We start from the raw sequence: 55721 nt of genomic DNA, 5'->3' as shown, positions 1-55721 counted from the left end.
CAGTTTCCGGGGAACCGGAATTGTCCACCAACTGGACCTGCGTGACTGCTAGAATGACCGCGTTGGCCTTCGGCGTGCGTGCCCCGTGCATGCGTCCGGAGGCTTTTTTCATGCCTTCACACCGATCCACCAGTCCTGCCCGGCCTCCTGCCCCATCCCCTGCCCCATCCCCTGCCCCATCCCCTGCGTCGGTCACCACTGGCTACCGAGACCTCCTGCGCAACAGGGAGTTCAGCGGTCTGTACGTCAGCTTCACCCTCACCGTCGCCGCGAGCACTTTGTCCGGCTTCGCCCTCGGCAGCCTGGTCAACCAGCAGACGCGTTCACCGTTCCTGACGGCCGTGAGCATGTACGGCGCCACCTTCGCGATGGTGCTCGGCGCCCTGACGCTGATGTCTGTCGCGGACGGGAACCGCCCCCGCCGGACGCTCCTCCTGCTCCAACTCGCCTCGTTGGCCGGTGTCGCCGTCCAGGCGATTCCTGGGTTGCCGCTCGCGGCCCGGTTCGCCCTGCTGCTGACACTCGGCTTCTTCCAGTCGCTCGGCACCGGCACCCGGCTGGGGCTGCTGGCCGAGGTCGTCCCCAGCTCCGCCTACGCGCCCGCCCGTTCGCTGATGAACATCACCTCGGGAGGCACGGCGATCGTCGGCTTCGCCGCCGGCGCCCTGCTGCTGCGCCACCTGAGCCCGCAAGGGGTCTTCGTCGCGGCGGCGGCGCTGACCGCCCTCGGGGCGGCCGTGGTGGCGACCACCGTCCGGGAGCACTCGATCCGGCTCACCCGTCGCCCCGGGCTGCGCCGGACCTGGACCACGAACGCCGAACTGTTCTCCCACCCGGGCAGTCGGATGCTGCTGCTGAACCTGTGGGTCCCCAACGGCCTGATCGTCGGCTGCGAGGCCCTGTTCCTCTCCTACGACCCCGGCCGCGCGGGCACCTTCCTGGCCGCCGGATCGGCGGGCATGCTCCTCGGGGACCTGACCGTCGGCCGACTGCTCACCGCCGACCGGCGGCGCCGGTACGGCTTCGCCCTGCGGCTGCTGCTCGCCGTCCCCTTCCTGCTGTTCGCCGTCCACCCGCCCGTCCCGGTCCTGGTGGTCGCGGTGTTCCTCGCCGGGGCCGGCTTCGCGGCGACCCTGCCCCTCCAGGAGCAGCTCCTCGAGCAGACCCCTGCCCCGATCCGCGGCCAGGTTCAGGGGGTGGAGTCGGCCGGCCGGATGACCTGCCAGGGGCTCGGCGCCGCGCTCGTCGGCGGCCTGGCCCAGTGGCTTGCCCCGGGCACCGCGATGGCCGTCGCCGCAGGGATGTCCGTGGCCGTCACCATCCTGTGCCGGCCGTCCCGCCGTACGGGGCCGCACAGCCGGGGTTAATTCGTGCAGGTGTTCGGTTCGCGGGGTTAGGGTGGGGTCATGCACGCCATGCACGCAGTCCAGGGCCTTCAGGGTTCGCTCTTCGACCAGGGCGACGAGATCCGGCTCGGTCCCCTCGGCGGCATGCGGCGCACCGAGCTCGGTGCCGGAGCCTGGGTCGACCACCTGCCCGGCTGGCTGAGCGGCGCCGACGCGCTCTTCGAGCGGCTGGCCGCCGACGTGCCCTGGCGCGCCGAGCGGCGGCAGATGTACGAGCGCGAGGTGGAGGTTCCCCGGCTGCTCGCCTTCTTCGACGCGGGTGAGCCCCTGCCGCATGACTCGCTCACGGCCGCCCGGGAGGCGCTGACCGGTCACTACGCCGCCGAGCTCGGTGAGCCCTTCACCACCGCCGGCCTGTGCCTGTACCGCGACGGCCGCGACAGCGTCGCCTGGCACGGGGACCGGACGGGCCGTTCGTCGACCGAGGACACCATGGTGGCCATCGTCTCCGTCGGTGATCCGCGGGACCTCGCGCTCCGTCCCCGCGACGGCGGGGCCACCCTGCTGCGGCTGCCGCTGGGGCACGGCGACCTCGTCGTCATGGGCGGCTCCTGCCAGCGGACGATGGAGCACGCCGTACCCAAGTCGGCGCGGGCCGTCGGTCCCCGCATCAGCATCCAGTTCCGGCCCCGCGACGTCCGCTGATCCTTCGCCGCCCGCCGGCCCGGGCCTCCCGCTGGTCGGGGTTGCGGCGCCGTCCAGGGGCGTCCAGGCTGGTGCGCATGGATCTGGGCGCCTTCTCCGTGAGCCTCACCGTGCGCGACCTCGACGCCTCCAGGGCGTTCTACGAGAAGCTCGGCTTCGCCGTCTTCGGCGGGAACCCGGAGCAGGGCTGGCTGATCCTCAAGAACGGCGATGTGGTGATCGGGCTGTTCGTCGGAATGTTCGAGAAGAACATGCTGACCTTCAATCCGGGCTGGGACAGCGACGCGACCGCGCTCGATCCGTTCACCGACATCCGCGAGGTGCAGCGAAGGCTGAAGGCGCGGGGCGTGGAGTTCGCGACGGAGGTCGACGAGTCGGGCTCGGGTCCGGGCAGCTTCCTCATCGTCGACCCGGACGGCAATCCGGTCCTCTTCGACCAGCACGTCTGAACCGGGCGCTCTCGCAGGTGGTGGCGCAGGCGGTGACTCGGGCGGTGGGGCGGGGGGTGACTCGGGCGGTGGGTCGGGGGGTGGGTCAGGCGGTGGCGCCGGGTTCCTTCGGGGTGCGGACGGCCCCGGCCGCCGCGTGCAGGGAGCGCAGCGCCAGCAGCAGGACCCCGATGTCGTCCAGGTAGACCGGGTCGGGAATCAGGTCCACCGGCGAGATGGTGTAGGCGACGGCGACCCAGAACAGGGCCTTGTCCCGCAGCGGGATCCCCGAGTCGAGCAGCAGCCGCCGGGCCGCGAAGACCCGTACGAGCAGCACGGCCGCGGCGATCGCGAGCCCCACCGCGATGACCACGCCCAGCGTGAGCCAGACCTTTCCGTCCATGGCGGCCCTATACCCCGATTCCGGTCCGCGATACCCGCTTCGGGCCCGGACCCATTCAGGCGCCCTCTCCGCGCAGCCTGCGGCCGACCTCGCCCAGCCCGTCGGCGAGCGCGTCGAGCTGCCCGGGGGTCAGGACGTCGACGAGGATCTCCCGCACCGTCGCCACGTGCCCGGGCGCGGCCTCCTCCAGCTTCGCGCTGCCGGCGTCGGTGAGGACGGCGAAGACACCGCGCACGTCGGAGGGACAGTTGCGGCGACGGACCAGTCCGGCCTTCTCCATCTGGGTGACCTGGTAGGTCAGCCCGCTCTTGGAGTTGATCAGGCCGTTGGCGAGCTCGGTCATGCGCAGCTCGCGCCCGGGGGCCGCGGCGAGCCGTACGAGGATCTCATACTGGGGGTGGGAGAGCCCGGCGTCGTCCTTGAGCTGCTGGTCGAGACGGCGGTTCACCAGGGCCGACGCGGCAAGGAACCCGCTCCAGGCCCGCATCTCACGGTCGTCCAGCCATCTCGGTTCAGCCATGGCGCCAGAGTACACGGGTTGTTCCAATTTGAATCAATGGTTAGGGTCGAGGCTCAGTGGTTCGAATTTGAACAAGCCTCTCCCGCCTCCCCGCGGGCCGCCCGACCGGAAGGACCCCCACCGATGACCAGCCCCTCCGCCACCGCGACGAAGCCGCAGGCCGCCGCCCCGGCCGCCCGCCTCCGGCCCGCCGCCCTCTCCACCCCCGGCCACGACGCCGGCCTGCTGCTCCTGCGTCTCGTCCTCGGCCTGGCCATGGCCGCGCACGGCGCCCAGAAGCTCTTCGGCTGGTTCGGTGGCGGCGGCATCAGCGGCACCGGTCAGTTCTTCACCGCCAGCGGCTACCCCGCGGGTGACGCCATGGCCGTCCTCGCCGGCCTCACCGAGACCCTCGGCGGACTCGGCCTCGTCCTCGGACTCCTCACCCCGCTCGCCGGCGCCGCGATCGTCGGCACCCTCATCAACGCGATCGCCGTCCACGGAGCCGGCGCCTTCTTCGCCCCGAAGGGCATCGAGTACGAGCTGCTGCTGACCGCGGGCGCCGCCGCCCTGGCCCTCACCGGCCCCGGACGGTACGCCGTCGACCGCTTCCTGCCCGTCCTGCGCAGCCACCGCCTCGCGTACGGCGCGCTCGCCGTGGCCCTCGGCGTGGTCCTCGCCGCCGTGCTGCTGCTCGTCCGCGACTAGATCGTCTGCGACGGAGGAAGGGGTACGGCCCGCCCCGGCCGTACCCGCCCTGGCCCGGGAGATCGGCGTCGCCGTACTGCGGTCCACCGCGGCCGGCGCCGCCCAGGAGCTGATCGAGGCGCTGGGGGAGCAGGCCGCGCTGATCACGGTCCGCGGGGCAACGGCCTGACCCCGCGCCCACCGGCCTTGCGGGTTTGCGCCAACTCTCTTTGATTCCAGCCTAGTTGTCACCACACTGATCTATGTTCTACGGGGCACACCACGTCGCCCCAGGAGGTCAGATTGCAGTCCAGGCGCTTCCTCGCCTTCCACCGCCTGTTACGCCGGTCCCACCTGCTCATAGCCTTCGGCCTCGGTTCGCTGCTGGTCGGCCTGATCCCCTGGCTCGGGGTCACGAGCACGGCGGCGGCCGGCCGCGCTCCGGCACCCCGGCCGGCACCCGTGCCCGCCGACCAGCAGACGGCGACCCAGTCGCCGCATCACGGCATCGCCCCGGCGAACGCGATGGAGCCGACGGCTCCGATCCTCGACCGGGCCGGGTGGACGGCCACGGCGAGCGACGAGGAGACCGGCCATGAGAACGGCCGCGCCGCCAACGTGCTCGACGGCAACGCCAACACCATCTGGCACAGCAAGTGGGCCCCGGCCCCGACCGCGCTGCCGCACGTCATCACGGTCGACATGCACCGTACGGCGGTCGTCTCCGCGCTCGTCTACCGTCCCCGCCCCGACGGCCCCAACGGGCGCGTCGGTGAGTACAGCATCAGCGTCAGCACCGACGGGCAGAACTGGGCGAGCCCGGTGGCCACCGGCACGCTCGCCGACGACGCGGGCGCCAAGACCCTCGGGTTCGCCCCGCAGGGGGCCCGCTTCGTCCGGCTGACCGCCCTCACCGAGGCCGGCGGCCGCGGCCCCTGGTCCTCCGCCGCCGAGATCGATCTGCTGGGCGACCCCGGCACCCCGGCGGCCACCGTCGACCTGTCCCGCACCGGATGGACGGCCACGGCGAGCGACGAGGAGACCGGCAGCGAGAACGGTCGCGCCGCCAACGTGCTCGACGGCAACGCCAACACCATCTGGCACAGCAAGTGGGCCCCGGCCCCGACCCCGCTGCCGCACAGCCTCACCATCGACATGCACCGCACGGCGGCCGTCTCGGCCCTCGTCTACCACCCCCGCCCCGACGGCCCCAACGGGCGGGCGGGCGCGTACACCATCGCCACCAGCACCGACGGCGTCACCTTCAGGGCGCCGGTGGCCACGGGGGCCTGGCGGGACGACGACTCGGTCAAGACCGCCACCTTCCTGCGGACGGAGAGCGCCCGCTACGTACGGTTGACCGTGACGAGCGAGGCCGGCGGCCGCGGCCCCTGGACCTCGGCCGGCGAGATCCGGCTGAGCGGCCCGGCCAGCCCGGCCGTGCACGGCTCCTGGGACCGGATCACCGGCTTCCCCCTGGTGCCGGTGGCCACCGCCGCCCTGCCCGGTGACAAGCTGCTGGCCTGGTCCGCGTACGCCGTCGACCGCTTCGGCGGCAGCAACGGCTACACCCAGACCGCGATCCTCGACCTCAAGACGGGCAAGGTCACCCAGCGCCGGATCGACAACACCGGACACGACATGTTCTGCCCGGGCATCGCCATGCTCGCCGACGGCCGGGTGCTGGTCACCGGCGGCAGCAACGCGGAGAAGGCGAGCATCTACGACCCGGCCACCGACGACTGGTCCGCCACCACGAGCATGAACATCGCCCGCGGCTACCAGGCCATGACCCTGCTCTCCACCGGCGAGGCCTTCGTCCTGGGCGGATCCTGGAGCGGAACCGCGAGCACCGACAAGGCCGGCGAGGTCTGGTCGCCGGACACCCGCACCTGGCGCAGCCTGCCCGGCGTCTTAGCAGCCCCGGCGCTGACCGCCGACCCGGCCGGCCCCTACCGCGCCGACAACCACATGTGGCTGCACGCCACTTCGGGTGGCAAGGTGCTGCAACTGGGCCCGGGCAAGCAGATGAACTGGATCACCACCAGCGGCGGGGGAAGCATCACGTCCGCCGGCACCCGGGCCGACAGCCAGGACGCCATGACCGGCAACGCCGTCGCCTACGACATCGGCAAACTGCTCACTCTGGGCGGCTCGCCCGCCTACGAGAAGACCCCCGCCACCCCGCGGGCCTACACCGTGGGCTTCTCGGGCGGCCAGGTCCAGGCCGCCCGGACGGGAGACATGGAGCATGCCCGCGCCTTCAGCAACAGCGTGGTCCTGCCCGACGGCAAGGTGGCCGTCTTCGGCGGCCAGGCCTATCCGGTGCCCTTCAGCGACGCCACCTCCGTCCTGACCCCCGAACTGTGGGACCCGGCGACCGGCACCTTCACCCCGCTCGCCACCATGGCCGTCCCGCGCAACTACCACAGCGTGGCCAACCTGCTGCCCGACGGGCGGATCTTCTCCGGCGGCGGCGGGCTGTGCGGCGACTGCGCGACCAACCACGCCGACGGGGCGATCTTCACCCCGCCGTACCTGCTGGCCGCGGACGGATCCCCGAAGCCGCGTCCCGCCATCACCGCGGGCGTGCCTCCCAGGGCCGCCCCCGGCGCCTCGCTCACGGTGAGCACCCAGAGCCCGGTGGCGTCCTTCGTCCTGATGCGGGCCGCCGCCGCGACCCACTCCACCGACAACGACCAGCGCCGGGTGCCCCTGGCCTTCACGGCCGCGGGAGGCGGCTCGTACAGCGTGTCCATTCCGACCGACACCGGTGTGGTCCTGCCGGGGACCTACATGCTCTTCGCTCTCGACGCCCAGGGCGTACCGAGCATCGGCCGGTTCATCACCATCTCCTGATCCCATGAGTACCGTCCGGGGCCTGAGCTGATTGGCCCCGGACAATCAGGGGAATAGCGCACAAATGACACAAGCCATCGAAGACTACGCACTCATCGGCGACCTGATGACCAGCGCCCTGGTCGGCCGTGACGGGTCCATCGACTGGCTGTGCCTGCCGCGATTCGATTCGGCCGCCTGCTTCGCCAAGCTCCTCGGCGACGAGGAGAACGGCCACTGGCGCATCGCACCCCTCGACGCCGCCCCCGGCGAACCCTGCACCCGCCGCGCCTACGTCGACGGCTCACTGATCCTGGAATCGTTCTGGGAGACCGAAACCGGGGCCGTGAAGGTCACCGACTTCATGCCGCAGCGCGAGGGCTCCGCCCCCGACGTCATCCGCATCGTCGAGGGCATCAGCGGCACGGTCAGGATGCGCAGCACCCTGCGCCTGCGCTTCGACTACGGCCACGTCGTGCCCTGGGTGCGCCGCAGCGACGGCGAGCGCGTGGCCATCGCCGGGCCCGACTCCGCCTGGTTCCGCAGTGAGCCGCCGGTCCGTACCTGGGGCGAGGAGAACAGCACCCTCTCCCAGTTCCCGGTCACCGCCGGCCGGCGCGTCGCCTTCGTCCTGACCTGGCACCCCTCGCACCGGCCGCGCCCCGAGCCCTGCGACCCCTTCGCCGCGCTCGAGCAGAGCCTCGCCGACTGGCGGGAGTGGACCTCGCAATGCCGCTACGAGGGCCCGTACAAGGAGGCGGTCACCCGCTCCCTGATCACGCTCAAGGCCCTCACCTACGCCCCGACCGGCGGCATCGTCGCCGCGGCCACCACCTCCCTGCCCGAGGAGCTCGCCGGCATCCGCAACTGGGACTACCGATACTGCTGGCTGCGGGACGCCACCCTCACCCTCGGCTCCCTGCTGTCCACCGGCTTCCTCGACGAGGCCCGGGCCTGGCGCGAATGGCTGTTGCGCGCGGTCGCGGGTGATCCCGCCGACCTCCAGATCATGTACGGGATCGCCGGCGAGCGGCGGATCCCCGAGAACGAACTGCCGTGGCTGCGCGGTTACGCCTCCTCCGCCCCGGTCCGCGTCGGGAACGCGGCCGTCGACCAGCTCCAGCTGGACGTGTACGGAGAGGTCATCGACTCCCTCCACCTGGCCAGGTCCGCCGGGCTGCCCGCCGAGCGGCACGCCTGGCGGATCCAGCTCGCGCTGCTGGACTTCCTGGAGCGCAACTGGCGCCGGCCCGACGAGGGGCTGTGGGAGGTCCGCGGCCCCCGCCGCCACTTCGTCCACTCCAAGGTGATGGCCTGGGTCGCGGCCGACCGGGCCGTACGGACCATGGAGAGCGATCCGTCCATCCCCGGCGAGCTCGACCGCTGGCGCGCCATGCGCGACGAAGTGCACCGTGAGGTGTGCGCCAACGGCTACGACGCGCGGCGGGGCACCTTCACCCAGTACTACGGCTCCGAGGAACTCGACGCGGCGACCCTGCTCATCCCCAGGGTCGGGTTCCTGCCGCCCGACGACCCGCGGGTCGTCGGCACGGTCGACGCGGTGCGCGCCGAGCTCGGCAGCAGCGGACTGGTCCGCCGCTACACCACCTCGAGCTCCACGGTCGACGGGCTGCCCGGCGACGAAGGCGCCTTCCTGGCCTGCTCGTTCTGGCTGACCGACGCCCTGCACATGACGGGCCGGCGGGAAGAGGCCCGCGCCCTCTTCGAGCGGCTGCTGGCGGTACGCAACGACGTGGGCCTGCTCGCGGAGGAGTACGACCCCCTCGCCGGGCGCCAACTCGGCAACTTCCCACAGGCGTTCAGCCACGTCGGCCTGGTCAACTCCGCGCTCACCCTGGCCTGCTCCGACGACGCCGGCTGACGACCGCGGCTGATGCCGCTATTCGGTACGGGAGGCCAGCAGCAGGGCGATGTCGTCCGGCCGGTCGGCGGTGCTGCCCGCCTCGCTGATCAGCCGGTCGGCGGCCTCGGCCAGCGGGGACGGCCGGGCCGCTGCCAGCGCCGTCCGCAACCGCTCCACCCCGACGTCGATGTCGACGCCCGGCTTCTCCACCAGCCCGTCCGTGTAGAGGGCGAGCACCGAGCCCGGCGTCAGCCGCAGCTCCGTGACCGGGTACGAGGCCTCCGGGTCGATGCCGAGCACCACCCCGCCCGCCAGGTCCAGCACCTCGGTCCGGCCGTCCGGGTGGCGCAGCAGCGGCTGCGGGTGCCCGGCCCGCACGGCCGTGACGACGCCCGACTCCGGGTCTAGCAGCATGTAGCAGCAGCTCGCGAACTGCCCCGGGTCCAGGTCGATGAGCAGCTGGTTGGTACCGCTCACCACCTGCTCCGGGGTGCTGCCGCTGAGCGCGAAGGCCCGGACCGCGCTGCGCAGCTGGCCCATCATCGCCGCGGCCGCCACACCGTGGCCCTGGACGTCCCCGATGACCAGCGCCAGCAGGCCGCTGCCGGTCTCGACGACGTCGTACCAGTCGCCGCCGACGTCCATGCCCAGGGTGCCGGGGAGGTAGCGGCCGACCGTGGCCACGTGCTCGCGCACCGGCAGCCGGTGCGGCAACAGGGCGGACTGCAGACCGCGGGCGAGCGCCGCCTCGCTGTCGTAGCGCCGGGCCCTGGCCAGGGCCTGCGCGATCAGACCGGCGAGTGCGGTGAGGACCGTACGCTCCTCCGGACTGAAGCCGCGGGGCACGTCGAAGCCGAGGATGCACGAGCCGACCGGCCGGCCGGAGGCGATCAGCGGCAGGAAGGCGCGGGCGCCGACATCCGCGTCCAGCGGAATGCCCGGATAGGCGGCCGCCAGGTGCTGCATCGACTCGAAGAACATCGGGCGGCCCGTGGTCAGCGTCTCGACCCCCGGCAGCCGGACGTCGAGCGAGACCCCGTCGAAGCGGTTGAGGAAGCCCCGCGGGAAGCCGGTCTCCCAGGCCAGGTACAGATGTCGCTCGTCGAGCAGGTAGATCGCCAGCTGGCGCCCGCCGAAGGCCGGCAGCAGCTCCTCGGTGACCACCGCCGACACCTGCCGGGCCGTGACGGCCTCGGTCAGGGCGATGGCGAGGGCCACCGGCCGGTACAGCGCCGAGGCCTCGTCGGCGGACGCGTCGAGGTCCAACCCGACCTCCACATCCGCGTCCGTGGCCTTGGACGCGGCTGCGGCTGCGGCGGCGTCGCGGCCGGCCCTGGACGTCGGCGCGTAGGCGGGTTTCGCGGAGGTGCCCAGCGTCAGGGTCACTCCGTCGAGGGAGGGGTACAGGTCCACCGACAGCCACTGCCCCGGCGCCTGCGGGCCGCGGCGGGCGGCGAAGTGCACGTGTTCGCCGGACATGTAGCCGGCCCGGAAGTGGTCCTCGTAGGCGGGATGCCCGAGCCATGGCAGCGCCTCCCACAGCAGCCGCCCCTGCAGCGACGGCCCGTGGAGCCCGAGCAGATCCTCCGCCGCGGTGTTCACATAGCCGATCCGGCCCTGCCGGTCCAGGGAGAGCACGGCCTGCGCCAGCCGGTCCGCGGCCCTGCGGGCGCCCTCGGCCCCGGCCTCGGGCGGCGGCGCGGGCGCGACCATGGGGTCGCCCTCCCACAGCACCGACGCCCCGGCCTCCGAGAGCGCCGCGAGGTCGGTGGCCAGATGCTCCGCCGCCAGCCGCAGCCGCTCGCGGTCCGCGGTCCCGATGGGGATCCCGGGGGTGGCCTCGCGCAGCACCACGATCACGCCGAACCGTTCCGTCCCGGCGGTCACCGGCTCGTACAGCGAGGCGAAGGGGAACGGCAGCCCGGCCATCAGCTGGGGGAACCGGCTCATGGCCGACTCCGCGTCGGGCAGGTGCACGGCCTGGCCGGAGCGGTAGGCCTCGGCGACCGGGTACGGGCGGTTCACCTGCATCCGCCACCAGGGCCGGAACAGCTGCAGCGGCAGCCCGGTGAAGACGGCCAGCAGGAGCAGCCCGGTGGTGGGCGAGCGCAGGTAGATCCCGCCCGCGTACCCACCGACGGCCTCCGCCGCACTCACCGCGGCGCGTACGAGTACGCGGGCCGTCGCATCACGGGCGTCCGTGGTACCGGGCGCGGCGCCGACGCTGTCCGCTCTCGCCATCACACAGCCAGGATGCGCCCTGAGCGGCGGCCCCTGCATCCCGGCTGCCCGCGGCCCGTCCCGGCCGATCGGCCGACCGCATCCCTCGTCCGGGGGACGCACGGGTGTGCGGACCACCCCCCGGACGCGCCGCGGGGCACGATACGCAGGCGTCCCACCCCCGGCAGGCCCCCGGAAGGCAGAGCATGCGGTTCCAGTACGACACCATCGGCGAGCGCTACGCGGAGTCCACCAGCACGGCGGCCTTCTCCGCCGCGGACACCTACACCCTGCACGGAGCCCTCGACGCCCTCGGCGGGGTGCGCGGGCTCGACGCCCTGGACCTGGCCTGTGGATACGGCTACAACACCCGGCTGCTGGCCCGCGGCGGGGCCCGGCGCACCGTCGGCGTGGACGTCTCGGAGGAGATGATCCGACTGGCCCGCGAGCACGAGGCGACGAAGGACCGGCTGGACGTCGAGTACCACGTCGCCGATGCCGCCGGGCTGCCCCACCTCGGCCCCTTCGACCTGGCGACTGCCGCGTACGTCTTCAGCTACGCGCCCGACCGCAGGTCCCTGCACGCGATGTTCCGCTCCGTCCGCGCCCACCTGCGTACGGGCGGGCGGCTGCTCGCCATCGTGCCCAATGCGGGGGCGTTCCCGCGCGTGGACTGGTCCCCGTACGGGGTGCGGATCCTCGACCGGGTCCGCGACGGCGACGCGCCGCTGCTCAAGGCGCACTTCCTGACCGAGCCGCCGGTGCCCTTCGAATTCCGTGAATGGGCCCACGCCGACCTCGCCGAGGCCGCCGTCGACGCGGGCTTTGTCACCGTCGGCTGGCAGCCGAACCGGACCCCGCCCGCCGACGCCGTCCGGGACGAGGCGTACTGGACGGCGTACCGCGCCTGGCCGATCAGCTCCCTGATGACCTGCACGGCCTGAGCCGCCGCTATCGGATCCTGCCCGGCCCGGCCGGGCCCTCGAGGCCGGGTCCTCACGGCCGGGCCCTCGCTACGGGGCCGTCGACCTGATCAGCTCGACGATGCGCTCGCGCGCCGCCCGCCCCTCCGGCACGGGCAGCAGCGGGTACCCGTGCGGCAGCCCGGCCTCCTCGTGGAACTCCACCTCGGCCCCGTCCGCCCGGGCCAGGCGCAGCAGCTCCCGGCTGTCCGTGGTCAGCATGTCCCGGGTCCCGGTGAACACCGTCATCGGGGCCAGCCCGGCGAAGCCCCCGTGCAGCGGGCTCACCCGCGGATCGTCGGCGGTCAGGGTCCCGGCGTACAGCCGCCCGGCCTCCAGCAGTCCCGGGCGGGCCAGCAGCGGATCGGCAGCCTCGATGGCCGCCTGGTCCGGATGGCTCATGGTCACGTCCAGCCAGGGCGAGATCAGTACGATCCGGGACGGCTGGTCCCCGGTGCGGTCGCGCAGCCGCTGCGCGGCCGCCAGCGCCAGCCCGGCCCCGGCCGAGTCCCCGATGAGCACGGTCCCGGCGGAGCCGCCGCTCGCGATCAGGCCGCTCAGCAGGTCGGCCGCGATCGGGACGGTCCGGTCGGCGGTACCGCGCGGAGCGAGGATGTACGCGGGTACGACGACCCGCGCCCGCGCCTGCGTGACCAGGGTCCGGATCAGCGCCCAGTGCGGGCGCTCCAGCTCGTGGATGTAGCCGCCGCCGTGCACGTACAGCACGTGGGCCGCGGGCTCCGTCCCGATCGGGGAGACGTCGTACACCGGCCAGGCTCCGACGAAGGTCCGCGAGATGTCGGCGACCCGCCCCAGCGACCGCGGCGGCAGATGCGAGGCCGGCCGGCGGGCGGATTGCGCCACCCGGGTCCGGACCGCCTCCGTGCTCGCGAACCGTCTTCGCCGTCCCGCCGCGATCAGCGCCGCCGACAGCGCCCTGCTGCGCAGACTCGGCACGCCCCTCACCTCCCCTTTTCCCCTCGTGCCGTCGCCGGCGCGAGCCCCTTCCCCGTCACGGGAGGAGCATAGGCGTGAAGCTGCGCTGTCGACCCGCTTAAGAAAGTCTCGATGGACTGATCACCGCGCCGATCGGCAGATTGGTGCACGTCACTGCCGCCGTTCGGGTCCATCCGCCCGCGGCGTCCCCTTCCGCATGCCTGGAGCCACCCCATGAAGGCACTCGTCAAGCACAAGGCAGAACCCGGCCTGTGGCTCATGGACGTCCCCGAGCCCGAGTACGGCCCCGGCGACGTGCTGATCAAGGTGCTGCGCACCGGCATCTGCGGAACCGACCTGCACATCCGCGCCTGGGACGGCTGGGCGCAGGGTGCGGTCAAGACCCCCCTCGTCCTCGGCCACGAGTTCGTCGGCGAGGTCGCGGCACTCGGCGCGGACGTCCAGGACATCGAGATCGGCGCGCTGGTCAGCGGCGAGGGCCACCTGGTGTGCGGCAAGTGCCGCAACTGCCTGGCCGGCCGCCGCCACCTGTGCCGCAGCACGATCGGCCTCGGGGTCGGCCGCGACGGCGCCTTCGCCGAGTACGTCGTCCTGCCCGCCCAGAACGTGTGGGTGCACCGCACCGCCGTGGACCTGGACGTGGCCGCGATCTTCGACCCGTTCGGCAACGCCGTGCACACGGCGCTGTCCTTCCCGATGGTCGGCGAGGACGTACTGATCACCGGCGCCGGCCCGATCGGGATCATGGCGGCGGCCGTGGCCAAGCACGCCGGCGCGCGCAACGTGGTCATCACCGACGTCAGCCCCGAGCGGCTGGAGATCGCCCGCAAGGCGGGCGCCACCCTCGCCGTCAACGTCTCCGAGTCCTCGATCGCCGAGGCGCAGACCAAGCTCGGCCTGCGCGAGGGCTTCGACGTCGGCCTGGAGATGTCCGGCCGAGCCGAGGCCATGCGCGACATGATCGACAACATGACGCACGGCGGCCGGATCGCCATGCTGGGCCTGCCCGCGCAGGAGTTCCCGGTGGACTGGGCGAAGGTCGTCACCTCGATGATCACGATCAAGGGCATCTACGGCCGTGAGATGTTCGAGACCTGGTACGCGATGACCGTGCTGCTGGAGGCCGGGCTCGACCTCAGCCCCGTCATCACCGGCCGCTACTCGCACCGCGACTTCGAGGCCGCCTTCGACGAGGCGTCGACCGCCCGGAGCGGCAAGATCATCCTGGACTGGACGGCGTAACCACCCGCCCGCCCCACCCACCGAACCATCTCCCTCCGGGCCGGGCCCCGCCACCCTCCCCCCTCCGCGGGGCCCGGCCCCCTCCCTCGTCGCCCTCCGCCGCCGCACAAGGAGAACCGCACATGTTCGACACCGTCCGCGATGACCTGCGCTCCACCCTCGACGAGATCCGCGCCGCGGGCCTGCACAAGCCCGAGCGCGTCATCGGCACCCCGCAGAACGCGGCCGTCGCCGTCACCTCGGGCGGCGCCGCCGGCGAGGTGCTCAACTTCTGCGCCAACAACTACCTGGGCCTGGCGGACCACCCCGAGGTCGTCGCCGCCGCGAAGGACGCCCTGGACCGCTGGGGCTACGGCATGGCCTCCGTCCGCTTCATCTGCGGCACCCAGGAAGTGCACAAGGAGCTGGAGGCGCGCCTCTCGGCCTTCCTCGGCCAGGAGGACACGATCCTCTACTCCTCCTGCTTCGACGCCAACGGCGGCGTCTTCGAGACCCTGCTCGGCGCCGAGGACGCGGTCATCTCCGACGCCCTCAACCACGCCTCGATCATCGACGGCATCCGCCTCTCCAAGGCCCGCCGCTTCCGCTACGCCAACCGCGACATGGCCGAGCTCGAAGCCCGCCTGAAGGAAGCCACCGAAGGCGGCGCCCGCCGCAAGCTGATCGTCACCGACGGCGTCTTCTCCATGGACGGCTACGTCGCCCCGCTCGCGGAGATCTGCGACCTGGCCGAGCGCTACGACGCCATGGTCATGGTCGACGACTCGCACGCCGTCGGCTTCGTCGGCCCCGGTGGCCGCGGCACCCCCGAGCTGCACGGCGTCATGGACCGCGTCGACATCATCACCGGCACTCTCGGCAAGGCCCTCGGCGGCGCCTCCGGCGGCTACGTCGCGGCCCGCGCCGAGATCGTGGAGCTGCTGCGCCAGCGCTCGCGCCCGTACCTCTTCTCCAACTCCCTCGCCCCGGTCATCGCGGCGGCCTCCCTGACGGTCCTCGACCTGCTGGAGTCGGCCGGTGACCTGCGCGAACACCTCGCGGCCAACACGGCGCTCTTCCGCACGAAGATGACCGAGGCCGGCTTCGAGGTCCTGCCCGGCGACCACGCCATCGCCCCGGTCATGATCGGTGACGCGGCGGAGGCGGCCAGGATGGCGGAACTGCTCCTGGAGCGCGGCGTGTATGTGATCGGCTTCTCCTACCCCGTGGTGCCGATGGGCGCCGCGCGCATCCGCGTCCAGCTCTCCGCGGCCCACTCGACGGCCGACGTCGAGCGCGCGGTGGCCGCCTTCATCGACGCCCGTGCCGCCCTCGGGACCGCTGGGGTCTGAGGGGGGCGAGAGGTTCGAGGGGTCCGTGCACCCTGAGACAATGGTGGGGTGATCGACCCCCGCCGGCTGCGCATCCTGCGGGCCGTGGCGGACCACCGTACGGTGACCGCCGCGGCCGCAGCCCTGTACCTCACCCCCTCGGCCGTCTCCCAGCAGCTCGCGGCGCTGGAACAGGAGACGGGCCACGTGCTGCTCACCCGCAGCGGGCGGGGCGTACGGCTCACCGCCGCCGGTGAAATCCTGCTCGGCCACGCCCACGAGGTGCTCGCACAGCTGGAGCGCGCCGAGGCGGAACTCGCGGCGTACGCGGGCGGTTCGGCGGGCGAGGTCACCGTCGCCGCCTTCGCGACCGGCATCGCGGAGGTACTGGCCCCGGCGATCGCCCGGCTCGCGCTGGAACAGCCGGGCATCCGGCTGCGGGTGCGCGACGCGGAAGGCGACCAGAGCCTGCCGCTGCTGCTGGACGGCGAGGCCGACCTCGCGCTGGCCGTCGAATACCGGGGCGGCCCGGGCGCCGACGACGCGCGGCTGTCCGTCCTCCCGCTGTACGCGGAACCCTTCGACGCGGTCCTGCCCGCGGGGCATCCGCTGGCCGACCTGCCCGCCGTGGCGCTGGCGGACCTCTCCGACGCGGACTGGGTGGGCCAGTACCCCGGCAACCCGTGCCACGACGTGACCCTGCTCGCCTGCGAACTGGCGGGCTTCGCGCCCCGGTTCGTGCACTCCTCGGACGACTTCCGCGCGGTGACGGCGCTGGTGGGCGCGGGGGCCGGAGTGGCCCTCGTCCCGCGCTCGGCCCTGCGCGGCATGGACCTCAAGGAGGTCCGGGTCCGCCCGGTCACGGGCCCGGCGGCCACCCGCCGCGTCTTCGCGGCCACCCGCCGCGGCGCCGAGACCCATCCCCTGATCGCCCCGGTCTTGGCGGCCCTGATCCGAGAGTCGGAACGTCTGCCCGCGCATTGAGGTGGCGGCGGGCCCCGGTTTCCCGCTCCCGCTCCCGGGAAGCGGGACGGCTGCGGTGGGGGGCCGGTGGGGGGCCGGTGGGGCCACCGCCCGTCGGGCTGGGCTAGCTTCTGCGTGTGCAGATACCTCTCTGGGGCACCCTCGCCCTGCTGGCCCTCGCCGCGTTGCAGCTCGCGGGCTCTCTCCGCGCCTTCTGGACCAAGGCCCGCAGCACTGAGCGCGGGGCCGAACGGACCGACGCCCGGATCGATCTGGCCGACGGGATCGCCGGGACGGTGCTGCTCACCGCACTGGCCTTCGGCCAGATTTTCGCCGCCGCCTGCGCACTGGGCGCCCAGGGGGCGCTCTTGAGCGCGCAGCTGATCCGGTGGCTCCTGCGGAGCCGGGCGCAGGCCCGGGTCCTGGCTTCGGACTGAGGCTCGCGCCGGCCCGCCCGGACCGCCAGTAGGCCCGTCGGCCCGCAGGCCGGCCCCGGTCCGCGGGCCTGTGACCCCGCGGGCTCTCACACCCGTACCACCTCCACCCCCTGCGCCCCGAACGCCTCGGCCACGGCCGGGGCCAGGCCCGTGTCCGTCACCAGGACGTCCACCTGTGAGGTCGCGCAGATACGGGCGAAGGCGCGGACGCCCAGTTTGCTGGAGTCGGCCGCGATGACGATCCGGCGGGCCCGTTCGCACAGCAGGCGGTTGACCGAGGCCTCGTCCTCGTGGCGGGTGGCCGCGCCGTCCGTCGGACCGAAGCCGTCCACGCCGAGCACCGCCGTGTCCACCGCGAGCTGCCCGAGGACCTGTTCGGCGAGCGGGCCGGTCAGCTCGTAGGACTGGGGGCGGGCCACGCCACCGGTCAGTACGATCTTGAACTGCGGGCGGATCACCAGCTCGCCCCGCTCCACCAGTGGGTCCAGCAGCGTCTGCCAGCCTCCTTGCGGGTCATCGGCCGCCCCCTTCGGTGTTCTGCGACATTCGTTCCACGGCGTTTTGGACGGCCTCCATCGGCCTACCCGGCGACACTGACTCAGCCGATCAACGTGTGGATGCTTGAAGTTGCTTGAAACGAGCCGCTATCTTGCAGGAAAACGCATTCACGTTTACACCATTCAGACCCGTCTGTCGCACGAGGGAGCCTGTATGAGTCACGTCGCGTACGAGTTGGGCACACAGCCCGCATGCTGGGAGCGGGCCGCCGAACTGGCCCCGGCCCGGCGGACGGTGCTGCCGCGGCCGGGGGAGCGTGCCGCGATCGTCGGGTGCGGCACCTCGTACTACATGGCCCAGGCGGCCGCCGTGCTGCGCGAGGAGTCCGGACAGGGCGAGACCGACGCCTTCCCCGCCTCGGAGTTTCCGCGCCACCGCCGCTACGACCGAGTCGTCGCCCTGACCCGGTCCGGTACCACCACCGAAGTGCTGGACCTGCTGGCCGGCCTGCGGGACGCCGGGGTGCCCACGACCGCGGTCGTCGGTGATCCGGCGACCCCGGTGATGACGGCCGCGGACGAGCTCGTCGTCCTCGACTTCGCCGACGAACAGTCCGTCGTGCAGACCCGGTTCGCGACCACCGCCCTCACCCTGCTGCGCGCCCACGTCGGGCTGCACACCGCCACCGCGGTCGCCGACGCCCGCACCGCCCTCGTCGAACCCCTCCCGGCCGAGATCGCCGGCCGCGGGCAGTTCACCTTCCTCGGGCGCGGCTGGAGCGTGGGGCTGGCCCACGAGGCCGCGCTGAAGATGCGCGAGGCCTCGCTGTCCTGGGCCGAGTCCTACCCGGCGATGGAGTACCGGCACGGGCCGATCAGCGTCTCCGGGCCCGGTACCGTCACCTGGTCGCTCGACGAGGCCCCCGACGGGCTCGCCGAACAGGTGCGTGCCACCGGCTCCCAGTGGGTGCCCGGGCGGCTGGACCCGCTCGCCGAACTGGTCCGCGTACACCGCCTTGCCCTCGCCGTCGCCGCGCAGCGGGAGCTGGATCCGGACGCACCGCGCAACCTCACCCGCTCGGTGATCCTCACCAGCGGCGAGGAGGCGGTCCGATGAGCCTCGCCGCCGCGGGCGACCTGGTCCTGGAGGCGGCCGCGGCCGGCCGGGCCGTCGCCGCCTTCAACATCATCACCCTCGAGCACGCCGAAGCCGTGGTCGCCGGGGCCGAAGCGGCCGGACTGCCGGTCATCCTTCAACTCAGCGAGAACGCCGTGAAGTTCCGTGGCGGACAGCTCCTGCCCATCTCCCGGGCCGCCGCCGCCTGCGCCGAGGCCGCCGCGGTCCCCGTCGGCCTGCACCTGGACCACGTCAAGAGCCCCGAGCTGCTCCGGCGGGCCTGCGACGCGGGGTACAGCTCGGTGATGTACGACGCCGCGCACCTCCCGTACGCCGAGAACCTGGAGGCCACCCGGTCCGCCGCCGACTGGGCGCACGCCAACGGGCTGTGGATCGAGGCCGAGTTGGGCGAGGTCGGCGGGAAGAACGGAGCCGCGCCGCTGGACCCGCACGCGCCCGGCGCCCGTACCGACCCCGACGAGGCCCGGCGGTTCGTCGCCGACTCGGGGGTGGACGCCCTCGCCGTCGCCATCGGCAGCAGCCACGCGATGACCAGCCGGACCGCGGCCCTGGACCGCGTGCTGCTGGCCCGGCTGACCAAGACCGTGGAGGTGCCGCTCGTCCTGCACGGATCCTCCGGCCTGCCGGACGCCGAACTCGCGGCGGCCGTCGCGGGCGGCATCCGCAAGGTCAACATCGGCACCGCCCTCAATGTGGCCATGACCGAAGCCATCCGCGCCCACCTGACCCCCGCGGACCCCCGGCCGTACCTGGCGGCCGCCCGTACGGCGATGACGGCGACGGCGACGGCTATGATCGGCGCGCTGAACTGACGGGCTACGGGGAACGGGGACCATGGACGCGCAGCGGGGACGTACCGATCGCCGCCGTTTCCTGCTGATCGCCGGTCTCCCGCTGCTCACGGTGGGTGCGGGCCTGACCTACCTGATGTGGCCGGAGGTGCCGTACCGGCCACGGGTCCGCACCGACCTGGAGCCGCTGAACCGGCGGTTCGGGCGCTTCCTCGGCACGCTGGCCGACGCGCACTGGCTGGGCTACGACATCGACAGCGCGGGCGACGACCGGAGCATCCCGAGCCCCGACTCCCGGATCCGGGTGGTCGGATTCGCGCACCTTGCGGGCGGCGGCGCGTCCGCGATCACGGGCCGGCCCGAGCACGCCTTCGCCGCGGGCGCGCCGTCCGAGCCGCCCGCTCCGCCCGAGTCGCTGAAGCCGTACCTGCCCGCGGGCGGCAACTGGCGGCACAGCCCCGGGTTCGACGCGTACGCGGACAACCGCGACGCCGTGAGCTGGGCCGCGGACGGGTCGCCGGCGGGCCGGTACTACTTCGACACGGACCGCGACCTCGTCCACTTCGACGTCCAGTACCTCTACACCTGAGGGATCAGCGTGGTGCGAGACGGGCCCGGTGGTACTGGATCCCGTGCCACCGGGCCTGGTCGGGGCGGGCGCCCCGGTCCAGGGTCCGGGTGCCCTCGGCGAGCGCCAGGGCGCGGTCGCCGGACAGGACGAGGGAGACGAACCAGGTGGTCCGCTCGGGCTCGACGCTCTCGTCGTAGTACCAGTCGGCGGTGACGCGCGCGTCCCTGCCGACGAAGGGGCGCTGCAGGAAGTCCTGTACGGGGAGCGGGAAATGGCCGAGGACCCCCTGCGCCTCCGGGACCAGGTCCAGCCGCAGCACCGGAGCCCCCGGCAGCCCCGGGGCGGCGGTCCGCCCGTCCGGCGCGGGCCGCCCGTCGTAGCTCCGGCTGTGCAGCGAACCCGGCTCGACACGGGCCCGCTGTCCGCGGAACTCCGCCGCCCCGTCCGCCCGCACCTGGCCGACCCGGCACAGCCCCCGGTCCCCGACGACCACCGCGGAGGGGAGTCCGTCGCAATTGGGCCCGGCCCACCAGGTCAGGCACCGCCCGGCCTTCTCCAGCAGCCGGGCCCGCACGTCCTGCGGAAGCAGCTCCCAGTACGCGTGCCGGGCCGGGACCGCGGCGTCGACGGGGAGCGCGCCCGGCTCGTGGATCTGCGTCACCGCCCGTGTGAGCTCGGGGTCCTCACGGCGCCATGCGTCGATGTCCATAGCGGCTCATTGTGCGGCAGGTGGCCGAACTGCAAGGGCTTTTCCGGTGAGTTGGGGTGCCTGGGGACTCGGATGTCGATGGCCCCGTCGATGCGTTCGCGCAGCAGGCCGGCGCGCCCGTTGTGCCGCGCGTACTCCTCCACCCTATGGATCAGCACCCAGCGCAGCGACACCTTCCCGCGCCACGCGTCGACGGCCTCGACGTCCAGGTCGGGGGCCTCGGCGACGAAGCGCTCGGCGAAGGCCACCTCGCCGCGCCACGCCTCCCAGGCCGCCCCGACGGCCGCGGGATCGGCCGGGGCGGCTCCGTCGAAGTCCCCGTCGGGACCGTCCGCCGAGGAGGACCGCGGCGGCGCGTCCTGGCCCGCCAGGACCTGCCGGAACCATCGGCGCTCCACGTCGGCCAGGTGCCGGACCAGCCCGAGCAGGGGGAGCGTGGACGGTTCCACCGACCGAAGCGCCGGCTCTCGGGTCCTTCCGAATTCTTGGAACACGTTCTACTCTGACCGCCGCCACCACAGCGACCGGCTGGACCGCGAGACTCCCGGAGGGGCCGTGCACCTCGAATACACGCCTGAGCAGCAGCAGTTGCGCACCGAGCTGCGCGCCTACTTCGCCGAGCTGGTGCCGCAGGACGTCTACGCCCGCTACGAGGATCCGGCCGCCCAGAAGCGCTTCTACCGGAAGGCCATCCGCCGGCTCGGGGCCGACGGCTGGCTCGGGGTCGGCTGGCCGAAGGAGTACGGCGGTCGAGGGATGACCCCGATGGACCAGTTCATCTTCTTCGACGAGGCCGCGCAGGCCGTCGTACCGCTGCCCCTGATGGCGCTGAACACGGTCGGCCCGACCATCATGCAGTTCGGCACCGACGAGCAGAAGGCGTACTTCCTGCCGAAGATCCTCGCCGGGGAGATCGACTTCGCCATCGGCTACAGCGAGCCCGACGCCGGCACGGACCTCGCCGCGCTCCGGTGCAAGGCCGTCCGCGAGGGCGACGAGGAGAGCGGTACCTACGTCGTCAACGGACAGAAGATCTGGACCACCAACGGGGACACCGCCGACTGGGTCTGGCTCGCGGTGCGCACGGACCCGGACGCCCCCGCCCACAAGGGCATCACCATGCTCCTCGTCCCGACCGCGGACCCCGGCTACTCCTGCACCCTGATCAACACGCTCGCCTCGCACGACACCACCGCCAGCTACTACGAGGACATCCGCGTCCCGGCGAGCCGGCGCGTCGGCCAGGAGAACAAGGGCTGGCGCCTGATCACCAACCAGCTCAACCACGAACGCGTCACCCTGGCCGCGCACGGCACGATGGCCATCCGAGCCCTCCACGACGTCCAGCGCTGGGCCGCCGCGACGAAACTCGCCGACGGCCGCCGGGTCATCGACCTCTCCTGGGTCCGCGGCCGCCTCGCGCGCACCCACGCCCGGCTCGACGCGATGAAGCTCCTCAACTGGCAGATGGTGGGCGCCGTCCAGGCCGGCTCCCTCACCCCGCAGGACGCCTCGGCGGTCAAGGTCTACGGCTCGGAGGCCCGCCGGGACGCGTACGCCTGGCTGATGGAGATCGTCGGCGCGGCCGGTTCCCTGAAGGACGGCTCCGCGGGCGCGGTCCTCCACGGCGAACTGGAACGCGGCTACCGCAGCGCCGTGATCTTCACCTTCGGCGGCGGCAACAACGAGATCCAGCGCGAGATCATCTCCTGGATCGGCCTGGGCATGCCCCGCGTCCGCCGCTGACGGCGTGTGACTACAGACGATAGTTGGCACATACCGGGAATGGTTGTCACCGAATGTGCGCGCGGGATGGCAAGCGCCTCGGGCACCTGCGTCATAGATGGCGACGCATAGCCCGGATACAGGCGGCCCGGGCCGTGTTCGAGCGGTCGCGGGAGTACGCGGTCCCCAGGTTCATGCCGCTGTCGGTGTCGATAGGGGGTTGCTGCCAGGCTTCGCTCATGTGGACACCGGCCTCGGAGCGCGCGGCGGCAACGAGGGCGGCGTAGGGTTCGGCGACCCCCGAGGCTTCGATCTGGAGCCAAGCGTGGTGGAAGGCGATGCGGGCGAGAAGGGAGCTGGCCTCGTCGGTCAGCTCCCGGCGGGCGTCTGGAGAAGCCGGCCGTCGGCGGATGCGGTACGGCATCTCCAGATACTCCTCGACCGCCGTCAGCGCTTCGGCGAACGTCTTGGAACGGCGTTCACGCCGTGCTGCGCGCTGGTTGAGGGTGAAGGTGATGTAGACGCCGACCAGTGCGATGACGGGAACGATCAGAGCGGTGGTCTGGGCCCACGTCCAACTGCCCGCCTGCGGCGTGGCCGAGATGATGACGACGGTGCCCACGTGCTATTCCCCGGCAGGCCGTGTGGTGCGTCCTCGATGAGCCATTCGCCCCCGTCGTCTCCGCCGGTGAGGCGCCACCAGTGCTCCATGAACAGGTGTGTCCGGATGATCTCGAACAGGTCGAGTAGGCCCTTCGCGCCGGTCCACCGCCGCTCCTCAGGATCGTACGGCTGCCAGAGGCACAGGGCATCGTCTTTGCCGTGCCGGTGCTTTGATGCGGCGCCGGGCTTTGCGTAGACGCGCGGGAAGTCCCGAGGGTGCTGCCCGAACGTGGGGTAAGGCGGCTCTTCGAAGAAGGAGACGGTCACTGGCACAGGAGTCGGCTCGCCGATCACGTCGAGTCCGCTCAACCAGGTAGGTGAGCCGACCTTTGCCGTACGAATGCCGGAGGCCGCCGCCGAAGCGATGCCGGGCGTCCCGTTCCAGTGGGGCCCACCAGGCAGGCTGAACCCCGTACCAGATCCCCATCTCTACGGCGCCAGGCTCGGGTGAGGGTAACTCGAGGGCCCACCAGCCCGAGTCCGGATGCTGCACTCCCGGTGACGACCACGTCCAGGCGGAGCCGGGCGGCCTCCTCCTGGGTGGGGTCCGCATCCGGAACGATCTCGGGGAAGACCTTGCTCAGGACGTGCTGGGCGCTCAGCGGTCGGTTCTCGGCCTCGTGCTCTATGGCGAGGTCGATGTATTCCCGGGCTGTATCGAGTCGCTTGCGGACTTCGCTGATCGGCAGGTTGAGAGGGATGAGGCCGGCGACACCGGCCGGGTCGTCAGTCTGCCCGGATTTAAGCTCCTGGGCCGCGTGGGTGAAGAAGGCTTGGAGTGCCTCGGCCAGTGGCATCGGGGCCGTGATGCATTCCAGCGCGAGCGCTTTGATGTTCCAGGAGCAGAGCGGCTTGCTGTGGGTGCAGTTCCAGCGCTTCAGTAGTCGCACCGTCCTGGCGAACGTGTTCTCTGTCTTGTCGATGGCATCCAGCACCATCTCCGTGTGCGTGATCGGATCGGCCCGGTCCCACTTGTCGGCGATCTCCATGTTGGGGATGAAGAGGCCCTTGCCGGAAGGGTGCGGGATCGCGGTCATCACGTCGGCTGTGAAGTCCGGTTGGCCCGCAGTCACCGGGTCACCGAACCGTACGAGCACGGCACGCCGCCGACCCGCGACTTCTGCGGTGAGCTTGGGGAACTCGTCGCCCAGTTGCTCCCGTATCGCGTCTCGCGCGCGTTCCATCAGGGGGAGTGCGTCGTCGCCGTCGGGTCCGAACCCCTGCGCGTCCCCGGGGCTCAGCTTGGCGCCGAGGTCGACATCGGTCAGGGGAGTGTTGGCGTCTCCGTGGGCGACGCTGCCGTTGAAGTAGACGGTTGATCCGGGGAATGCGCGTCCAAGTGCGTTGGTGAGAAGCTGTCTTCGGCGTTTCGCCTCGGCGAGCTCGTCGTCGGTGACCTCGATCTGGCGGCGGGCCTCTTCGAGCAGTTGTTTCAGAGACTTCTCTTTCATCAGTACTCCTTTCGTCTCGCCCTGGTTATCCCCAGTTACGCGCTGCCTGCACCTTCATTGGGCATATGACCGTAGGAATCGCCTCGGGAAGTGCCGGACGGAGATGTCGATGCTGTGGAGTGACCTTGTGGCGCGGCACGGTCATCCGTTGGCAATGTGGGTGCTTCGGGGACGAACGCGAGAGCGAAGCTACGGCCGTGCGCCGCGGGAACCAGCAGGCGAGGCACTCTGGATCACACGCCACGATGCCCTCTCTCCTTGTGCTGGAGAGGGGGCATCGCCGTGAGGGTCAAATGAGGGAGGGAAGGATCCCGCGGGGCCAGTGTCCGAGCCAGAACGCGGCCGCCGAGGGCTGGCCTTGGCCTTCGCTGGAGCCGTCGTGCAAGAGGTATTCGGTCGGGGCTACGTAGCCCTCGCCGGCGGCGAGGCGTACTCGGATGATGCGGAGGGGGCGGCCGCTGGCGACGTAGTCGCGGTAGTCCTGGGTGTGCGGGTAGCGGTGGGTGCGGTCGTTGGGATGAACGGCCCGGCAGACCGCTTGGGCGTCGATGGTGCCGAGGACGATGAACCGGGTTCCGGGGCCGAGGTTGAAGCAGACCCTGCGGCGCCCGGTGTGCTTGTCGGCGTACGGGAGCTTGTCCCAGTTGTCGAGGTGCAGGCCGATCAGCCGGCCGTCCTCGTAGTTGTCGGTGGTCGTGGTCATGTCGGGCTTGGCGAGGGCTTGGCCGAGGTACACCGCGTCCGGGTCGCCCAGCAGGCCAGTGAGGTCTTCGAGGGGGAGTCCTTCCCGATACGCGGGCCGGACGATCTCCACGATGGTGCTGTCCAGGGGTCGACGAGGGGCCGTGACCGCCTTGACGTCCGCTTCGCTCATGGGGCGCCACTGCCCGGCGGGGATGATCGCGCCGGGCTCGTATGCGGCCTCGCCGGGGCGGACGGTCCGGACGGTGGCGATCTCGCAGCGGGCGCGGAGGGCGGACGGGTCGCCGTAGGCGATGTGCAGGGGCACAGGGTCCTCCTGGGTCAGTCTTCCCCGATGGTGATGTCGAGTGCGTTCACGAGGGCTTCGGCGAGGTCGGACTGCTGGCCGGGATCGATGCGGACCTTGGAGAGGTTCGCGACGCCTCGGATTGCCGACAGATCGTTCTCACGGAGGTCGGTGTTGCGGTAGCGGCCCGTAGCGAATTCGGTGAGCCGGAGCGTGCAGTCGGTGAACACGACGTCGGACAGGTCGCAGTCGGTGAAAGTGGCTTCCGTGAGGACGCAGCCGATGAAGGCCACGGGGCCGGTGACGCGGACCTTCTCGAAGGTGGCGAAGTCGAGCTTGCAGCCTTCGAAGAGCACGTCGTCGAGCACCAGGCCGTCCAGGGAGGCGCCCATCAGCTTGCAGTCCCGGACGTGGACGCGGGTCAGCTTGCTTCCGGTCCAGCGTGCCGAGCCGAGGAGGCTCTCGCTGATCTCGATGCCGTGGAGGTTGACTGCCTCGAACTCGGCACGCTTCGCGCGGACCCCCGTGATCCGGCCGGTGACGAGCTGGGTCTGAGTGAGGTCGAGCGATCGGAGCTCAGCGTCCCCGTACGCGAAGTCCTGGACGGTGCCGCGAGTGTTGTCGAGGCTGTCGACGTTGCTCAGGTAGAGGCCGGGCTCGTCCAGCTCCGGCAGGGTGATGGTGGCGCGGCACGCGTCGACGCCCTGCCAGAACTCGGGGATCCAGGAGGTGCGTTCCTCGGCCTCGGCCACGAGGACGTCCAAGCCGTCCTTGAGCACGTTGCCGGTGGTGAAGTCGCCGAACCGGGCGTCGGTGAACCCTGCCAGCTCTGGGGAGAGCATGATCACCCCGCCGTCGTAGGCGACGGTGGGCATCGGATCCCAAGGTGCGGAGGTGGGCGTGGGGGCGGTGTCGTGGCTACCGAGAACGGCACCGGCGAAGTTGAGCACCCGCTGGATCTCCCGCAGCCGGATCACCGGATTGGCCCGCCAGGCGTCCGCGAGGGAGGCCCAGAACTCGGTCGCGCGCACGGGGTCGGAGTCCTTGGCCCCGTGATTGACCCCTTCTTCCTCTTCGACGTTGACGCCGATGGTGTTGACGCCCAGCTCGGCGAAGAAGTCGTAGAAGCGGGCCGCGTTCTCGGGGGCCGGGTCGGAGACGACCGCGATGGCGGAGAACGGGATGCCGTAGCGGCGCAGGCGCTCGATGCCTCGCATGGTGACGCGGAATCCGGTGTTGCCGGCGAGGGTGACGCGGTGGGTGTTCATGTCCGGTGGCCAGCGGCTCCCCGCCGTGCCACACGACCTCGAACGCCGGATCGTCGGCTGCCCACGGATTGACGGCCGCGGCCACAGCCTCGGCAACCGTCACCGTCACCGGCATCAAGTGGTTCATCCTGCGGAACGGCAGGTAGCAGTACGTGCAGTCCATGGGCAGGGACTTCGTGGTCGGCTGCATGATCACAGACCGAGGCCTGGCCGCGAGCCGAAATGCACTCTGCATCGTGATCCTCTCGATCGGGTCCGGGCGGTGAGCCCCGCCCAGGCAAGTGGTCCTGTTGGAGGCACCGGGCGGAGCGTCGGTGGGTTCAGCGGGGGTCGGCCTGGCGCAGGGCCTGGTGGTCGGCGACGACCCATTCGACGCCGCCGCCCTCGGGGCGCAGGAAGACGGCTTCGGGGATGAAGCGCCGGGTCTTGGGGTCTTCCCAGTCGCCGATGAACTGGACGATCCCCTCGCGGTCTTCGCCAGGGTCCGGTACGCGGGCGCCCTCGTAGAGCCAGGAGGGCCGCCTGCTCATGCCGCACCGTCGGTGCCGGCCGACTTCCTGAATCGCTCCATGCCGCGCTCGGCGCGGACCCTCAGGGAGGGACTGGGGTCCGGACTACCGAACGGGTCGTCCCACGGGGCGTATTCGGGCCCGCGCTGCGGCGTGCCGCCGGCGGCCCTGCGGGGGAGCGGAACGGGGGCGTCCTCCGTGGGCACGAGGGTGTTGAGCGAGGCGTTCCAGCAGTCCTCGCCCCCGCCCTCGGGACACAGGCGGTAGACCGTGGTGCCGGTGTCCCCGGGGATGTCTATGACCACACCCGTGCGAGAGGTTGAGGTGTCGTACGCAAGGTCTCCGCGCAGCGGCCAGCGGGGATCAGGGGCGTCCGCCTGCTGCTGTACGCGGTCATGGTCAGTGCGACGCGTCGAGGTCATATAGCGGAACGTATGCGCTCCGCTACGGAGCAATATGAATCCGTGGAATGTCCCCAGGTCAGTCCAGCGAAAATCGTCCGGTCATGCCGCGCAGCCGATGGCGCGTAGCAGCCCGCTCCGCGTAGATGATCTTCCGCAGCGTCGCGCGTGCGACAGGGTGATTGTGGACCAGTTGGGGAGCGATACGTTCTGCGGTCTACAGTTCGGTCAGGGCCTGGTCGCGGTTGCCGTCCCACAGCCACGCGCGGGCAAGGTCCATGTGGTGGTGACCGAGCCTGGAGTTCGGCAGAACCGCGATGTGCGCGGGGTCCGCCTCACGGTTGAGCCGGAGCGCCTTCGTCTGGTCACTCATCTCCAAGGCGGCGCTCACGCCGTGGATGACGACGTTGCCGAGGCTGAACGTGACCGAGTGCCGGTCGTGGATCTCGGGCCCGACGTGGGAGTTGACCCGCTCGCCCGCCGTACGGGCGAGAGCGAGCCGCTCATCGGACCCAGCAGCGTTCCCGCCGCGCGCGGACGAGATCGCGGCACGCAGGTGCAGGGCGCCCCACATACGCAGGGCGAGAGGTTCGCCGGCCTCGTACTCGGCTTCGATGCTTGCGAGGGCCTTGTCCCCGAGTGCGTGGGCGTCGTCCCAGTCGGCCGACGCCCACGTGTCCCACATGCGCATCCAAAGCGCCATCGCAGGCATCACCGGATCACCTGAGAGCTGCGCGGACCAGGTGGCCCGTTCGCAGGCCATGGCAACCAGCTCGGGATGTCCGAGGGCATGGGCCGCGGTGTGGGCGAACTTGCAGGCCACTGCAAAGATCGCGAACGCCTCTTCGCGTTCGTGGCCGACGGATGCCTCAGCGAGGGCTCGGGCCTCGCGCAGCATGTCCGGCAGCTCCTTCAATACGGCGGCGTTCGCCGCAGCGTCGCGCAGGCGGAGCAGGCGCTTCATGTCGTGCCACAGCACCTCAGACGGCCTAGGCGTGCCGTCAAAGACGGGGGCCAGGTCGTAGCGGCGCAGCTCCCGGATGATGGAGGCCGCGGAGACCTGCCACTTGGTCTCGGCTCCTCCGCCTGAGTACGGGCGCTCGATCAGAGTGTTCGGATGGCAGTGGAGCGCGGCGGCCACGGCGTTGATCAGCCCGGCCCGGTCCAGCTCGATCCGGCCTTTCTCCAGCTTGGACACCCATCCCTGAGTCCGCCCGAGCGCGGCGGCAAGGTCGGCCTGAGTCATCCCGACCGAGAGCCTCTGCCGCCGGACCCGCTGTCCGATCCGCTCTTGCTCCTCGATGTACCCGCTCACACCCACCACCCCGATCTGCGAACGCTTTTGACGCGAAGGTACCGCTGGCGCGAGCCAGACGGTGGGCCTTGGCCAAGGGATCTCAACATGCAGGAGCTGGTCGCGACGAGTCGACGGCTCGGCCTCTGAGAGGAGGAAATCATGCGCATGCGAAGAATCCTGGGCCTCGCCCTGGCCGCGGCAACCCTTTCCGGCATGAGCGCCGTCGCCGCTGTCAGCGTCGGGGCCGCCTCGTCATGGTGGACGCCGACCTTCTCGAAGCCGAGGCCGCCAGCGATTCGAGACGGTCCGCGCCGTCCTGAACACCGGATCACGAGCATGTCCGACACTCGGCAGCTCTTGAACAGGTCCAGAAGAAGGGGCAGTCCCGTCGTCCTCACCCTCCACCAACCCGTCTGAGCCAAGGCCGGCCCTGCCGGCATCGCCAACCGGCACGTGGCCCACGGCCCGCTCCGGCAACCTACGAGAAGGCGCCGTAAGTGCACGACCAAGGAGCCGACCGGCAGGGTGCACCATGCCGGTCGGCTCCGCCGTGATCCGCGACGACCCCGGGCATGACTCCGTCGTTCGGCCCATCAAGGGCTCCGGCTCCAACGCCGAATAGAACCAAGCGGAGTCTCGCCCCACGCTCGCGTTCCGGTACGCCTCCGCGCCAAAGGCCGCCCCGATGACGGCGGTCCGGTGCCCCAGCCGAAAGGCCCGGAGGAGATCCCGCATGCGCGTCTTCCTGTCGCTGACCGCCGTCACCACCGCCGCGCTCCTGCTCGGCACCGTCACCGGCGTGACTCCCGCCGCAGCAGACCGGAACCCCGACGGCACACCACTGGTCAAGGTGTCCCACGGCGACCCGTACGCGAAGTGCACCGTCGGAGCGAGGTCCCCCGACAGCATCGTCTACCCGGCCACCGAGGTCGAGCCGTACCTGTCCGTCGATCCACGCGACCCCGAGCGCGTGGTCACCGTGTTCCAACAGGACCGCTGGAGCGACGGCGGCGCCCGTGGCCTGGCGGCCAGCTGGACCACGGACGGCCACACCTTTCACCGGAGCACGCTGCCGTTCAGCCTCTGCGCCCCGGGCGGAGCGGACTTCGAACGGGCCACCGACCCCTGGGTGAGCACCGGGCCGGACGGCACCGTCTACGCGAGCGGCGAGGGCGTCGACTTCGTCAAGAGCACGCGCACCGGCCTCCTGGCCGCCACGTCCCGCGACGGCGGCCGCACTTGGCACAACCTCACCACCACGCACGTCGACGAGCAGCCGTTCTTCAACGACAAGCCCTCGCTCACCGCTGACCCGATCCGCAAGGGCACCGCCTACCAGGTCTGGGACCGCCTCGACAACGACCCGCCCGGCCCCAGTTCCCTCGACGGTCCGGGCTACATCTCCGTCACCCGCGACGGCGGCCGCACCTGGAGCGCGGCCCGGCCCTTCGTCGACACCAGCACCGTGCCCAACACCCAGACCATCGGCCATCTGATCGTCGTCGACCGGAACACCGGCACCCTGTACGACTTCTTCGACCAGTTCACCTTCTCCGAGGACCTGAGCACCGTCGTCGAGGCCCACTACGCGATGGTCACCTCGACCGACGCCGGAGAGACCTGGAGCGCCCCGGTCACCGTGGCCGAGGACACCTCCGTACCGGAGGTCGACCCGAACGACCCGGCCAAGCCGTTGCGCGCCGCGTCCACCCTGCCCAGCCCGGCCATCGACCCGGAAACGGGCACGCTCTACATGGCGTACGAGGGCTCGGACTTCTCCGGCGGCAAGTTCGACTCCGTCCAGCTGGTGCGCTCCACCGACGGCGGACGCACCTGGGGCGCCCCGGAGCTGATCAGCCCGGAGGGCGTGCCGGCGTTCTCCCCGTCGGTCGCGGTCGACGAGCGGGGCACGCTCGCGCTCATGTACTACGACCTGCGCTTCCTCAAGCCGGGCGACACCACGACCCTGCCCACCGCCTACCAGCTGGCCACCCTGCCGCACGGGGACCCGAAGCGCCGGACCGAGCGACGCATCTCGCGGATTTTCGACTGGCTGCAGGCACCGTTCGCCGGGGGCTACTTCCTCGGCGACTACCAAGGCTTGGTGGCGGACGGCGAGGGAGTACGGGCGGTGCTCACCGAGACCCACTCCGGCGCACCACAGAACCGTACGGACGTCTACACCAGCAGTCTCCGCACCCGCTGACCGACGCGGACACCCTCGGTCGGCCCCACCGCCGACGGCCAGTCGCCGAGGCGGTCGTGACCGTTGTCGCGTGGCTGCGTGGAGGTCGTGCGGCCCCCGTCACACGGCGCGATGCTCCGGCACGGTCGGGGGCAGTGGTTCGCGGGCCGTGTGCCAGGCCGGCGGGAGGGCGGCGACGCCCGTGCGGGCGGCGATGACGCCGCCCGCGATGGCGCACGTCGTGTCGATGTCCCCGCGTCCGGCGACCGTGGACCACAGGCCCTCCTGCAGGTCGTCCAGGTGGCCCGCCGCGCACCACAGGGCGTAGGGGACGGTGTCGGGTCCGGACATCCGGTAGCCCGAGCCCAGGACCTCCGCGGCGTGCCGGACGGAGGTGTGCTCCGGTATCCTCGCCGCGATCCGCACCCCGGACCGGACATCGCCGACGGGGAGCCGTTCGGCGACGGCCAGGAGGAAGTCCGCGCGCGCCGGGGCGGGTCCGCCCCGGCTGCGGGTGGCCAGAGCCGCGGCCACGGCGACCGCCACCGCCCCGGAGACGGCCTCCGGGTGATGGTGCGAGACCGCGCTCTGCCGGGCGGCCTGTTCGGCGACGGCATCGAGGTCCGAGGCGTGCCAGGCACCGAGTGGTGCGACGCGCATGGCCGCGCCGTTGCCCCAGGAGCCCTGGCCGTCGAACTGTCCGGCGACCACCTTCCGCCAGGGCTCGCCGGCGCCGATCCGGCGGAGCACGTCGTGCATCGAGGCCCCGTACCCCCGGTGCGTGTCCTCGGCGTAGGCCTCGGCGAGCCGCAGGGCGAGACGGTCCTGGTCCACGGCGCCGCCGCCCTCGGCGAGCTCCCGTACGAGAACGAGCGCCTGGGCGGTGTCGTCGCTCCACTGCCACAGCGGCTCCGGGGGCAGGATCCGCGCCTCCAGGGCTGCCGGGCCCTCACGGCGCAGGATGGCGAACCAGCGGTCACCGAAGGCATCGCCGAAGGCGAGCCCGGACAACGAATCCAGTGCGGCGGCAGGCAGGTTGACCATCGGAGCAGTATCACAGGGCGCCCGCGCCCCCGGCACCGCGATTTTCGCGCGCAGGTCAGCCGGGGGACCCGCGCGCAGGTCAGCCGGGGGACGGCAGGGCGACGAGTTCGACCTCGAAGCCGTCCTCGTTCTCCAGGTAGGCGGCGCAGTGCCGGGGGCCGCCGGCGTACGGGTGGCGGTCCGGGAACAGCAGGTGCCATCCGTGGGCGGTCGCCTCCTCGGCCAGGCGCTCGACCGCGGCGGGGTCCTCGACGTGGAAGGCCAGGTGGTTCAGGCCCGGTCGGCGGCGGTCGTGGCGGTCCGCGGTGAGGGCCGGGGACTGTTCGACGACCAGGTACGTCGGCCCGAGCCGCCAGCTGCGGCCGTTCTCCCAGTGCTGGAAGGGGGAGTGGCCCAGTGCCTCCAGGAGCCAGCCGAGCGAGGTGATCGCGCGGTCGAGGTCCGGCACCCACAGTTCGACGTGGTGCAGTGTGCCGCTGACCGGCCGGCTCACCCGTAGAGCTTCCGGGCGCGGGCCAGGTCCACGGGCCCGTCCTCGGGCAGCTCCAGGAAGTGCTCCAGCTGCCACGTCTGGGCGCTGCCCGCCTGGCGGTTGGTGGTGGTCACCCAGGGCGGGTAGACGCGGAAGGCGCGCTTCCCGCCGGCGCCGTCCGTCGATACGACGCCGTGCCGGCGCAGCGCCTCCACGGGGAATACGAACTGGCCGAAGTGGTCGCCGTCGCGGGTGCTGATGACGAAGAGGTCCACGGGGTCCGCGGCGTCGAAGGGCTGGATGGGCCCGCCCGGGGACCGCTTCCAGACGGTGACGAACTGGCCGACCTTGGTGGGGGTCGTCCTCGCCGCGCGGAACCTGACCGAGAGGGCGTCCAGGGTGAAGGTGTGGGCGGCGTAGTCGGCGCTCTCGGCTTCGGGGACCGGCTGGGAGCAGGTGAATCCGCAGGGGTCGTAGACGAGCGCCTTCGCCGCGACGAGGTCCGCGTGGGCCGTGACGGTGTCCGACCACGGTGCGGGGTGGGGAGGGGAGGAGGGCACGCGGTGCTTCGTCGTCATCCCCTCACCCTGTCACGGACGTGACCGGGCCGTGACCCGGGCCCGTACCGACGCCACAGTGCCCGCCGCCCGCCGCCCGCGCGCCGGGCGGACTGTAGGCGCTTCGCGTCGCTTCGCGTCGTGCGTTCAGTCGACGTCGATGTGGACGCTGGTGGACTTCACGCGGGCCACGGCGCGCACGCCGACCGCGAGCCCGAGTTCCTCGACCGCCTCGCGGGTCAGCAGGGAGACCACCCGGTGCGGGCCGGCCTGGATCTCGACCTGGGCGGCGACCTCGCCGAGCCGCACCGCCGTCACGATCCCGGGCAGCGCGTTGCGGGCCGAGGTCGCGGACTCGCCGTCGCCCTCGCCCGCCTCCTGGGCGAGCGCTACGCAGAAGGCGGCCAGATGCGCGCCCTCGACCATCCGCCTGCTGCCGTCCCGCAGCGTCGGGAAGCGTCCCGCGTCCGCCCAGCGGCGGGCGGTGTCGGTGCTGACGCGGAGGAGTTGAGCGGCTTCGCCGATCGTGTAGAGCTGCACCCCGCAACTCTATGCCCGCCGCCGAACCCCCCGGATCGGTACGCTGGAACCGCCGGGCGTCCGCGACGTGGAGGTACACAGTGGAGGTACCGATGAGGAACACCGCGTCCGGACCGCTCCCCGGTGCCGACGCGGGACTGTTCGGCCCCTCCTCCGTCACCTGGCAGTGCCACGGCGACCCGATGATGTGGATCGCCGGGATCCGGGCGCTCTACCTCCAGGCCCTCCACCCGCGCGCCGTCCGCGGGGTCATGGAGAATTCGGCCGCTTTCGACCGGCACGGCGACGGTGGAGGCGACGCCTGGGGACGCCTGCTGCGCACCGCCGACTTCGTAGGCACCCTCACCTACGGCACCACCGAGGCCGCCGAGCGCGCCGGCCTGCGGGTCCGCACGATCCACCGCAGCCTCTCCGCGACCGATCCGGTCACCGGCGAACGCTTCCCCGTCGACGACCCCGCCCTGCTGCTGTGGATCCACTGCGCGCAGATCGACAGCTTCCTGCACGTCCTGCGCCGATCCGGAGTCCCCCTCACCCCCGCCCAGGCCGACCGCTACGTCGACGAGAACCGGGTGGGCGCCCGCCTGGTCGGACTCGACCCGGCCGGGGTCCCCGCCGACACCGCCGGACTCGCCGCGTACCTCGACCGGATCCGCCCCGAACTCGCCGCCGGCCCCGATGCCCTCGCCGTGGACGACTTCCTGCGCGGCCCGCCCGTCCACCCCCTCCTCGTACCTGGCCGAAACCTGCTGTGGCCACGCGTCGCGGGTCTGGCGTACGGTTCCCTCCCCGGCTGGGCGCACCAGCTGTACGGTCGGCCCGCACCGGACCCGCGCAGCATCACCCGGCGCCTGCGCCTCAGCGGGCTCGTGCTGCGCAGCATTCCCGCAGGTCTACGTTGGCAGCTGCCTCCAGGTCACATCTTGAAAGCGATGCGTCGCATGGGCCCCGGGAGCCGCCCCTCGCCGTACACACTGCGTACATCAGCGGCCATACTGGACCGGCCGGGGAGGGCGTAGCACGACAACGGGGGCGGCTTTAAGACATGGCGGAGTCCAGACTGATCCAGGGCCGGTACCGGTCGCTCGATCTGATCGGGCGCGGCGGAATGGGCGAGGTGTGGCGCGCCCGCGACGAATCGCTGGGCCGGCAGGTCGCCGTGAAGTGCCTCAAGCCGATCGGCGCCGAGCAGGACGCCCACTTCACCCAGGTGCTCCGCGAGCGGTTCCGGCGCGAGGCGCGCGTGGCAGCGTCCCTCCAGCACCGCGGCGTCACCGTCGTCCACGACTTCGGCGACGACAGCGCCGCGGGCGGCCCCCTCTACCTCGTCATGGAACTCCTCGAAGGCCGCAACCTCAGCCAGCTCCTGGAGGACAACGACACCCGCCCGCTCCCCGTGGACGTCGTCGTCGACATCGCCGAGCAGATGGCCGCCGCCCTCGGCTACACCCATGACCAGGGCGTCGTCCACCGCGACCTGAAACCCGCCAACATCATGCGGCTCACCGACGGCACGGTGAAGATCTGCGACTTCGGCATCGCCCGCCTCGCCCACGACATCGGCTTCACCGCCAAGCTCACCGGCGGCGGCATGGCCATGGGCACCCCGCACTACATGTCGCCCGAACAGATCGCGGGCGGCGAGGTCGACCACCGCAGCGACCTCTACTCCTTCGGCTGCGTCCTCTACGAGATCGCCACCGGCGCCCCGCCCTTCGACCTCGGCGACTCCTGGTCGGTGCTGGTCGGCCACCGCGACAACGCGCCCGTGCCGCTGCGCGAGCACCGCCCCGAGCTTCCCGACTACTTCGATCAGGTGGTCCTGGACCTGCTCGCCAAGCGTCCCGAGGACCGGCCGGGCGACGCCCGGCACGTGCACCACCGGCTCGTCGAGGCACGGCTGGGACCTGCCGGGCTGCCCGGCGCCCAGGCCCCGCTGCCCGCCTGGGCCCGCGGGATGACCGCCGGACGCAAGGCCGGGATCGACGCCCGGCGCGCCAGCGGCGAATGGGCCGTGCTCACCGGCGCATGGACGGCCGCGAGCCCCGCGGGCCGCCCCGGCGCCACCATCGTCCGCCCCGCGCCCGCCGAGGACCCCCGGCTCACCGCGGCGTACGGTTTCCCGCGCCCCGCCGGCCCGCGGGACAACGGTCCCGACGCGCTCGCCGCCGGCCACGCACGGGCATACGCCCTCAGCCGCGCGGGCCGCCCCGAGGAGGCGCTCGCCGGGTACACGGCCGTGGCCGACGGACGCACCCGGGTACTCGGCGCGGACCACGCCGATACTCTCGCCGCGCGCCAGGAGTCGGCGTACGAACTGGGCCGGCTCGGCCGCCACCAGGAGGCGCACGACGTCTACCGCGCGGTGCTCGTCGCCCGCGAGCGCACCATGGGCGCGCTCCACCCCGACACCCTGCGCTGCCGGCACAACCTGGCCTGCTCGCTGGGCGCCCTGGGCCGCTTCGCGCAGGCCCACGCCACGGCCGCCGAGGTCGCCGCCGACCGGGCGGCCGTCCTGGGCGCCGAGCACGCCGACACCCTGCTGACCCGGTACGAGGCGGCGTACGCGCTCGGCCGCCTGGAACGCTGGCAGGAGGCCCTGGCCGCCTTCCACGAGGTCGCCGTCGTACGGGAGCGGGTGCTCGGCCGCGACCACCCCGACACCCTGGCCGCCCGCTACGAGGTCGGCATCGCGCTCGGCCGCACCGGGAACAGCGCCCAGGCCCTCGACCTGTTCCAGGCCCTGGTCCGCGACCGCACCCGCGCCTACGGGGTCACCGACCCCGAGACCCTGCGCGCCCGGCACGTCCTCGGCGTCAACCTGGGCCGGCTGGAGCGCTGGGAGGAAGCGGTGGCCGAGGCCCGCCAGGTGGGCGCGCTGCGCGCCGAGGTACTCGGCGCCGAGCACCCGGACACCCTGGTCAGCCGCCGGGAACTGGCCGGAGGACTGGGCCGGCTGGGCCGCTGGGACGAGGCGCTGCCCATCTACCGGGACCTCTCCGGCATCCGCGAGCGGGCCCTCGGCGACGAACATCCCGACACGGCCCTGGCCCACGCCGACGAGGCGCACTGTCTGGAGCGGCTCGGCCAGGTGTGCTACCAAGAGCCATGACGACCTTCGGGCGGGACGTGTACGACGACGTGATCGTGGGCGGTGGGCACAACGGCCTGGTGGCCGCCGCGTACCTGGCCCGGGCCGGCCGCTCGGTGCTGGTCCTGGAGCGGCTGGGCACCACGGGCGGGGCGGCGATCTCCAGCCGCCCCTTCGTGGGGGTCGACGCCAGACTCTCGCGCTACTCGTACCTCGTCTCCCTGCTCCCGGCGAAGATCGTGCGCGACCTCGACCTGCGGTTCGCGGTACGCCGGCGCACGGTCTCCTCGTACACGCCCACCGAACGAGACGGGCGGCCGGGCGGACTGCTCGTCGGCGGGGGCGAGCAGCGCACCCGGGAGTCCTTCGCGCGGCTGACCGGCTCCGAGCGGGAGTACGAGAGCTGGCGCGCCTTCTACGGGACCACCGGGCGGGTCGCCGAGAAAGTCTTCCCGACCCTGACCGAGCCCCTGCCGACACGGGCGGAGCTGCGGGCCAGGATCGACGACGAGGCCGCGTGGCGGATGCTCTTCGAGGAGCCGCTGGGGCAGGCCGTGGAGCGGCACTTCGCCGACGACCTGGTCCGCGGAGTGGTCCTCACGGACGGTCTCATCGGCACGTTCGCCGACGCGCACGACCCCTCCCTCGCGCAGAACCGCTGCTTCCTCTACCACGTCATCGGCGGCGGCACCGGGGACTGGGACGTGCCGGTCGGCGGCATGGGCGCCCTGACGGACGCCCTCGCGGAGGCCGCCCGGGCGGCCGGCGCGCAGATCGCCACCGGCCACGAGGTGCTGCGGATCGACACGGACGGAACCGGCCCGGCCGAGGTGGTGTTCCGCACGGCGACGGGGGAGGGCCGTGTCGTCGCCCGTACCGTGCTGGTGAACGCCTCCCCGCAGGCCCTGACCGCACTCCTCGGCGAGACCCCGCCCGAGAGCGCGGCGCGGGCCGCGGCCCCCGAGGGCGCCCAGCTCAAGGTCAACATGCTGCTGCGTCGACTGCCCCGGCTCCGGGACACCGCCGTGGACCCGCGCGAGGCCTTCGGCGGCACCTTCCACATCGCCGAGGGCTACGCCGAACTGGCCCGGGCCTACGCGGAGGCCGCCTCCGGCGAACTGCCCTCCGTACCGCCCTCGGAGATCTACTGCCACTCGCTGACCGACCCGACGATCCTCGGGCCGGAGCTGGTGGAACAGGGCTACCAGACGCTCACCCTCTTCGGCCTGCACGCCCCGGCCCGGCTGTTCGCACACGACAACCAGCAGTCGCGCGAGGTCCTGCTGACGGCCACCCTCGCCCAACTCGACGCGCACCTGGCCGAACCGCTGACCGACTGCCTCGCCTTCGACGCCGACGACCGCCCGTGCATCGAGGCGAAGACCCCCCTGGACCTGGAGCGCGAACTGCGCCTGCCGGGCGGCCACATCTTCCACCGCGACCTGTCCTGGCCGTACTCCGACGGGGACCGGGACGGCGGCGGTGACGGGGGCGGCGGCCGGTGGGGTGTGGAAACCGCCCACCGCAACGTCCTGCTGTGCGGGGCGGGCGCGGTCCGCGGCGGCGGAGTCAGCGGCGTCCCGGGCCACAACGCGGCGATGGCCGTACTCGGGCACTAGCCGAAGCGCCGACCGAAGCGCGCGACGGGATCTGGCCGCCCAGTTCAAGGAGGCCGCACGTCGCCCTCCAGCAGCGCGACCGCAGCCCCGCGCAGATGCTCAGCGCTCCATGGAACTGGGCCCGCGCGGCATCCGGGTCAACGCGATCATGCCCGGACCGTCGGACACCGAGGGCACCAGGGCCATGGGCTACGCCGGGTCGGATCAGGAAGCACAAGCGATCGCCGCCACGCCCCTCGGCCGCACGGACACCCCCGACGACTACGGCCCGCTGGTGGCCTTCCAACGGGACTGTCCTCACTGTGCGTACCCGAGGAGGCCGCGACCGCGGTCCATGCGGGTGGACGGCTCCATGGGCGACCGGAACCTGCGCCGGATCCCGGAGTTGCCCGACGCCCGCACGCGTCCGCCCCCCAGGGTCCGCTCGCTGCCCGTGACGTCTTGTGGCAGTCCTTCGAGGAGAACTACCCCGTTCTTCACCGGTACCGCGGCCGGTCCCGTTCGTAGCGGCGGACCATAGTGCCGGTCGGGAGGTCGAGATCGGGTAGGTCCCCTCGCGGGGAATCGACGCTTCACGTGGGCGCGGCTTCCCTGCCGCGCCCGTGCGTCGACGCTAGGATTCCCGGCGCAGTGGAGAATGCGCCACGCCAATGGCGCGGTGAGCCCTAGCGGATGAGGTGGTGTGGTGGCCGTTCGGGACAGGAGCGAGGTCATCGGGCGGACCGGCCTGGTGGTGCTGCATGTGGCGGTCGGCCACAAGGCCTCGGTCGAGATCCGTGAACCGCGCGACGCCCTCAGCCTCACCCGAAAGGTGAACGGGGTGTCCATCCAGGTGGTCGAGGACCCGAACTTCACCACGCTCAAGACCGCCCAGACTCTCCCGTGGGGAGCGATCCGCGCTCAGGGACCCGAAGGGGTCGAGGTCCGCTACCGCATCCGCACCCGAGGGGACGTGACGGGGAACCCCGAGTTCGACTGACCGCCGCGGTGAGCTCCCCCGGGAATGCCGGTGCAGCTGACGCGTGGGAGTCGGCCGGGTCGCGGACGTCATCGATCCGGTCGGCGGCGGCCTGGTCGAAGGGTTGAGGGTTGCGGCACGGATCTGGTGCCGGAGGTATGGCTGAGCCGGTGGGGGTCATCGCCCGCTCGGCATCGGGCAGCACCACCGGCGGGGAATGGGCCCACCCGGTACGGCCAGGAGCTCGGACGTGCTGAGCTCCAGCCGCACCGGCTCACCGCCGACCCGGTCGGTGTCTCCACGCCCGAGCCAGGCCGTGCCTAGCCGACGGGCTCGATGACGACGATCGGGATCTCGCGGTCCGTCTTGGTCTGGTACTCGTCGTACGCCGGCCAGTGCTTGACCATCACCGGCCAGTACGCTGCGCGCTCCTCGGGGGTGGCGGTGCGGGCCGTGCCCTGGATGACCTTCGGGCCGACCTGGATGCGGACCGCGGGGTGCTCGGACAGGTTCCGGTACCAGAGCGGGTGCGTGGCGTCGCCGCCCTTGGACGCGACGACCAGGTAATCGCCCTCGGCCTCGCCGTAGATGAGCGGGGTCCGTACGGGCTTGCCCGACACCCGGCCCAGGGTGGTGAGCAGGAGGGTCTGGGTGCCGTTCCAGTACTGGCCGTCGGAGCCGCCCGAGCCCACGTACAGCTTGACGTGGTCCAACTGCCAGGTGCCTTCCCTGGGGTCGGTCGGGTTGTCCCAGTCGATGTCGCTCGTCATAAGGATCTGCCTGCCTTCGTATGCTTGCGCACGGAACGGTCAACGAACCTCACCAACGAGTTCCAACGCCCGTGGGCACGGCGTCCATTCCGTCCGGGAGCGTAAATCCGTCGAACAGCGCATCCGTCGCCCGGTGGGCGGCGCCGGCCGGGGCTGCGTGGAATCGGGGCCTGTTATGCGAGGCTGGCCGAGCTGGACCTCGGCGACGTCGGAGATTTCGGCGACGTCGGAGATTTGGGTGGCGAAGGTGCATCCGCGCTCGCACCCCCGGTGGCCGACCTGGAGGCCGCGGCGGCCGCGCTGGCCGGGCTGCTGCATCGCCGGCTGACGGTGGGGCGCGAGCGCCAGCTGGCCCGCTTCGAACTCAGCCTCGAAGCGGCCCGCAACCCCGAACTGGAGACGGACTTCCACCGCGCGGGCCAGGGGGCCGGGCCCGCGCCTCGGGCATCCCGGCCGCGCTGGGGGCCGAGCGTCCCGAGGAGGCCGCGGAACTGCTGGTTGCCTGGACCGACGGGTTCCTCCGCGACCGGCTGGCCGGCGCTCTCGCCCGCTCCCGACCGGTCCCGGACCTCGTCGGCCTGACCGCGATCACCCGGCGGATGATCGACGCGGCCCTCGCCGGAATCTGAACCCGACGGGCCGCTGATCCCGCGGGGAACTTCCCCGGGTGGTTTACCGTTCATTCACGTGTGGGACTACGCGTGCCCACCCCCATACGCCCAGGCCGGCCCTCCCCCCCCGGTCGGCCCGGGCCCGCCCCGATCGGCCACCCCCCCCGGCCGGTCGGGGCCCTTACACAGGGCGAGCCGCCACGACCGCTGCGCCGTGACGGCCGCCGTGGCCGGAGCCCGGAGTCAGGGCCCCGTGTCCCCCGGACGGCGCAAGACCAGCGGCCTTCGGGCGTTCGCGCCCCGCCGTCGGGGCACCGGCCCGCCACCTGCCGCTTCGGGCCACGGCCGGGGCGGGGGCCCGTGCCCCGCGCGGTCCGCACGGAACGGGACAGCAGGCCGGCGCGCCGGGTCGGCGCTACGTTCCGGAGGCATGAACCGCATACCTGGTGATCGGCACTCCGGCCCCACCCGACGCGCCCTGCTCACCGCCGGGGCGGGTGCTGCCCTCGCGGCGGGTTGTGCGCGCGGCGGGGCGCCCGGCGCTCCGGCGGCGGCGTCCAGCGGCGCCGCCACACCCACGCCCACCGCGGCCGCCGGCGGTCTCACCCCGGGCGTGATGACCCTGTTCAAGGACCCGGGGTACAACTTCAACGGACTCCTCGCGCTCGGCGCCTCGGGTGCCGGCGCAGCCGAGGTCGGCGAGGTCCTCACGGCCGTGAACGCGATCAACGGCTCCGGTCTGACCGCCCAGACCTACGTGGAGACCTTCCGCGCCCTCGGCGACCAGCTGCTGAAGGCGCCTCCGGGTGCGCCGGCCGACGGTCAGAGCAAGCGGTTCCGGGCGCTGCGCGCCGCCCAGTACTACGGCCAGGCGCTCTTCTTCGTCCTCGGTTCGGACGACCCCGGTAGCGAGGAGCAGCTCTACCGGGCGGGACGCGGCGCCTGGGACGCCTTCTGCGACCTGTGCGAGCCCGCCCCGGTGAAGGCGAACGTGCCCTACGGGAGCACACCGCTGCCGGTGTGGTTCTTCCGCCCCGACACGAGCAGCACCCCCCGCCCGACGGTCATCCTGACGAACGGGAGCGATGGGCAGAACGTGGACATGTGGACCTATGGGGTCGCTGCCGCGCTGGACCGGGGCTGGAACGCGCTCGTCTACGACGGGCCCGGTCAGGGGCAGTTGCTCTTCGTGGACCAGGTGGTGTTCACGCCCACCTGGGAGAAGGTCGTCACGCCCCTCGTCGACTGGCTGTCGGCCCGCCCCGACGTGGACCCCGACAGGATCGCCCTGACGGGTCTGAGCATGGCGGGGGACCTCGCCCCCAGGGCTGCGGCCTTCGAGACCCGGATCGCCGCTCTGGTCGCGATGCCCGGCTGCGTGGAGCCGTGGCTGGGCTTCCCGCCCGAAATCCGGAAGATCCTCACGCCCGACAAGCAGGAGACGAACGACATCTGGAACAAGGAGGTCGTTCCCGAACTGCCTCCGGAAGCGGCCGACGTGATGAAGAAGCGCTTCGAGCCCTTCTCCGTCCCGGCCATGCTCGAAGCACGGCAGGGCAAGCTGTTCACCGACTTCTACACCCCCGCCACCGGGATCCAGGCGCTGTCCATCACCGATGTCGTCGGCCGGATCAAGGCCCCCACCCTGGTGCTGGACTACGAGGGCGAGCAGTTCTACCCCGGCCAGCCGCGCCGCATGTACGACGCCCTCACCTCACCCAAGGACTACCTGAAACTGACGGCGGCCCAGGGCGCGCAGTTGCACTGCTCCCCGATGGCCCCGCAGCTGCACTGCGAAGTCGTCTTCGACTGGCTCCAGAAGACGCTCGCGGACCGCTGACGGACGGTCACCGCCGCAGCGAACCGACTTCTGCTCGGCCGGGCCGAGCTGCTGGTCGCGGCCCGTGCGCGGGGGCTGCCCGTGGAGGTCGTCCGGCCGGCCGGCGCCCCACGGCAGGACCCGCCGCGGCCCGCCCGCGGCGAGCACCGCCGCGGGCCAAGTCCGATCGACAGGCACCCCGCTAGGATCCGATCATGATCGCTGAACTGCAATGCGTGGTCCTGGACTGCCCCGAGCCGCAGTCGCTCGCCGCGTTCTACCGGTCCCTGCTGGGCGGGAACGTCAACCAGCAGGACCGGCGCTGGGCGCTCGACGAGAGCTGGGCGACGCTCCACACCCCCTCGGGCCTCGTCCTCGCCTTCCAGCGCGCGACGGAGTACGTACCCCCGCGCTGGCCCGACCCCACCCGGCCGCAGCAGTTCCACCTGGACCTCGCAGTCCCGGATCTGGACCGCGCCGAGGGGGAGGTCCTGGCGGCCGGCGGGACGTTGCTCGACGGCTCGGACGGGCGCGGCTGGCGGGTCTACGCGGACCCGGCGGGACACCCCTTCTGTCTGGTCCGGCACTGATCCGCGGGAGCGGGTGGAGCACGGTGCCGCAATGCCGGTAGGTATGCGCGGAATTCCCGGGTCCGGCCCTCCGTGGAATTCCTCTTCGTCCAGCGTTCAGTAATCAGCGCAAAGTGCACATCAAGATCGTCAACTGGACAGTGGCGAGGGGCGGTGTCGTCCCGACGCGACTTTCGCCGACGATTTCCAGCGCACGCTTCCCGACCTGGCGCTTCCGGTCGCGGACCGGAAGTACTGGGGGACCTCGCCGGGTGGTGGTAGCTGGTCCACCCCCGGTCCCGCCGGTACGGACTATGCGGTTCTGCCGGGTGGGGCGACCATCACGCTCAGCACCGGCTACGCGAGCCGCCACGCCACCCTCAGGGACGACGAGATCACGGACGTCGACGTCCGCGCGGTACCGGCGGGGACGAACCGGTCCATCCGCGTACGCCGCGAGGGCGCCCGCCGCGGGGCCGCGGCCGTGGCGACGGCGCGCCCGAATCCCTCAGTGCCGACGGCGGTTGAGCACGCCGATGAGAGCGGCAAGGTCGGCCGCGCCCACCGGGTCGTCCGCGTAGCGGGTGGTCTGGAGAGGACCGACCTCGGGAAGGACGATGCCCTCCCGGGCCAGGACGTGCACCAGGGCCAACAGGGCGGCGCGGGCGTTGCCGTCACTGAAGGGGTGGAAGAACGCCACGTCGAGGTACACCCGGGCCGCGCGGGCCGCCGGCGGGATGCCCGGGTCGCTCGCCTCGCGCAGGCAGGAAGCGAAGTCGGCCCGGGTGCGCGGGGTCAGGCCGTAGCGCTCGCGGCCGGCCTTCGCATGGGCGTCGTTCGTACGGAACGGTGCTTCCGCGGCGCCGAGGACCTCACGCTGCCAAGCGGCCATCAGGGCGAAATCCAGCGGGGCGCGGCGTGCGGCATCGGCGCGGGCCAAGGTGTACGCGGCGAGCAGACGCTCGGCGCGCACGGGGTCGTGCCGGCGCACCGGCCCTTCGCACCAGGCCCGGAACCCGTCGCGCGCCGGCAGGTCCCGCCGCAGGTTCGGCGCGTGGTGCCAGTCGGCCTCGCCGCGCACGCGCAGCCAGACCGAAAGGCTGTCAGCAGCGGTCATGGAGATCCTCCAGGGCTGCCCTCTCCCGGTGGTCCCGGTAGGGGGCGTGGCCGGTGAGGCCGACGGCGAGGTCCTCACCGACGGATTCGATCAGGAGGTGTCCAGGGGTGACCCAACTCTCGAACCGACCGCCTATCGCGCGTTCCACCGCTCGCCCGGCTTCGGCCCGGTCCATGCCGGTGGCGGTGAGGAACCAGCGCAGAACGATGGAAGCCTGCGTCTGCCAGCCACCCTCCGCCCACGAGTCCAGGGCGTGCGTCACGAGCCGGACGCACGCCCGCTCCAAGTGCCAGCTGCGGTCTTCGGGCGAGGCGTCCGGCGGTGGCGCCAGCTCGGCGAAGCGCCGTGCCATCCCCTCCAGCCACTCGCGCCACTCCAACAGGGCGGCGACGGCTCGGTCGGCGGTCTCGTCAGGGGTCGTCACCGAGGTCGGCCCGCTGACCCAGATGCTCATGGGGCCGCCGTAGCGGTAGCACCAATTCCATCCCCAGGCCCAGATGCCGTATCGATCCCGGATGATCGCGTCCACCTGGCTCTCGCACCAGCGTTCGCCCTGAAACCCGCCGGCGATACCGGACAGCACGGGCGGCACCCACGCGCGGACCAGCGCGCGGAGGCGGGCTTCCTCGTCCGCGTCCCAGGCGAACGGGTGCCGGGCCGGGTCGATCGCATCCCAGTTCCGAATGCCCTCGTAAGTGATGGGGGGCACCCGGTTGCCGGGGAAGGGCAGGGTGTCTCGGTTGTACGTCAGTGCCGGCCCGCTCTTTCTGTTCGACGTGATCGGCCCACCAGTCTCGGCGGGGGACCCCGGGGCCGCGAACGGATTTCCGGACCGAGACCCGGAGCGGCAGGGCGCGGCCAGCCGCGGCCGGGCGTGCGGGGTCCGTACCGGGTCGGTGTACCGCGACCGGTCGGTACGGGCGGTCAGTCCGCCGATCGGGTCCAGCCGATCGCCTCGATGCGGTCGGCGTCGGCCGGGCGGTCCTCCGCGAAGAGCAGCCGGCCCGGTTCCGCCACCCGTACGACGTCCACGTAGATCCCGCGGCCCACGTAGCGGCCGGTCGCGCTGTGGCGCAGCCGCAGCTGTACGTCGCGGCCCGTCCACGCGGCGGTGAGGGGGGCTTCGAGGCGGTGCCAGACGCGGCCCGACCAGCCGCTCACCGAGCCGCGCGGCCACTGCTCGGGGGTGCCGCCGGTGGACCGCAGCGTGCTGAAGGGCAGCGGCTCCCAGTGCTCCCCGTCGGCGGAGGCCTCCAGGTGCAGGGCGCCCTCGCCGGGCACGGTGTCCCACCACACGGTGCAGCGCAGCCGGGCGGCGGCCGTGGCCGGGCGCAGCGGCGGCAGCGCGAGGGTGCCCGAGGCCCCCGGCTGGATGCCGGAGAACCAGGCCGCGCCGCCGTGCCGGGTACGGACCGGGACGGCGCGGGCGAAGCGGTTGCCGACGGCGACCCGCGGCGCGCTGCCGGCCCGCCAGGTGCGTACGGGGTGGACGGAGTTGCCGAGCAGGATCAGGAAGGAGTCGGTGGAGGGGTCGAGGACGAGGGAGGTGCCGGTGAAGCCGGTGTGCCCGGCGGAGTGCGGGGTGGCCATGGCGCCCATGTACCAGTGCTGGTAGAGCTCGAAGCCGAGACCGTGGTCCTCGCCGGGGAAGGCGGTGTTGTAGTCGGTGAAGAGCAGCTCGACGGAGGCGGGGCGCAGGATCCGCCGGCCCGCGTACACCCCGCCGTCGAGGAGGGCGCGGGCGAGGACGGCGAGGTCCCAGGCGGTGCCGAAGACCCCGGCGTGGCCCGCGACGCCGCCGAGCGCGTACGCGTTCTCGTCGTGGACCTCGCCCCACACCAGCCCGCGGTCCAGGCCGGACCAGGGCGGACGCTGCACCTCGGTGGCGGCGGTGACCCGGCGCCAGGAGAGCGGTGGGTTGTATCGAGTGCGGTGCATCCCGAGCGGAGCGGTGATCTCATCGCGGAGCAGGACGTCCAAAGTGCGACCGGTGATCCGTTCCAGGAGCAGCTGCAGCGAGATCAGGTTGAGGTCGGAGTACCGGTAGACGGTCCCGGGGGTCTCCTGCGGCCGCACCGACCACAGCAGCCTCAGCTGCCTCTCGCGTGTGGTCTCCTGGTAGAAGGGCGCCCAGGAGCGCAACCCCGAAGTGTGCGTGAGCAGCTGACGGACCGTGATGATCTCCTTGCCGCCCCCGGTGAACTCCGGCAGGTACCGGCACACCCGGGCCTCCAGCTCCAGACGCCCACGCTCGATCTGCTGCACGGCCAGGATGGAGGTGAAGAGCTTGGTCAGCGAGGCCAAGTCGAAGATCGTGTCCTCGGTCATCGCGATCCGCTCGGCCTCCGGGTACTCCCGGACCCGGTCGGTCCGCCCGTCGTAGTCGGCATACCGGACCGCGTGGCCCATGGCGCGGTGCAGGGCGATGGTGCGGCCCCGGCCGGCGAGGACCACCGCCCCGGCGTAGTAGGGGTGTTCGGGGGAGGGGCCCAGGAAGCGCCGGGCCTCGTCCGCGACCCCCTCCAGGTGCTTCTCCGACAGCCCGGCCTGGCGCGCCGATCCGTAGCGCAGCCGCAGTCCCTGGAGCGCGCGCCGCTCGGCCGGGCTGTTCGCGGCCCCCGCGGGGCCCGGTAGCGCCGCGTGCAGGACGAGCACCCCGCCGAGCGCGAGCAATCGCGCCCCGAGCCGCCGCCGAGTCAGCCCCCGCCCTGCTCCGACCCCGCCTACCGGCTCGCGCGCACGTGCCGGTTCGGTGGTGCCGTCGCGCTCCCGCGTGGGGCTTGGTTCGGTGGTGCCGTCGCGCTCCGGCGTGCCGGCTGGTTCGGCGGTACCTTCGCGCCCGCACGGGCGGCCCACTTCCGTGGTGTCTCCGTGCTCCGGCGCACAGCCCAATTCAGCCGTGGCTGTGCGCTGTCCCGTGCGGCTCGGTTCGACCATGTCTACGCGCTCCCGGGCGAGACCTGGTTCGGCCGTGTCCACGTGCAGCCTGGTGCGGCCCAATACGGCTGTGTCTGCGGACTCCCGGGTGAGGTCCGGTCCCGCTGCGCCTTCCCGCTTGCGCGCCCGGGCCGGCTCGGCTGTTCCGTCGTGTTCCTGGGCGCGTCCTGGCTCGGCCGTGCCTTCGCGCTCCCGGGCGCAGCCCTGTCGGGGCGCGGCCTCGGGTGCGTCCCTCGCATCGAGGTACTGCCCGCGTGCGGGCCCGTCCTGCCGGCGGGCTTCCGCGCGCTCGCGCGACTGCTCACGGCTGGTACCGCCCGTCCGTTCCGTGCCGACCTCCGCCACCGCTTCGGCCCCCGTGTCCGCTGCCATGTCCGGCCCTCCTCGTCCGCAACCCGCGCCCACAACCACAACCCCGCCGCCTGCACCCGCACTTCCCGAACGCGTGCCCTACCCCCGTTCGCATTCGACCTCCGCATCCGCCCTGCGCATCCCGCATCCGCGGTGCGTGTTCCGGTCCTGGCACCCGCATCAGCCGTCCGCACCCGGCACCGGCATCCGCCGGTCCGCACCCGGCACCCGCACCTGCCGCCCCTACGTGCACCCGCATCCCGCACCCGCTGTCTGCATCCGGCAGCCGTATCCCGCCGTCCGCCGTCGTCCGTCCGTCCGGACCCGGCACTGCACCCGCCGTCCGCGTCCCGCGTCCCGCGTTTCGCACTTGGCACCCGGCACCCGCCTCCGCCGTCCGCACCGGCCACCGGCACTGCCGTCCGTACCGGTCACCAGCCACCGGTACCGCCGTCCGCCGCCTGCTTCCGGCCATCGGCCGTCCGCACCCGGCCGTCCGCACCCGGCCACCCGCACCCGGCCACCGGTATCGCCGTCCGCATCCGCTACCCGCCGCCGACCGCGTGCCGTCCTCCCAACCCCGCCCTGCGCCGGCCCGCCGCTCGCGGAGCATGCGCCGCCCGGGCCGGGGCCCGTTGTCCGCCGAGCGCGCCGCAGGCGATCCGCACGGTAGTGGGTATGTGCCCGCCCATCGGGCACCGTCCGCACCGACCGGCCCGTAAAGAATCTGACACTGCATCAGAAAATCTCTTCCCTCGGCTGCCGGGCTGCGGCATCCTGCCGCCCATGGAGACGGAGCTGAGCAAGAAACTGGGAGTCGAGCACGCCATCTTCGGCTTCACGCCCTTCCCGGCGGTCGCCGCTGCCATCACCCGCGCGGGCGGTTTCGGCGTACTCGGCGCGGTCCGCTACACCGCCCCCGACGAGCTGGCCCGCGACCTCGACTGGATGCAGGCGCACACCGACGGCAAGCCCTACGGCCTCGATGTCGTCATGCCCGCCAAGAAGGCCGTCGACGGCATCAGCGAGGCCGACATCGAGGCGATGATCCCGGCCGGCCACCGTGACTTCGTCCGCGACACCCTCGCCAAGCACCACGTGCCCGAGCTCGCCGAGGGCGAGACCTCCGGCTGGCGGATCACCGGCTGGATGGAGCAGGTCGCCCGGCGCCAGCTCGACGTCGCCTTCGACTACCCCATCAAACTCCTGGCGAACGCCCTCGGTTCCCCGCCCGCCGACGTCATCGCGCGCGCCCACGACCACGGCGTCCTCGTCGCCGCCCTCGCCGGCAGCGCCAAACACGCCCGCCGCCACGCCGAAGCCGGCATCGACGTCGTCGTCGCCCAGGGCTACGAGGCCGGCGGCCACACCGGCGACATCGCGACCATGGTCCTGGTCCCCGAGATCGTCGAGGCCGTCGCCCCCCTCCCGGTCCTCGCCGCCGGCGGCATCGGCAGCGGCGAGCAGATCGCCGCCGGCCTCGCCCTCGGCGCCCAGGGTGCCTGGCTCGGTTCCCTCTGGCTCACCACCACCGAGGCCGACCTCCACTCGCGCGCCCTCACCGAGAAGCTGCTCGCCGCGGGCTCCGGCGACACCGTCCGCTCCCGGGCCCTCACCGGCAAGCCCGCCCGCCAGCTGCGCACCGAGTGGACCGACGCCTGGGACGACCCGGAGGGCCCCGGCGCCCTCCCCATGCCGCTTCAGGGCCTGCTCGTCGCCGAGGCCGTCTCCCGGATCCAGAAGTACGAGATCCAGCCGCTGCTCGGCACGCCCGTCGGGCAGATCGTCGGCCGGATGACCGAAGAACGCAGCGTCCAGGCCGTCTTCGACGACCTCACCAGCGGGTTCGAGAGGGCGATCGACCGCATCAACCGCATCGCCGGCCGAGTCCGAGAGGCGTGAGCGACATGACCGCCACGACGTCCACGATCCCCGCCACCGACCAGCAGCCGCCCAACGGCTTCTGGGCCCAGGCCGCCGCCGACCCCGGGCGCGCCGTGCTGGTGACTCCCGAGGGCGAGGAATGGAGCGCCGGCCGCCTGCACGCCGACGTCAACCGCCTCGTCCACGGCCTGCGCGCCGCCGGACTGGAGGAGGGCGACGTCTTCGCCGTCGTCCTCCCCAACGGCGTCGAGTTCCTGACCGCCTATCTGGCCGCCTCCCAGGCGGGCTTCTACCTCGTCCCCGTCAACCACCACCTCGTCGGCCCCGAGATCGCCTGGATCGTCTCCGACTCCGGAGCCAAGGTCCTCATCGCCCACGAGCGCTTCGCCGAGGCCGCCACCGCCGCGGCCGACGAGGCGGGCCTGTCCGCGAGCCACCGCTACGCCGTCGGACCGGTCGCGGGCTTCCGGCCGTACGCGCAGCTCCTCGACGGGCAGCCCGCGACCGTCCCCGAGGGCCGCACGCTCGGCTGGGTCATGAACTACACCTCCGGTACCACCGGCCGCCCCCGCGGAATCCGCCGCCCGCTGCCCGGGAAGCTCCCGGAGGAGACGTACCTGGGCGGGTTCCTCGGGATCTTCGGCATCCGGCCCTTCGGCGGCAACGTCCACCTGGTGTGCTCGCCGCTCTACCACACGGCCGTCCTCCAATTCGCGGGCGCCGCCCTGCACATCGGGCACCCGCTCGTCCTGATGGACAAGTGGACCCCGCAGGAGATGCTCCGCCTGATCGACGGCCACGCCTGCACGCACACCCACATGGTGCCGACCCAGTTCCACCGGCTCCTCGCCCTCCCGCAGGAGACGAAGGACGCCTACGACGTCTCCTCGATGCGGCACGCCATCCACGGCGCCGCGCCCTGCCCCGACCACGTCAAACGGGCCATGATCGACTGGTGGGGCGGCTGCGTGGAGGAGTACTACGCCGCCAGCGAGGGCGGCGGCGCCTTCGCGACCGCCGAGGACTGGCTGAAGAAGCCGGGAACGGTCGGAAAGGCCTGGCCGATCAGCGAGCTCGCCATCTTCGACGACGACGGCAACCGGCTGCCCGCCGGGGAATTGGGCACCGTCTACCTGAAGATGAACACCGGCGGCTTCAGCTACCACAAGGACGAGGGCAAGACGAAGAAGAACCGGATCGGCGATTTCTTCACGGTCGGCGACCTGGGGATGATGGACGAGGAGGGCTACCTCTTCCTCCGCGACCGCAAGATCGACATGATCATCTCCGGCGGGGTCAACATCTACCCGGCCGAGATCGAGTCGGCGCTGCTCACCCACCCGGCCGTCGCGGACGCCGCCGCCTTCGGGATTCCGCACACGGACTGGGGCGAGGAGGTCAAGGCGGTCGTCGAAGCGGCCGAGGGCTTCGTCGCGGGCGACGCCCTGGCCGCGGAGATCCTGCACCACTGCGAGCGGCGGCTCGCCGGGTACAAGCGGCCCAAGACGGTCGACTTCATCGAGACGATGCCGCGCGACCCGAACGGCAAGCTCTACAAGCGGCGGCTGCGCGACCCCTACTGGGAGGGCCACGACCGGCCGCTGTGACGCCGGCGGCTGTGACGCCGCAAGCCGGGCCCGGCCGCAGGGCATCCGGGGCCCGCCTCACCACCCCGTGAGTCGAACCCCCTCGCACCCCCGCCCCCGGGCGTCCGGAGGCGGCGGGAGAGGGCGCCGCAGCGTCAGGGTGACGGTGCGTCCGCCGATGCCATTGCCCGGGGCCCCGGGGGCGGGGCCGCGTGCCGCGCCACGTCCGCGGGACCCGTACCCGCCACGCCGGGCGATCTCGTGAGAAGAGCCACGTCAAGGCCCTGGAGGCGCGCCTTGCGCCGCACTGACGGGATACTTCTGGCAACTTGGCTGATATGAGTACGACTGCACGTAGATCTCCCCTGACCGACTGGACCGTGGTGGTCCCCGTGGTGGCGCTGGTCGCGCTCGTCTTCAGCTGGGGGCGGGACCTACCCGGCTTCGCGGTGGGGATCGTCGCACTCTGTCTCGCGGGCGCGGTGCTGGCCGCCGTCCACCACGCCGAGGTCGTCGCCCACCGGGTCGGTGAGCCCTTCGGCTCCCTCGTCCTGGCCGTGGCGGTCACGGTGATCGAGGTGGCGCTCATCGTCACCCTGATGGCCGACGGCGGCGACAAGACCGCCTCCCTGGCCAGGGACACGGTCTTCGCCGCCGTCATGATCACTTGCAACGGCATCGTCGGCATTTCCCTGCTCGTCGGCGCCCTGCGCAACCGGATCGCCGTGTTCAACCCCGAGGGCTCCGGTGCGGCCCTCGCCACCGTCGCGACCCTGGCCACCCTCAGCCTGGTCCTGCCGACCTTCACCACCAGCAAGCCGGGCCCGGAGTTCTCCACCGCGCAGCTCACGTTCGCCGCGGTCGCCTCACTCGCCCTGTACGGGCTCTTCGTAGCCGTCCAGACGGTCCGTCACCGCAGCTACTTCCTGCCCGTGGACACCGGACAGGGGTCCGACGGCGGCGAGGACCACGCGGACCCGCCCACCGCCCGCGCCGCCCTCATCAGCCTCGGCCTGCTGCTGGTCGCGCTCGTCGCCGTGGTCGGCGACGCCAAGGCCGTCTCACCGACCATCGAGCGGGCCGTCGCGGCCGCCGGCCTGCCCCAGGCGGTCGTCGGTGTGATCATCGCCCTGCTCGTCCTGCTGCCCGAGACCCTCGCCGCCGTCCGGGCCGCGCGCCGCGACCGCGTGCAGACCAGCCTCAACCTCGCCTACGGATCCGCCATCGCCAGCATCGGCCTGACCATCCCGGCGATCGCCCTCGCCTCGATCTGGCTCTCCGGCCCGCTCCTGCTCGGCCTCGGCCCGATCCACATGGTCCTGCTCGCCCTCACCGTCGTGGTCAGCGCCCTCACCATCGTCCCCGGGCGTGCCACGCTCCTCCAAGGAGGCGTGCACATCGTGCTGCTGGCCGCGTACCTCTTCCTGGCCGTCAGCCCGTGAAGGGCAGGGGCAGGGGCCGGGAAGGGGGCACGCGGGGCAGTGGTCACCGCCGTTCGCGCACCAGCATCGCCCAGCGCTCCTCGGGTACATCCGGGTCTGGTCGGCGTAGTACGGCGAGAGCGGGTTCGAGGACTGGCTGTACGTCAGCAGGGTGCTCGCCACCGGGCAGCGGCTGCCGTCCCAGCCGGCCGCCTGGGTACGGCTGGAGCCGTGCACGACCTCCGGGTAGCCGCCCGCGGCCGCGTTCCACGGGCCTCGATCTTGTTCCAGACGCCGAGCGCCTCCGTACCGCCGCCCACCGGCAGCTTGCGCCCGCCCCGGAGTACGAACTGGTGCTCGCCCAGCGCGGCGTTCAGCGCGATCCCGGCCGCCTTCAGCCCAAGAACCGGGCCTCGGCCCCCATCAGAAGACGACGCTGCCCCGACGGCCTCATCGAGCGCCGCGGCCACGACATCGATGCAGCCCCCGACTCGATCCGCCCTCATCCGGCCACCCGACGCTCAGCAGTACACGGCAATCCCGAAACCGCCGACCGCCTCCGCTCCGCATGGAACCCCGCCCCCGCCGCGACCTGACCGGCGCGCGGAACCCGTCATGCCTCACGATCCGCCATCGTGCCCGTTCACGGGCCGGGTGTCGGCCAGGTAGTCGAAGGACAGGCCGCTGGAGGCCTCGCCGCGGCCAGCGTGGGTGCGGGCGCTGAGCCAGAGGGCGACGCGGCCGTCGTGCCAGCGGGTCCTGTTGTACGCGAGGGTGACCTTGGTGCCGGCCTGCGGGACCTCCTCCTCGTTGACGAAGTACTGCCGTCCCGCGTCGAAGCCCTCGCGCAGCAGCGAGGTGCGCGGGCGGACCGGCTGGCTGCCGCCGACGCTCGGCATCGCCGCGCGCTGGAGCCGTACGTCCCGGTCCTGGTCGGGCACGTGGACCGGGATGAAGGGGATCCAGTTCTCCGGTACCGAGCTCATCGCCCGGTACGCCTCGGGGGCCGCCGGAGCGGCGGGCGGTCGCGGCGGCTGCAGGCGCAGCCGGTGCGCGAGGGCCTCGGCTGCGGCCTCGCTGCCCCGGCGGGCCTCGCCGTGGGGGAGGGTCACGGTGCGCTCGACGCCCCAGACCATGTTGGCCATCTCGTCCCGGATCAGCGTCACTTCCTCCAGCAGCGGCCCTTCCGCGACCTTCGGGACGCTCGACGGCAGCAGCAGACCCGGTCCGGGCCCCGTCCACCGCGCCGTCGCCCGTCTTCCCGAGGGCGTTGAGGGAGAACATCGACCAGGGCCGCGGCCCCCGGGGCTCGCCCGCCGCCTCGTCCCCGCTCTCGCCGGCCGGCTCGATCCACAGCCGCTCCCCGAACACATCGGTCACCATCAGCCCCCGGATCGAGGCCAGTGTCCCCGCCGGCAGGTCACAGGGCAGCAGGAACCAATCGTTGCTGTAGACGAGCGCGAACTCCAGGAAGATGAGCCGGGCCAGGTCCGTGCTGTCCGGGCGGACCGCGGCGAAGTTGGTCCGGCCGTCCTCCACGGCCCACCACCGGGGCAGCGGCATTCCGGAGAACCGGACCGGGGCGGGGAAGACCGTACGACCGGTGAGCCGCAGTCCTCCCCCCGGAACTCCCCGAGCTGCCATTGCCGGGTCAGCATCCACAGCGGGTCGCGCACCTCCACGCGCAGGGCCCGGTCGAAGTCCGTGGTCCGCGGCCGGCCCTCCAGCCGGTTCCACAGCCCCACGGTGGGCGCGCTCCGCGCGTCGAGGGCCTCGCGCAGCTTCTCGATCCTGACCTCGTTCATCTCACTCATTCGCCTTCCCCCGCAGGTTGCACAGAGCCAGATCCGTCGTGAGGGTGATGGGCTGCCGGGCTGCCGGGCTGCCGGCAGCACCGTCGCGGGCAGCAGGTGCGCGTACGGCTGGTCGTCGAGGTGGGCCGGTTCCACCGCCCGGGACCGCGCCAGGGCGAACGTCTCGGTGACCGCCGCCACCAGGTCGTCCTCCCGCCACGCGCCCGTCCGTACGGGCGGCACCACCAGCAGCATCGCCTGCGGCGGCTCCGATCCCGGACGGTCGAAGTGGACGGCGATCCCGGTGGTCTCCCGGACGGCGGGCACCACCTCCGTCCACTCGTCGAAGAGCAGCCCGCAGCGCCGGGTCCCGATCAGCGGCTCGGGCGTGCAGTGCGCAATAGTTGGGGCCAATAGAAGAATCCATTCGCCACGTAACCGCTGAAATCCCCGTGCGATCCGGTCGCCTCGACGGGCGACTCCGGCCCTCTGGAGCGCTGATGCTCCTATTGATCGTCGCGCCTTGTCGGCAGGATGAGCGCCGTATGGTGGCCGGGTGCGGTACCTGGCGGAGTCGTTGATTCTCGGGGCCGTTCGGTCGAGCAGTTCCTTGGGTCGTGCGGCTCGGCAGGGGCACCCGGGGGTGCGCTACGCCGAGCACTCGGGCGCGCCGCTGAAAGACGTCCAGGTCCTGGCCGCCGAGCTGGAGCCGGACGGCCTGATCGACTCGATGGGATCCTTCGGGTCGTACGACTCCCACAGGGTGACCGCCGACGGACGAGTAGAACTGCGACGACTTGCCCGACTGCGCAGCGCACCCGACGCCCGGCACCGCTACGCCACCGACATCTTCCTGCGCTGGTTCTACGCCACCGCACCCGACCAGCACCCCACGGCGCCGACCGCCTTCCTGGATACCGCCGAGTCGCACTTCGCCGGCGGCGCTCTGTCGGAAACTGAACTCGACTACGCCCTGGCGCGCCTGACGAACTCCGGACTCGTCGCAGACGCCGGCACCGAGCTCAAAACCGTCACCGTCACCCTCGATGGCATCGACTGCATACTTTTTGGAGCGACCGTGAGCGACTACCTCAACCGCACCCGCCCCGGCGACTACTACAGCATCACCGGCACGAACGCCGTCGACGGTTCCCAGTGCAAGGTCGAGCAGCACAACCACAACAGTGCCTTCGACCCCCGCGCTATGCGCGAGTTCGCAGCCCTCGCGCACCACATCCCGGTAGATCCGCAGGTCCGTGCGCTGTCCGCGCATCAGCATGAACGCCGGACCCCCGGTGTCCTGCCGTCGCAGGTCTGATCCCGAGCACGCCGGAAGGACCACGAGACGGCCGGCCCTCACGCCACGGCCGTCATGCTCAACCTGTGGCGCTGCACGTATGCGACGACATGTAGGGAAGCGGCGCCGGTCGGCCGTCTAGCCCCGTACTTCGCGGGTCGTTGATTCGTATGGTGTGACCGGTCCGGGAGTGTCCCGGGCCGGTCGTATGGCGTTGGTCCGGATGTGTCG

Annotated in this window: 48 protein-coding genes and 6 pseudogenes; 29 read left to right on the top strand and 25 right to left on the bottom strand. The window is 72.3% G+C overall.

What is annotated here, in order from left to right; translation table 11 throughout:
* The first annotated feature begins 110 nt into the window (after positions 1-110).
* From ACIQZO_RS17040 to ACIQZO_RS17030, 3 genes are all read left to right on the top strand, one after another.
* Positions 111-1367, top strand: a complete 1257-nt coding sequence (locus ACIQZO_RS17040) for an MFS transporter (protein WP_403626553.1) — start codon at positions 111-113, stop codon at positions 1365-1367.
* Between the two features lie 48 nt (positions 1368-1415).
* Positions 1416-2051 (top strand): alpha-ketoglutarate-dependent dioxygenase AlkB, encoded by a 636-nt coding sequence (locus ACIQZO_RS17035; RefSeq protein WP_403627012.1) that lies wholly within the window; start codon positions 1416-1418, stop codon positions 2049-2051.
* A gap of 77 nt (positions 2052-2128) precedes the next feature.
* Positions 2129-2500, top strand: coding sequence for a VOC family protein (locus ACIQZO_RS17030; RefSeq protein ID WP_403626551.1), 372 nt, complete (start codon positions 2129-2131; stop codon positions 2498-2500).
* An 85-nt stretch (positions 2501-2585) separates the two neighbouring features.
* Here the strand turns inward: ACIQZO_RS17030 and ACIQZO_RS17025 are convergent, their stop codons facing one another.
* Positions 2586-2882 (bottom strand): YkvA family protein, encoded by a 297-nt coding sequence (locus tag ACIQZO_RS17025; RefSeq protein WP_403626548.1) that lies wholly within the window; start codon positions 2880-2882, stop codon positions 2586-2588.
* A 55-nt stretch (positions 2883-2937) separates the two neighbouring features.
* Positions 2938-3402, bottom strand: a complete 465-nt coding sequence (locus ACIQZO_RS17020; RefSeq protein ID WP_403626545.1) for a MarR family winged helix-turn-helix transcriptional regulator — start codon at positions 3400-3402, stop codon at positions 2938-2940.
* A 123-nt stretch (positions 3403-3525) separates the two neighbouring features.
* Here ACIQZO_RS17020 and ACIQZO_RS17015 point away from each other — a divergent pair, with 123 nt between their 5' ends.
* The 3 genes from ACIQZO_RS17015 (at position 3526) to ACIQZO_RS17005 (ending at position 8788) form a co-directional block, all read left to right on the top strand.
* On the top strand, positions 3526-4089 hold the full coding sequence (locus ACIQZO_RS17015; protein WP_403626542.1) for a DoxX family protein: 564 nt from the start codon (positions 3526-3528) through the stop codon (positions 4087-4089).
* 282 nt (positions 4090-4371) lie between these two features.
* Positions 4372-6927 carry a discoidin domain-containing protein gene (locus ACIQZO_RS17010; protein ID WP_403626539.1) on the top strand — a complete coding sequence of 852 codons (2556 nt, stop codon included), beginning with the start codon at positions 4372-4374 and terminating at the stop codon, positions 6925-6927.
* A 64-nt stretch (positions 6928-6991) separates the two neighbouring features.
* Positions 6992-8788: a glycoside hydrolase family 15 protein gene (locus ACIQZO_RS17005; protein WP_403626536.1), complete on the top strand. Its 1797-nt coding sequence runs from the start codon at positions 6992-6994 to the stop codon at positions 8786-8788.
* Between the two features lie 18 nt (positions 8789-8806).
* Here ACIQZO_RS17005 and ACIQZO_RS17000 read toward each other — a convergent pair whose 3' ends face one another.
* Complete coding sequence (locus tag ACIQZO_RS17000; RefSeq protein WP_403627009.1) at positions 8807-11011, bottom strand: SpoIIE family protein phosphatase; 2205 nt, start codon at positions 11009-11011, stop codon at positions 8807-8809.
* A 185-nt stretch (positions 11012-11196) separates the two neighbouring features.
* Between ACIQZO_RS17000 and ACIQZO_RS16995 the strand changes: the two genes are divergently transcribed.
* The gene (locus ACIQZO_RS16995; RefSeq protein ID WP_403626534.1) at positions 11197-11934 is read left to right on the top strand and encodes a class I SAM-dependent methyltransferase; all 738 of its coding nucleotides are present in this window, start codon (positions 11197-11199) and stop codon (positions 11932-11934) included.
* Positions 11935-12003: 69 nt separating this feature from the next.
* On the opposite strand, the gene ACIQZO_RS16990 is transcribed toward ACIQZO_RS16995, so the two are convergent.
* On the bottom strand, positions 12004-12909 hold the full coding sequence (locus tag ACIQZO_RS16990) for an alpha/beta hydrolase fold domain-containing protein (RefSeq protein ID WP_403626531.1): 906 nt from the start codon (positions 12907-12909) through the stop codon (positions 12004-12006).
* A gap of 213 nt (positions 12910-13122) precedes the next feature.
* On the opposite strand from ACIQZO_RS16990, the gene tdh reads away from it, so the two are divergent.
* The 4 genes from tdh to ACIQZO_RS16970 all read left to right on the top strand — a co-directional run bounded on the left by tdh (position 13123) and on the right by ACIQZO_RS16970 (position 16861).
* Positions 13123-14151: an L-threonine 3-dehydrogenase gene (gene tdh / locus ACIQZO_RS16985; RefSeq protein ID WP_403626529.1), complete on the top strand. Its 1029-nt coding sequence runs from the start codon at positions 13123-13125 to the stop codon at positions 14149-14151.
* A gap of 122 nt (positions 14152-14273) precedes the next feature.
* Positions 14274-15482: a glycine C-acetyltransferase gene (locus ACIQZO_RS16980; protein WP_403626526.1), complete on the top strand. Its 1209-nt coding sequence runs from the start codon at positions 14274-14276 to the stop codon at positions 15480-15482.
* 48 nt (positions 15483-15530) lie between these two features.
* Positions 15531-16445 (top strand): LysR substrate-binding domain-containing protein, encoded by a 915-nt coding sequence (locus ACIQZO_RS16975; protein ID WP_403626523.1) that lies wholly within the window; start codon positions 15531-15533, stop codon positions 16443-16445.
* Positions 16446-16561: 116 nt separating this feature from the next.
* Entirely contained in the window at positions 16562-16861 is a 300-nt protein-coding gene (locus tag ACIQZO_RS16970) for a hypothetical protein (protein WP_403626520.1), read from the top strand.
* 86 nt (positions 16862-16947) lie between these two features.
* Here the strand turns inward: ACIQZO_RS16970 and ACIQZO_RS16965 are convergent.
* A pseudogene (locus ACIQZO_RS16965) lies at positions 16948-17325 on the bottom strand (DeoR/GlpR family DNA-binding transcription regulator); the annotation flags it as partial.
* A gap of 247 nt (positions 17326-17572) precedes the next feature.
* Between ACIQZO_RS16965 and ACIQZO_RS16960 the strand changes: the two are divergent.
* From ACIQZO_RS16960 to ACIQZO_RS16950, 3 genes are read left to right on the top strand one after another with little or no spacing between them, the layout of a single operon-like run.
* Positions 17573-18475 carry an SIS domain-containing protein gene (locus tag ACIQZO_RS16960; RefSeq protein WP_403626517.1) on the top strand — a complete coding sequence of 301 codons (903 nt, stop codon included), beginning with the start codon at positions 17573-17575 and terminating at the stop codon, positions 18473-18475.
* Positions 18472-19308, top strand: coding sequence for a class II fructose-bisphosphate aldolase (locus ACIQZO_RS16955; protein ID WP_403626514.1), 837 nt, complete (start codon positions 18472-18474; stop codon positions 19306-19308). The genes ACIQZO_RS16960 and ACIQZO_RS16955 overlap by 4 nt, the downstream gene beginning before the upstream one ends.
* Before the next feature lie 22 nt (positions 19309-19330).
* Positions 19331-19876 carry a hypothetical protein gene (locus ACIQZO_RS16950; RefSeq protein ID WP_403626511.1) on the top strand — a complete coding sequence of 182 codons (546 nt, stop codon included), beginning with the start codon at positions 19331-19333 and terminating at the stop codon, positions 19874-19876.
* Between the two features lie 4 nt (positions 19877-19880).
* Here ACIQZO_RS16950 and ACIQZO_RS16945 read toward each other — a convergent pair whose 3' ends face one another.
* Together ACIQZO_RS16945 and ACIQZO_RS16940 are read right to left on the bottom strand one after the other, a co-directional pair.
* Complete coding sequence (locus ACIQZO_RS16945) at positions 19881-20567, bottom strand: hypothetical protein (RefSeq protein WP_403626509.1); 687 nt, start codon at positions 20565-20567, stop codon at positions 19881-19883.
* A 71-nt stretch (positions 20568-20638) separates the two neighbouring features.
* Positions 20639-21028, bottom strand: a pseudogene (locus ACIQZO_RS16940) (DUF664 domain-containing protein); the annotation flags it as partial.
* A gap of 94 nt (positions 21029-21122) precedes the next feature.
* Here ACIQZO_RS16940 and ACIQZO_RS16935 point away from each other — a divergent pair.
* The gene (locus ACIQZO_RS16935) at positions 21123-22313 is read left to right on the top strand and encodes an acyl-CoA dehydrogenase family protein (RefSeq protein WP_403626506.1); all 1191 of its coding nucleotides are present in this window, start codon (positions 21123-21125) and stop codon (positions 22311-22313) included.
* A gap of 91 nt (positions 22314-22404) precedes the next feature.
* Here ACIQZO_RS16935 and ACIQZO_RS16930 read toward each other — a convergent pair whose 3' ends face one another.
* The 7 genes and pseudogenes from ACIQZO_RS16930 to ACIQZO_RS16900 form a co-directional block, all read right to left on the bottom strand.
* Positions 22405-22914: a hypothetical protein gene (locus ACIQZO_RS16930; protein WP_403626504.1), complete on the bottom strand. Its 510-nt coding sequence runs from the start codon at positions 22912-22914 to the stop codon at positions 22405-22407.
* Positions 22915-23260: 346 nt separating this feature from the next.
* Positions 23261-24406, bottom strand: a complete 1146-nt coding sequence (locus tag ACIQZO_RS16925; RefSeq protein WP_403626501.1) for a hypothetical protein — start codon at positions 24404-24406, stop codon at positions 23261-23263.
* Positions 24407-24695: 289 nt separating this feature from the next.
* Positions 24696-25415: a hypothetical protein gene (locus ACIQZO_RS16920; protein WP_403626498.1), complete on the bottom strand. Its 720-nt coding sequence runs from the start codon at positions 25413-25415 to the stop codon at positions 24696-24698.
* Between the two features lie 14 nt (positions 25416-25429).
* Positions 25430-26662: a pentapeptide repeat-containing protein gene (locus ACIQZO_RS16915; protein ID WP_403626495.1), complete on the bottom strand. Its 1233-nt coding sequence runs from the start codon at positions 26660-26662 to the stop codon at positions 25430-25432.
* Between the two features lie 320 nt (positions 26663-26982).
* Complete coding sequence (locus ACIQZO_RS16910) at positions 26983-27192, bottom strand: hypothetical protein (protein WP_403626492.1); 210 nt, start codon at positions 27190-27192, stop codon at positions 26983-26985.
* Positions 27189-27593: a hypothetical protein gene (locus ACIQZO_RS16905; protein WP_403626489.1), complete on the bottom strand. Its 405-nt coding sequence runs from the start codon at positions 27591-27593 to the stop codon at positions 27189-27191. Before ACIQZO_RS16905 ends, ACIQZO_RS16910 begins: the two co-directional genes overlap by 4 nt.
* Positions 27594-27651: 58 nt before the next feature.
* Positions 27652-28818, bottom strand: a pseudogene (locus ACIQZO_RS16900) (helix-turn-helix domain-containing protein).
* A 784-nt stretch (positions 28819-29602) separates the two neighbouring features.
* Between ACIQZO_RS16900 and ACIQZO_RS16895 the strand changes: the two are divergent.
* On the top strand, positions 29603-31075 hold the full coding sequence (locus tag ACIQZO_RS16895; RefSeq protein WP_403626486.1) for a sialidase family protein: 1473 nt from the start codon (positions 29603-29605) through the stop codon (positions 31073-31075).
* Positions 31076-31174: 99 nt separating this feature from the next.
* Here ACIQZO_RS16895 and ACIQZO_RS16890 read toward each other — a convergent pair whose 3' ends face one another.
* The 4 genes from ACIQZO_RS16890 to ACIQZO_RS16875 all read right to left on the bottom strand — a co-directional run bounded on the left by ACIQZO_RS16890 (position 31175) and on the right by ACIQZO_RS16875 (position 33667).
* Positions 31175-32098 carry an ADP-ribosylglycohydrolase family protein gene (locus ACIQZO_RS16890; protein ID WP_403626483.1) on the bottom strand — a complete coding sequence of 308 codons (924 nt, stop codon included), beginning with the start codon at positions 32096-32098 and terminating at the stop codon, positions 31175-31177.
* Positions 32099-32177: 79 nt separating this feature from the next.
* Positions 32178-32591, bottom strand: coding sequence for a VOC family protein (locus tag ACIQZO_RS16885; RefSeq protein ID WP_403626481.1), 414 nt, complete (start codon positions 32589-32591; stop codon positions 32178-32180).
* Positions 32588-33148, bottom strand: coding sequence for a MepB family protein (locus tag ACIQZO_RS16880; RefSeq protein ID WP_403626478.1), 561 nt, complete (start codon positions 33146-33148; stop codon positions 32588-32590). Before ACIQZO_RS16880 ends, ACIQZO_RS16885 begins: the two co-directional genes overlap by 4 nt.
* A gap of 126 nt (positions 33149-33274) precedes the next feature.
* Positions 33275-33667, bottom strand: a complete 393-nt coding sequence (locus ACIQZO_RS16875) for a molybdopterin-binding protein (RefSeq protein WP_403626475.1) — start codon at positions 33665-33667, stop codon at positions 33275-33277.
* 92 nt (positions 33668-33759) lie between these two features.
* Between ACIQZO_RS16875 and ACIQZO_RS16870 the strand changes: the two genes are divergently transcribed.
* From ACIQZO_RS16870 to ACIQZO_RS16845, 6 genes and pseudogenes are all read left to right on the top strand, one after another.
* Positions 33760-34686, top strand: coding sequence for an oxygenase MpaB family protein (locus ACIQZO_RS16870; RefSeq protein WP_403626473.1), 927 nt, complete (start codon positions 33760-33762; stop codon positions 34684-34686).
* A 26-nt stretch (positions 34687-34712) separates the two neighbouring features.
* Positions 34713-36779: a tetratricopeptide repeat protein gene (locus ACIQZO_RS16865; RefSeq protein ID WP_403626470.1), complete on the top strand. Its 2067-nt coding sequence runs from the start codon at positions 34713-34715 to the stop codon at positions 36777-36779.
* Positions 36776-38377 carry a phytoene desaturase family protein gene (locus tag ACIQZO_RS16860; protein WP_403626467.1) on the top strand — a complete coding sequence of 534 codons (1602 nt, stop codon included), beginning with the start codon at positions 36776-36778 and terminating at the stop codon, positions 38375-38377. The genes ACIQZO_RS16865 and ACIQZO_RS16860 overlap by 4 nt, the downstream gene beginning before the upstream one ends.
* A gap of 109 nt (positions 38378-38486) precedes the next feature.
* Positions 38487-38600, top strand: a pseudogene (locus ACIQZO_RS16855) (SDR family oxidoreductase); the annotation flags it as partial.
* A pseudogene (locus ACIQZO_RS16850) lies at positions 38581-38848 on the top strand (hypothetical protein); the annotation flags it as partial. The pseudogenes ACIQZO_RS16855 and ACIQZO_RS16850, both read left to right, overlap by 20 nt.
* Positions 38849-39062: 214 nt before the next feature.
* On the top strand, positions 39063-39356 hold the full coding sequence (locus ACIQZO_RS16845; RefSeq protein WP_403626464.1) for a hypothetical protein: 294 nt from the start codon (positions 39063-39065) through the stop codon (positions 39354-39356).
* Positions 39357-39655: 299 nt separating this feature from the next.
* On the opposite strand, the gene ACIQZO_RS16840 is transcribed toward ACIQZO_RS16845, so the two are convergent.
* Positions 39656-40105, bottom strand: coding sequence for a nitroreductase family deazaflavin-dependent oxidoreductase (locus tag ACIQZO_RS16840; RefSeq protein WP_403626461.1), 450 nt, complete (start codon positions 40103-40105; stop codon positions 39656-39658).
* Between the two features lie 270 nt (positions 40106-40375).
* Here ACIQZO_RS16840 and ACIQZO_RS16835 point away from each other — a divergent pair, with 270 nt between their 5' ends.
* From ACIQZO_RS16835 to ACIQZO_RS16825, 3 genes are all read left to right on the top strand, one after another.
* Complete coding sequence (locus ACIQZO_RS16835) at positions 40376-40687, top strand: hypothetical protein (RefSeq protein WP_403626458.1); 312 nt, start codon at positions 40376-40378, stop codon at positions 40685-40687.
* A gap of 459 nt (positions 40688-41146) precedes the next feature.
* Complete coding sequence (locus tag ACIQZO_RS16830; RefSeq protein WP_403626455.1) at positions 41147-42556, top strand: alpha/beta hydrolase family protein; 1410 nt, start codon at positions 41147-41149, stop codon at positions 42554-42556.
* A 194-nt stretch (positions 42557-42750) separates the two neighbouring features.
* Positions 42751-43125, top strand: a complete 375-nt coding sequence (locus tag ACIQZO_RS16825; RefSeq protein WP_403626452.1) for a VOC family protein — start codon at positions 42751-42753, stop codon at positions 43123-43125.
* 487 nt (positions 43126-43612) lie between these two features.
* Here ACIQZO_RS16825 and ACIQZO_RS16820 read toward each other — a convergent pair whose 3' ends face one another.
* The 3 genes from ACIQZO_RS16820 to ACIQZO_RS16810 all read right to left on the bottom strand — a co-directional run bounded on the left by ACIQZO_RS16820 (position 43613) and on the right by ACIQZO_RS16810 (position 46921).
* Positions 43613-44221 carry a Fic family protein gene (locus ACIQZO_RS16820; protein ID WP_403626449.1) on the bottom strand — a complete coding sequence of 203 codons (609 nt, stop codon included), beginning with the start codon at positions 44219-44221 and terminating at the stop codon, positions 43613-43615.
* The gene (locus ACIQZO_RS16815; RefSeq protein WP_403626446.1) at positions 44208-44930 is read right to left on the bottom strand and encodes a hypothetical protein; all 723 of its coding nucleotides are present in this window, start codon (positions 44928-44930) and stop codon (positions 44208-44210) included. Before ACIQZO_RS16815 ends, ACIQZO_RS16820 begins: the two co-directional genes overlap by 14 nt.
* A gap of 215 nt (positions 44931-45145) precedes the next feature.
* Positions 45146-46921, bottom strand: a complete 1776-nt coding sequence (locus tag ACIQZO_RS16810) for a serine hydrolase (RefSeq protein ID WP_403627006.1) — start codon at positions 46919-46921, stop codon at positions 45146-45148.
* A gap of 1374 nt (positions 46922-48295) precedes the next feature.
* On the opposite strand from ACIQZO_RS16810, the gene ACIQZO_RS16805 reads away from it, so the two are divergent.
* From ACIQZO_RS16805 to ACIQZO_RS16795, 3 genes are all read left to right on the top strand, one after another.
* Positions 48296-49411, top strand: a complete 1116-nt coding sequence (locus tag ACIQZO_RS16805; protein WP_403626443.1) for an NAD(P)H-dependent flavin oxidoreductase — start codon at positions 48296-48298, stop codon at positions 49409-49411.
* Between the two features lie 5 nt (positions 49412-49416).
* A complete protein-coding gene (locus ACIQZO_RS16800; protein WP_403626440.1) occupies positions 49417-51000 on the top strand; it encodes an acyl-CoA synthetase in 1584 nt (527 codons plus the stop codon).
* Between the two features lie 317 nt (positions 51001-51317).
* Positions 51318-52421: a calcium:proton antiporter gene (locus ACIQZO_RS16795; protein WP_403626437.1), complete on the top strand. Its 1104-nt coding sequence runs from the start codon at positions 51318-51320 to the stop codon at positions 52419-52421.
* Between the two features lie 138 nt (positions 52422-52559).
* Here the strand turns inward: ACIQZO_RS16795 and ACIQZO_RS16790 are convergent.
* The 3 genes and pseudogenes from ACIQZO_RS16790 to ACIQZO_RS16780 all read right to left on the bottom strand — a co-directional run.
* Positions 52560-52691, bottom strand: a pseudogene (locus tag ACIQZO_RS16790) (hypothetical protein); the annotation flags it as partial.
* A gap of 329 nt (positions 52692-53020) precedes the next feature.
* Positions 53021-53566, bottom strand: coding sequence for a hypothetical protein (locus ACIQZO_RS16785; RefSeq protein ID WP_403626434.1), 546 nt, complete (start codon positions 53564-53566; stop codon positions 53021-53023).
* A 216-nt stretch (positions 53567-53782) separates the two neighbouring features.
* Positions 53783-54607, bottom strand: coding sequence for a hypothetical protein (locus ACIQZO_RS16780; protein ID WP_403626431.1), 825 nt, complete (start codon positions 54605-54607; stop codon positions 53783-53785).
* A 229-nt stretch (positions 54608-54836) separates the two neighbouring features.
* On the opposite strand from ACIQZO_RS16780, the gene ACIQZO_RS16775 reads away from it, so the two are divergent.
* The gene (locus ACIQZO_RS16775; RefSeq protein ID WP_403626428.1) at positions 54837-55511 is read left to right on the top strand and encodes a hypothetical protein; all 675 of its coding nucleotides are present in this window, start codon (positions 54837-54839) and stop codon (positions 55509-55511) included.
* Positions 55512-55721 lie beyond the last annotated feature (210 nt).

This window comes from Streptomyces sp. NPDC097617 (assembly GCF_044761485.1).
Taxonomy (GTDB): domain Bacteria; phylum Actinomycetota; class Actinomycetes; order Streptomycetales; family Streptomycetaceae; genus Streptomyces.
The sequence above is the reverse complement of the archived record's forward strand: the minus strand, read 5'-3'. Positions and strand labels throughout refer to the sequence as shown.

Bases quoted from the DNA above. Each gene is read 5' to 3' on its own strand.
- ACIQZO_RS17040 (WP_403626553.1), top strand. From the start codon at position 111: ATGCCTTCACACCGATCCACCAGTCCTGCCCGGCCTCCTGCCCCATCC.
- ACIQZO_RS17035 (WP_403627012.1), top strand. From the start codon at position 1,416: ATGCACGCAGTCCAGGGCCTTCAGGGTTCGCTCTTCGACCAGGGCGAC.
- ACIQZO_RS17030 (WP_403626551.1), top strand. From the start codon at position 2,129: ATGGATCTGGGCGCCTTCTCCGTGAGCCTCACCGTGCGCGACCTCGAC.
- ACIQZO_RS17025 (WP_403626548.1), bottom strand. From the start codon at position 2,882: ATGGACGGAAAGGTCTGGCTCACGCTGGGCGTGGTCATCGCGGTGGGG.
- ACIQZO_RS17020 (WP_403626545.1), bottom strand. From the start codon at position 3,402: ATGGCTGAACCGAGATGGCTGGACGACCGTGAGATGCGGGCCTGGAGC.
- ACIQZO_RS17015 (WP_403626542.1), top strand. From the start codon at position 3,526: ATGACCAGCCCCTCCGCCACCGCGACGAAGCCGCAGGCCGCCGCCCCG.
- ACIQZO_RS17005 (WP_403626536.1), top strand. From the start codon at position 6,992: ATGACACAAGCCATCGAAGACTACGCACTCATCGGCGACCTGATGACC.
- ACIQZO_RS17000 (WP_403627009.1), bottom strand. From the start codon at position 11,011: ATGGCGAGAGCGGACAGCGTCGGCGCCGCGCCCGGTACCACGGACGCC.
- ACIQZO_RS16995 (WP_403626534.1), top strand. From the start codon at position 11,197: ATGCGGTTCCAGTACGACACCATCGGCGAGCGCTACGCGGAGTCCACC.
- tdh (WP_403626529.1), top strand. From the start codon at position 13,123: ATGAAGGCACTCGTCAAGCACAAGGCAGAACCCGGCCTGTGGCTCATG.
- ACIQZO_RS16980 (WP_403626526.1), top strand. From the start codon at position 14,274: ATGTTCGACACCGTCCGCGATGACCTGCGCTCCACCCTCGACGAGATC.
- ACIQZO_RS16960 (WP_403626517.1), top strand. From the start codon at position 17,573: ATGAGTCACGTCGCGTACGAGTTGGGCACACAGCCCGCATGCTGGGAG.
- ACIQZO_RS16955 (WP_403626514.1), top strand. From the start codon at position 18,472: ATGAGCCTCGCCGCCGCGGGCGACCTGGTCCTGGAGGCGGCCGCGGCC.
- ACIQZO_RS16950 (WP_403626511.1), top strand. From the start codon at position 19,331: ATGGACGCGCAGCGGGGACGTACCGATCGCCGCCGTTTCCTGCTGATC.
- ACIQZO_RS16945 (WP_403626509.1), bottom strand. From the start codon at position 20,567: ATGGACATCGACGCATGGCGCCGTGAGGACCCCGAGCTCACACGGGCG.
- ACIQZO_RS16925 (WP_403626501.1), bottom strand. From the start codon at position 24,406: ATGAAAGAGAAGTCTCTGAAACAACTGCTCGAAGAGGCCCGCCGCCAG.
- ACIQZO_RS16915 (WP_403626495.1), bottom strand. From the start codon at position 26,662: ATGAACACCCACCGCGTCACCCTCGCCGGCAACACCGGATTCCGCGTC.
- ACIQZO_RS16910 (WP_403626492.1), bottom strand. From the start codon at position 27,192: ATGAGCAGGCGGCCCTCCTGGCTCTACGAGGGCGCCCGCGTACCGGAC.
- ACIQZO_RS16905 (WP_403626489.1), bottom strand. From the start codon at position 27,593: ATGACCTCGACGCGTCGCACTGACCATGACCGCGTACAGCAGCAGGCG.
- ACIQZO_RS16895 (WP_403626486.1), top strand. From the start codon at position 29,603: ATGCGCGTCTTCCTGTCGCTGACCGCCGTCACCACCGCCGCGCTCCTG.
- ACIQZO_RS16890 (WP_403626483.1), bottom strand. From the start codon at position 32,098: ATGGTCAACCTGCCTGCCGCCGCACTGGATTCGTTGTCCGGGCTCGCC.
- ACIQZO_RS16880 (WP_403626478.1), bottom strand. From the start codon at position 33,148: ATGACGACGAAGCACCGCGTGCCCTCCTCCCCTCCCCACCCCGCACCG.
- ACIQZO_RS16870 (WP_403626473.1), top strand. From the start codon at position 33,760: ATGAGGAACACCGCGTCCGGACCGCTCCCCGGTGCCGACGCGGGACTG.
- ACIQZO_RS16865 (WP_403626470.1), top strand. From the start codon at position 34,713: ATGGCGGAGTCCAGACTGATCCAGGGCCGGTACCGGTCGCTCGATCTG.
- ACIQZO_RS16860 (WP_403626467.1), top strand. From the start codon at position 36,776: ATGACGACCTTCGGGCGGGACGTGTACGACGACGTGATCGTGGGCGGT.
- ACIQZO_RS16840 (WP_403626461.1), bottom strand. From the start codon at position 40,105: ATGACGAGCGACATCGACTGGGACAACCCGACCGACCCCAGGGAAGGC.
- ACIQZO_RS16830 (WP_403626455.1), top strand. From the start codon at position 41,147: ATGAACCGCATACCTGGTGATCGGCACTCCGGCCCCACCCGACGCGCC.
- ACIQZO_RS16825 (WP_403626452.1), top strand. From the start codon at position 42,751: ATGATCGCTGAACTGCAATGCGTGGTCCTGGACTGCCCCGAGCCGCAG.
- ACIQZO_RS16820 (WP_403626449.1), bottom strand. From the start codon at position 44,221: ATGACCGCTGCTGACAGCCTTTCGGTCTGGCTGCGCGTGCGCGGCGAG.
- ACIQZO_RS16805 (WP_403626443.1), top strand. From the start codon at position 48,296: ATGGAGACGGAGCTGAGCAAGAAACTGGGAGTCGAGCACGCCATCTTC.
- ACIQZO_RS16800 (WP_403626440.1), top strand. From the start codon at position 49,417: ATGACCGCCACGACGTCCACGATCCCCGCCACCGACCAGCAGCCGCCC.
- ACIQZO_RS16795 (WP_403626437.1), top strand. From the start codon at position 51,318: ATGAGTACGACTGCACGTAGATCTCCCCTGACCGACTGGACCGTGGTG.